The 57,671-nt window shown below is 46.8% G+C and carries 40 protein-coding genes and 1 pseudogene (1 of these 41 running past the window's edge); 17 read left to right on the top strand and 24 right to left on the bottom strand.

Annotated features, from left to right (window positions below; all coding sequences use genetic code 11):
- The 9 genes from V512_RS08405 to V512_RS14605 all read left to right on the top strand — a co-directional run.
- Positions 1 to 776: the 3' portion of an aspartate-semialdehyde dehydrogenase gene (locus tag V512_RS08405; protein ID WP_099830043.1), read on the top strand. 190 nt of this gene lie to the left of the window's left edge; the window shows 776 of its 966 coding nt (coding positions 191-966); its start codon lies off the left edge, out of view; the stop codon is at positions 774 to 776.
- A gap of 1 nt (position 777) precedes the next feature.
- The gene (locus V512_RS08400) at positions 778 to 1,491 is read left to right on the top strand and encodes a diaminopimelate epimerase (RefSeq protein ID WP_099830042.1); all 714 of its coding nucleotides are present in this window, start codon (positions 778 to 780) and stop codon (positions 1,489 to 1,491) included.
- The gene (dapA, locus tag V512_RS08395; protein ID WP_099830041.1) at positions 1,461 to 2,342 is read left to right on the top strand and encodes a 4-hydroxy-tetrahydrodipicolinate synthase; all 882 of its coding nucleotides are present in this window, start codon (positions 1,461 to 1,463) and stop codon (positions 2,340 to 2,342) included. The genes V512_RS08400 and dapA overlap by 31 nt, the downstream gene beginning before the upstream one ends.
- Positions 2,339 to 2,989 (top strand): dihydrodipicolinate reductase C-terminal domain-containing protein, encoded by a 651-nt coding sequence (locus tag V512_RS08390; protein WP_099830040.1) that lies wholly within the window; start codon positions 2,339 to 2,341, stop codon positions 2,987 to 2,989. The genes dapA and V512_RS08390 overlap by 4 nt, the downstream gene beginning before the upstream one ends.
- Positions 2,971 to 3,678, top strand: a complete 708-nt coding sequence (gene dapD, locus V512_RS14715) for a 2,3,4,5-tetrahydropyridine-2,6-dicarboxylate N-acetyltransferase (RefSeq protein WP_102819347.1) — start codon at positions 2,971 to 2,973, stop codon at positions 3,676 to 3,678. The genes V512_RS08390 and dapD overlap by 19 nt, the downstream gene beginning before the upstream one ends.
- On the top strand, positions 3,679 to 4,878 hold the full coding sequence (locus V512_RS14710; protein WP_103134215.1) for an aspartate kinase: 1,200 nt from the start codon (positions 3,679 to 3,681) through the stop codon (positions 4,876 to 4,878).
- A 10-nt stretch (positions 4,879 to 4,888) separates the two neighbouring features.
- Positions 4,889 to 5,986: an aminotransferase class III-fold pyridoxal phosphate-dependent enzyme gene (locus V512_RS08380; protein WP_099830039.1), complete on the top strand. Its 1,098-nt coding sequence runs from the start codon at positions 4,889 to 4,891 to the stop codon at positions 5,984 to 5,986.
- A gap of 1 nt (position 5,987) precedes the next feature.
- Positions 5,988 to 7,115, top strand: coding sequence for a diaminopimelate decarboxylase (gene lysA, locus V512_RS08375; RefSeq protein ID WP_099830038.1), 1,128 nt, complete (start codon positions 5,988 to 5,990; stop codon positions 7,113 to 7,115).
- A gap of 189 nt (positions 7,116 to 7,304) precedes the next feature.
- Positions 7,305 to 7,469: a hypothetical protein gene (locus V512_RS14605; protein ID WP_165775367.1), complete on the top strand. Its 165-nt coding sequence runs from the start codon at positions 7,305 to 7,307 to the stop codon at positions 7,467 to 7,469.
- Between the two features lie 1,216 nt (positions 7,470 to 8,685).
- On the opposite strand, the gene V512_RS08360 is transcribed toward V512_RS14605, so the two are convergent.
- The 16 genes from V512_RS08360 to V512_RS08275 all read right to left on the bottom strand — a co-directional run bounded on the left by V512_RS08360 (position 8,686) and on the right by V512_RS08275 (position 31,206).
- Positions 8,686 to 12,159 (bottom strand): metallophosphoesterase, encoded by a 3,474-nt coding sequence (locus V512_RS08360; RefSeq protein WP_099830035.1) that lies wholly within the window; start codon positions 12,157 to 12,159, stop codon positions 8,686 to 8,688.
- Positions 12,160 to 12,200: 41 nt separating this feature from the next.
- Positions 12,201 to 13,178 carry a Gfo/Idh/MocA family oxidoreductase gene (locus V512_RS08355; protein ID WP_099830034.1) on the bottom strand — a complete coding sequence of 326 codons (978 nt, stop codon included), beginning with the start codon at positions 13,176 to 13,178 and terminating at the stop codon, positions 12,201 to 12,203.
- Positions 13,179 to 14,189, bottom strand: a complete 1,011-nt coding sequence (locus V512_RS08350; protein WP_099830033.1) for a Gfo/Idh/MocA family oxidoreductase — start codon at positions 14,187 to 14,189, stop codon at positions 13,179 to 13,181.
- 21 nt (positions 14,190 to 14,210) lie between these two features.
- Entirely contained in the window at positions 14,211 to 14,975 is a 765-nt protein-coding gene (locus V512_RS08345) for a PHP domain-containing protein (protein ID WP_099830032.1), read from the bottom strand.
- A 10-nt stretch (positions 14,976 to 14,985) separates the two neighbouring features.
- On the bottom strand, positions 14,986 to 16,095 hold the full coding sequence (locus V512_RS08340; RefSeq protein WP_099830031.1) for a nucleotide pyrophosphatase/phosphodiesterase family protein: 1,110 nt from the start codon (positions 16,093 to 16,095) through the stop codon (positions 14,986 to 14,988).
- Positions 16,092 to 16,805: an endonuclease/exonuclease/phosphatase family protein gene (locus V512_RS08335; protein WP_165775366.1), complete on the bottom strand. Its 714-nt coding sequence runs from the start codon at positions 16,803 to 16,805 to the stop codon at positions 16,092 to 16,094. The genes V512_RS08340 and V512_RS08335 overlap by 4 nt, the downstream gene beginning before the upstream one ends.
- Before the next feature lie 41 nt (positions 16,806 to 16,846).
- Positions 16,847 to 17,947 carry an alkaline phosphatase gene (locus tag V512_RS08330; protein WP_099830029.1) on the bottom strand — a complete coding sequence of 367 codons (1,101 nt, stop codon included), beginning with the start codon at positions 17,945 to 17,947 and terminating at the stop codon, positions 16,847 to 16,849.
- Between the two features lie 13 nt (positions 17,948 to 17,960).
- A complete protein-coding gene (locus V512_RS08325) occupies positions 17,961 to 18,797 on the bottom strand; it encodes a carbohydrate ABC transporter permease (RefSeq protein ID WP_207759748.1) in 837 nt (278 codons plus the stop codon).
- Positions 18,798 to 18,799: 2 nt separating this feature from the next.
- Positions 18,800 to 20,050, bottom strand: coding sequence for a sugar ABC transporter permease (locus V512_RS08320; RefSeq protein ID WP_099830028.1), 1,251 nt, complete (start codon positions 20,048 to 20,050; stop codon positions 18,800 to 18,802).
- Positions 20,051 to 20,095: 45 nt separating this feature from the next.
- On the bottom strand, positions 20,096 to 21,340 hold the full coding sequence (locus tag V512_RS08315) for an ABC transporter substrate-binding protein (RefSeq protein ID WP_099830027.1): 1,245 nt from the start codon (positions 21,338 to 21,340) through the stop codon (positions 20,096 to 20,098).
- Positions 21,341 to 21,352: 12 nt separating this feature from the next.
- Positions 21,353 to 22,492 carry an ROK family transcriptional regulator gene (locus V512_RS08310; protein ID WP_165775365.1) on the bottom strand — a complete coding sequence of 380 codons (1,140 nt, stop codon included), beginning with the start codon at positions 22,490 to 22,492 and terminating at the stop codon, positions 21,353 to 21,355.
- Between the two features lie 80 nt (positions 22,493 to 22,572).
- Positions 22,573 to 23,394, bottom strand: a complete 822-nt coding sequence (locus V512_RS08305; protein ID WP_099830025.1) for a hypothetical protein — start codon at positions 23,392 to 23,394, stop codon at positions 22,573 to 22,575.
- 1,464 nt (positions 23,395 to 24,858) lie between these two features.
- Positions 24,859 to 25,869, bottom strand: coding sequence for an alpha/beta fold hydrolase (locus V512_RS08290; protein WP_243392330.1), 1,011 nt, complete (start codon positions 25,867 to 25,869; stop codon positions 24,859 to 24,861).
- Between the two features lie 252 nt (positions 25,870 to 26,121).
- Entirely contained in the window at positions 26,122 to 30,036 is a 3,915-nt protein-coding gene (locus tag V512_RS08285; RefSeq protein ID WP_099830021.1) for a hypothetical protein, read from the bottom strand.
- A 214-nt stretch (positions 30,037 to 30,250) separates the two neighbouring features.
- Positions 30,251 to 30,604: a VOC family protein gene (locus tag V512_RS08280; protein ID WP_099830020.1), complete on the bottom strand. Its 354-nt coding sequence runs from the start codon at positions 30,602 to 30,604 to the stop codon at positions 30,251 to 30,253.
- 38 nt (positions 30,605 to 30,642) lie between these two features.
- Positions 30,643 to 31,206, bottom strand: coding sequence for a hypothetical protein (locus V512_RS08275; RefSeq protein WP_099830019.1), 564 nt, complete (start codon positions 31,204 to 31,206; stop codon positions 30,643 to 30,645).
- Positions 31,207 to 31,936: 730 nt separating this feature from the next.
- Here V512_RS08275 and V512_RS08265 point away from each other — a divergent pair.
- Entirely contained in the window at positions 31,937 to 32,764 is an 828-nt protein-coding gene (locus tag V512_RS08265; RefSeq protein ID WP_099830017.1) for a serine acetyltransferase, read from the top strand.
- A gap of 202 nt (positions 32,765 to 32,966) precedes the next feature.
- On the opposite strand, the gene V512_RS08260 is transcribed toward V512_RS08265, so the two are convergent.
- On the bottom strand, positions 32,967 to 35,159 hold the full coding sequence (locus V512_RS08260; protein WP_099830016.1) for a hypothetical protein: 2,193 nt from the start codon (positions 35,157 to 35,159) through the stop codon (positions 32,967 to 32,969).
- Between the two features lie 662 nt (positions 35,160 to 35,821).
- On the opposite strand from V512_RS08260, the pseudogene V512_RS15025 reads away from it, so the two are divergent.
- Positions 35,822 to 36,943: pseudogene (locus tag V512_RS15025) on the top strand (DUF3578 domain-containing protein).
- A 501-nt stretch (positions 36,944 to 37,444) separates the two neighbouring features.
- Here the strand turns inward: V512_RS15025 and V512_RS08240 are convergent.
- From V512_RS08240 to V512_RS08220, 5 genes are all read right to left on the bottom strand, one after another.
- Positions 37,445 to 39,301: a beta-galactosidase gene (locus tag V512_RS08240; RefSeq protein WP_099830012.1), complete on the bottom strand. Its 1,857-nt coding sequence runs from the start codon at positions 39,299 to 39,301 to the stop codon at positions 37,445 to 37,447.
- The gene (locus V512_RS08235; protein WP_099830011.1) at positions 39,298 to 40,116 is read right to left on the bottom strand and encodes a carbohydrate ABC transporter permease; all 819 of its coding nucleotides are present in this window, start codon (positions 40,114 to 40,116) and stop codon (positions 39,298 to 39,300) included. Before V512_RS08235 ends, V512_RS08240 begins: the two co-directional genes overlap by 4 nt.
- A complete protein-coding gene (locus V512_RS08230) occupies positions 40,113 to 40,985 on the bottom strand; it encodes a sugar ABC transporter permease (RefSeq protein ID WP_099830045.1) in 873 nt (290 codons plus the stop codon). Before V512_RS08230 ends, V512_RS08235 begins: the two co-directional genes overlap by 4 nt.
- A 423-nt stretch (positions 40,986 to 41,408) precedes the next feature.
- Positions 41,409 to 42,626 carry an ABC transporter substrate-binding protein gene (locus V512_RS08225; protein ID WP_099830010.1) on the bottom strand — a complete coding sequence of 406 codons (1,218 nt, stop codon included), beginning with the start codon at positions 42,624 to 42,626 and terminating at the stop codon, positions 41,409 to 41,411.
- A gap of 15 nt (positions 42,627 to 42,641) precedes the next feature.
- Positions 42,642 to 43,592 carry a LacI family DNA-binding transcriptional regulator gene (locus V512_RS08220; RefSeq protein WP_099830009.1) on the bottom strand — a complete coding sequence of 317 codons (951 nt, stop codon included), beginning with the start codon at positions 43,590 to 43,592 and terminating at the stop codon, positions 42,642 to 42,644.
- 1,694 nt (positions 43,593 to 45,286) lie between these two features.
- Between V512_RS08220 and V512_RS08215 the strand changes: the two genes are divergently transcribed.
- The 5 genes from V512_RS08215 to V512_RS08180 all read left to right on the top strand — a co-directional run bounded on the left by V512_RS08215 (position 45,287) and on the right by V512_RS08180 (position 52,423).
- Positions 45,287 to 45,757: a MarR family transcriptional regulator gene (locus tag V512_RS08215; RefSeq protein ID WP_243392329.1), complete on the top strand. Its 471-nt coding sequence runs from the start codon at positions 45,287 to 45,289 to the stop codon at positions 45,755 to 45,757.
- Positions 45,757 to 47,982, top strand: coding sequence for an ABC transporter ATP-binding protein (locus tag V512_RS08210; RefSeq protein WP_099830007.1), 2,226 nt, complete (start codon positions 45,757 to 45,759; stop codon positions 47,980 to 47,982). Before V512_RS08215 ends, V512_RS08210 begins: the two co-directional genes overlap by 1 nt.
- Positions 47,979 to 49,853 carry an ABC transporter ATP-binding protein gene (locus V512_RS08205; protein ID WP_099830006.1) on the top strand — a complete coding sequence of 625 codons (1,875 nt, stop codon included), beginning with the start codon at positions 47,979 to 47,981 and terminating at the stop codon, positions 49,851 to 49,853. Before V512_RS08210 ends, V512_RS08205 begins: the two co-directional genes overlap by 4 nt.
- A gap of 1,677 nt (positions 49,854 to 51,530) precedes the next feature.
- Positions 51,531 to 51,815: a hypothetical protein gene (locus V512_RS08185; RefSeq protein WP_133117327.1), complete on the top strand. Its 285-nt coding sequence runs from the start codon at positions 51,531 to 51,533 to the stop codon at positions 51,813 to 51,815.
- On the top strand, positions 51,779 to 52,423 hold the full coding sequence (locus V512_RS08180) for a nucleotidyl transferase AbiEii/AbiGii toxin family protein (RefSeq protein WP_099830001.1): 645 nt from the start codon (positions 51,779 to 51,781) through the stop codon (positions 52,421 to 52,423). Before V512_RS08185 ends, V512_RS08180 begins: the two co-directional genes overlap by 37 nt.
- A gap of 586 nt (positions 52,424 to 53,009) precedes the next feature.
- Here V512_RS08180 and V512_RS08170 read toward each other — a convergent pair.
- Positions 53,010 to 53,999 carry an NAD-dependent epimerase/dehydratase family protein gene (locus tag V512_RS08170; RefSeq protein ID WP_099829999.1) on the bottom strand — a complete coding sequence of 330 codons (990 nt, stop codon included), beginning with the start codon at positions 53,997 to 53,999 and terminating at the stop codon, positions 53,010 to 53,012.
- Entirely contained in the window at positions 53,996 to 54,481 is a 486-nt protein-coding gene (locus tag V512_RS08165) for a MarR family transcriptional regulator (protein ID WP_099829998.1), read from the bottom strand. The genes V512_RS08170 and V512_RS08165 overlap by 4 nt, the downstream gene beginning before the upstream one ends.
- Before the next feature lie 120 nt (positions 54,482 to 54,601).
- Here V512_RS08165 and V512_RS08160 point away from each other — a divergent pair, with 120 nt between their 5' ends.
- Positions 54,602 to 56,689 (top strand): MMPL family transporter, encoded by a 2,088-nt coding sequence (locus V512_RS08160; protein ID WP_099829997.1) that lies wholly within the window; start codon positions 54,602 to 54,604, stop codon positions 56,687 to 56,689.
- The last annotated feature ends 982 nt before the right edge of the window (positions 56,690 to 57,671 follow it).

Genomic DNA, 57,671 nt, shown 5'->3' with positions numbered 1-57,671 from the left:
ATGATTACGCTCTGTTTTCGGCTGGGGCATCCGTTTCGAAAAGCTTCGCTCCCATTGCCTCAAGAAAGGGAACAGTCGTAATAGACAATTCTTCGGCCTTCAGGGCAAATCAAGAGATTCCGCTTGTTGTACCCGAGATCAATGGGCATCTTATCGAAGGCTACAGGGGAATCATCGCCAATCCAAACTGCTCAACCATTCAGATGGTTATTTCGCTAAGCGGGGTTTATAAGAATTACGGAATTAGGACTATTGTTGTATCCACATATCAGGCGGTTTCGGGGGCGGGGAACAAGGGAATCGCAGAGTTGGAGGATCAGGAACGAGGAGAAGTCACTCCTTCTGTGTTTGTGAGACAGATACACAGAAATGTTGTGCCGGTGATCGGCGATCTGCTCGATTCCCGGTTTTCTTCAGAAGAGGTGAAGATGGTTAATGAAACGAGAAAGATCTTCGGAGACGATTCGATTTCCGTTTGGCCTACAACGGTGAGGGTACCAGTTATTCATGGCCATTCTGAATCAGTTTTCTGCGAGACTATCAGACCATTTTCACTTACAGAACTCCGCGAGACTATCGAGCGTTCTGATCATGTAGTTTACTCCGAGGAGCATATCACTCCGCTCGAAATAGCGGGCTCCGATCTCGTCCATGTTTCGAGACTCAGAAGCTTCGACAGCAATCGTTTCCTACTCTGGAACGTGGCGGACAACATCCGGGTAGGAGCCGCTACGAATGCCGTTAGGATTCTGAAAACCCACATAGGAGGCGCTTGACATGAAAGGGGCATATTACTCGGCAACTGGAAACAAGTTTCTCGTAGTCGATTCGAGAAACATAAGTTTAAGTGAAGAGGAAAAGCGTCTGCTCGTTCTCAAGTATGTTGGTGAGAGCGATGGTGCGATCTTCGTGGAAAGCGGCTTCATGGATTACTTCAACCGTGACGGTCTTAGAGCCGCCTTTTGTGGAAATGGAGCAAGAACCTATGTTCATTTCATTCACGAGAAAGAAAACTCTGGGTCAGTTGAATTCTCGTCACATGCAGGGGTAATTTCAGGGCTGGTGGAAGACGTGGTCTCAGTGAAGATGCCCCCACCCCGCTTTCTTGGTTCCTTTGAAGAGGAGAAGTATCGCGGGGAGATATTAGTTGTGGGCGTTCCTCATCTCGTAATGGAAGGCAGCACAGAAGCCATAGATTGGGGTGCTCTTCTTCCACTCAGACATCTGTATGATTCAAATGTTAACATATATAGCGTTATCGAGGCCGGAAATCTAAGAGTTCGCACTTTTGAACGAGGTGTCGAAAGAGAGACGGGTGCCTGCGGAAGCGGGGCTACTTCAGTTGCGTGGGTATACTCGAGAAAGACAGGCCATAACAAGGTCGCTTTGCAGGCCAACGGAGGACTTCTCACTGTAACCTTCAGAGACGGTGCCGCATATCTGGGAGGAGGTGTAGAGAAATGTTCAGAGGAACTGGAACTGCAGTTATAACGCCCTTTAAGAACGGTAACGTAGATTACGAGGCCTTCAGAAGATTTCTTCAATTCCAAATGGAAAACGAGGTAGATGCGCTTGTAGTACTTGGCACAACCGGTGAATCTCCGACGATAGGTGATTCCGAACGCTCTCAGCTGATAAAGATAGCGGTGCAGGAAGCGAATGGGCTTATACCTGTTATCGTAGGAACCGGAACGAATTCGACTACGAAGAGTATCGAACTGTCGATGAAGGCGTTCGACGATGGTGCCGATGGTGTGCTCGTTGTTGTTCCCTACTACAACAAGCCCACTCAGGAAGGTCTTTACAGGCATTACGGAGAGATCGCCACGCGCGTGCAGGGGCCGATAATCATCTACAACGTTCCCGGAAGAACCGGAGCCAGCATGCTTCCGGATACTATCTTGAGGTGCCTCGAGTTCGCTAATATAGTTGGAGTAAAGGAAGCAAGCGGAGATCAGTATCAGGTGGATTATCTTATCTCAAGTCTCAAGGAAAGGGAGTCCACGTTCAAAGTTTTGTCGGGAAATGATGATCAGGCCTTTCACCTCTGTTGCAGCGGTGGAGACGGTGTAATATCGGTAATCTCCAACATCGCACCCTGGAAGACTTCAACGATGATTCGATCCATTCTACTTGAAGACCTAAAGACTGCCAAAGACTTACATCTCGAGCTACTTCCGATCATGAAGGCATTGTTTGTGGAGTCGAACCCCATACCCGTCAAATATGCGCTAAGCCTAATGGGTTATTGCGCAAACGAACTTCGCCTTCCTCTCAATGAGTTGTCCGACACGAATCGAAAGGTTGTGGAACGTGCTATGAAAGAGAGTGGTGTGCTGTGAGATATGGACTAATCGGCTCTTCTGGAAGAATGGGAAAGGAGATCATTGAAACTTTCAAAGGACATGACCTCGCTCTTGAGGTTAGTGACACCGGTATATTCAGGCACGGGGAACCCGAAATCATAATAGATTTTTCGAATCGCGAAGCTTTGAAGACCGCAATTGAGATGGCTTATCAATTCGGTGCAGGAATCGTTACAGGAACGACTGCTCTAAACCAGTCAGACATTGTCGATCTTAGAAGGCTCGCAGAAAAGGTCCCGGTAGTTCAGAGTTTCAATTTCTCCACCGGTATAAACCTACTGAGAATGATCTTGAAAGAGTATTCATCTCTGCTGGAGGAATTTGAAGCAGAGATAATTGAAGTCCATCACAGCGCGAAGAAAGACGCTCCTTCCGGTACCGCTATCATGCTTAAGGAATCCGTAGGGAGGGATCTGCCTATCCATTCTGTACGGACGGGAGGCATCCCCGGAGACCACACAGTGTTTTTTGCCAACGAGGGAGAGGTTATAGAGATAAGCCACAGGGTCATCTCTCGCAAAGTCTTCGCTATAGGTGCACTGAAGGCTGCAATGTTCTGCGCTGAGAGGGAAAACGGTTTCTACTCCTATGAGGAGGTTGTCAGATGGATGCAGAAACGATAATAAAAATGATAAAAGACTCCAAGAAGAAGACGCCTTCTGTTTGCTACCTTTGCGGTGATCTCGAAGGTTTCAGATCTGGAAACACCACGTTCATTGGAGGAAGGCATTTCGGCATCATCTTTGGTGACCTGAAAGAGATAAGAGAAATACTTGAAACGAACTCCGAAAAGATAACCTCTCACTATCTCGAGGTGAGGGCAAGAAACTCTGCTCTTCCACTGGCTGAACTCGAAAATTATCGTGCAAGGATAGAACCAGGTGCAATAATCCGAGAAACGGTCGAGATCGGAGACAACGCAGTGATAATGATGGGAGCCGTAATTAACGTTGGAGCTGTCATCGGTCGTGAAACAATGATAGACATGAACGTAGTTGTCGGAGGTCGTGCGATAATCGGTGCCAACTGTCATATAGGAGCCGGTGCCGTAATTGCCGGAATTGTCGAGCCACCAAGCGCTACGCCTGTAATCATAGAAGATAACGTACTGGTCGGAGCAAATGCGGTCGTTCTAGAAGGCATAAGGATAGGAGAGCACTCGGTGATTGCAGCGGGAGCGGTTGTGACTAAAGATGTACCCCCGCGTTCGGTTGTGGCCGGAATGCCGGCGAGGGTGATAAAGCAGTTCGACGAGAAAACTGCGAGTAAAACCAGCCTCGTCAAAGAGCTGCGCGAGATTCGGGAGAGCTAGATGATTGTCCAGAAGTATGGAGGCTCTTCTGTCGCCAATGCAGAGAGAATAATGAACGTTGCAACAAGAATAAAGAAACGAGTAGATGACGGCGAAAAGATGATCGTTGTTGTTTCGGCTATGGGAAAGACAACCAATGATCTGATTTCCATAGCCGAAAGCCTGACTCCTGTCCCTGATGAGAGGGAGCTTGCGATGCTTCTTGCGACAGGAGAACAGGTTTCGGCGGCGCTTCTTTCTATAGCTCTTCTTAGTATGGGTGTCCGTTCGATCTCGCACAACGCAATGCAGCTTGATATAAGCACCGTTGGAGATTTCAGCAACGCAAGAATCGCAGATCTTAACCTCGAAAAGATGTATGCAGAACTTGAGAACTATGATGTGATAGTCGTTACAGGTTTTCAAGGTGTCGATCGCGATGGGAATCTTACTACCCTCGGGCGGGGAGGATCGGATACTTCTGCTGTCGCGATTGCTGCAAAGGCTGGGGTCTCATGTGAGATATTCAGCGATGTCGCCGGAGTCTATACCTGCGATCCCAAGGTTCACAAAGATGCGAGAAAGCTCCAATTCATTACATATGACGAAATGCTGGAAATGGCGGCTCTAGGGGCAAGAGTCCTTCACTCGAGATCGGTGGAGATAGCAAAGAAGTACAACGTTGAGATCCTTTGCCTGTCGTCATTCAACGAAGAAGGAGGAACCAGAGTAGTGAGCAGGCTTCCCGAATGGCTGGAACAGCCTGTCGTAACGGGTGCTACGATAGACACAAACCAGCTGAAGATAACGATAAACAAATTGCCCGGAAATACGGATGTTGTCAGCAAGATCTTTCAGGCCGTTGCAGGTTCGAATTTCAACGTTGACATGATATCTATTGTGAATGACAACGAACATATACACCTTGTATTTACTGTTCTCTCGGCCAGTCCGGCGGCGATAAAGAGGACTATAGAAAACGTCCTTGTAGATATCGACAACTGGGAACTCGCAATAGATGAAGATGTTGCGAAGATATCTACGGTTGGCGTCGGCATGAAATCGAGCGCAGGGGTAGCCGCCCGTTTCTTCCTTGCACTCCAGAAGGCTGGGGTCAGGATAATCGCGACTACTACGTCTGAAATAAAGATCTCCGTTCTCGTACCGAAATTACAGGCAAGCACAGCCCTGAAGGCGTTGCTTGACGAGTTCGAATTGTGAGCTGAGTACAATGCTTTCAAACGTATACTCACCATTTCCTCTCGAGATAAAGAGTGCACACGGAATAAGAATCAATACTGACAGGGGCGAGTTCATCGACACATTTGCAGGAATAGGAGTACTCGCTTTCGGTCATACGGATGAAGCAACGATTGAAGCAGTCTCCAGGAAGATGGGAAGGTATTCTCACACATCAAACTACTTTCTCGACGATGATGCCGAAAAGCTTAGTGAGAGTCTCCTGAAATTTGTCAACTCCAGCGGCGAGGTGTATTTTTCAAACTCCGGCACCGAGGCCACAGAAGCTGCGATCAAAGCTGTAAGGAAGTTGAGAAAGGGGAAAATGATTTCCTTTGAAGGTAACTTTCATGGGCGAACCATCGGCGCTCTCTCTTTGACACATAGTGAAATACTGCGAAGGCCTTTCGAACCGCTTCTCCCCGACGTCCTCTTTCTTCCCAAGAATGCGGAGGCATTTTCTGAATCGGTCAAGGAAAATGAAATCGCCGCCGTCTTTGTAGAATCGATACAGGGAAACAGCGGAGTCTACTTGTATCCTTCCGAACTGATCGAAACGATTGAAGTACTCAGGAAGGAGAAGGGCTTTCTAGTGGTCGCCGATGAGATTCAGTCAGGCCTTTGTAGAACAGGCGAATACTTTGGCTATCGGAATTACGGATTGGAACCGGATATTGTAATACTGGGAAAAGCCGTTGGAGGCGGCCTGCCTCTTGGCGCAACTGTCTTCAGAAAGCTATCACCGTTTTCTCTCGGAGATCACGGCTCAACATTTGCTCCGAACCCTCTCAGCCTTGCAGCAGGGCTCTCAGTTGTGTCTAGAATGAATTCAGCCCTTCTCGAAAGTGTTAGAATAAATGGAGCGCGTCTTATGCAAAACCTCAAGAGTCTTCCTTGGGCCAGGGGAGTTCGAGGTAAGGGTCTAATGATAGGAGTCACGACCGAAAACCCTAACGGGGTGAAAGGCCTTGCCTTTGAAAGAAAGGTCTTGCTCAATGTAACTGGAGGGAGCGTAAGGTTTTTGCCAGCGCTTAATATCAGGTCTGAAGAGATTGATGAGATAACGGAAAGGCTGAATTTTGGAGGTTGAGATGATTGATTTTCAGAAGCTTGCTGGTGAATTCGGTACGCCGCTATATGTATACGATGCAGAAAAGATAAGAAAGAGAATCGACAAAGCAAAGAGGGTTTTCGAGGGGCTGGATGCAGAGATAGTCTTTGCGTTGAAGGCAAACAGCAATCCCGCTCTTCTAAAGATAATGGCAGAAGAAGGCATTGGTGCGGATGTTGTTTCAAGAGGTGAGCTCCTCGCATCGAAAATGGCCGGCATGAAGCGAATTCTCTGGAATGGTAACGGAAAGACCCATGGAGATATTGTGCATTTCACAAATCAGGGTGTTGACACTGTCTGCGTCGACTCGCTGCAGGAACTGCCTCTATGGGATGGGATAGATGTCGTGAAGCTTCTAAGAGTCAATCCGGATGTTGACGCGCACACTCACCCACATATCTCGACAGGACTCAAAGCCCACAAATTCGGAGTTCCAATCGAAAAGGTCGAGACGGTGGCCGACAGGATCGATGGCCTACATCTTCACATTGGATCTCAAATCACCGAAGTAGAACCATTTGTTGACGCCTATTCCAAAGTTCTCGAATGTGCTAAGCAATTCGGTTTCAAGCACATCGATCTCGGCGGGGGCTGGGGTATTAACTATGAAGGCGAAGAGCTTGATATAGAAAAGTTGCGGGCGGCCGTCTCGGGAATGTTCTCTGACTTCAATGGGAAACTGATTTCAGAGCTGGGTAGATTCATCATCGGTCCGGCAGGATACCTCGTGACTTCAGTAGTGAGTGTTAAACCCTCGGAAAAAATCTTTATCGTTACCGATGCAGGGATGAATGCACTGATAAGACCTGCCTTATATGATGCTCATCACGGCGTTATAGTCCTCTCCGGCACCAAGAAGACGGCAACTGCCGATGTTGTCGGTCCTCTTTGCGAAAGCGGCGACATACTTGCAAGAGGCCGGAAGCTCGAAGTGCCTATACCAGGTACGGCAATCGTATTCGAAAACGCCGGTGCCTACGGCTTTTCTATGGCAAACAATTACAATGGTATGCCGCTGCCCGCAGAAGTACTCGTCGATGGTGATTATGTCAAACTTATCCGCAGACGCCAAAGTATAGAAGAACTCTTCACAAATGTGAAGCTGTGAAGAACCGTTCTTCGTGAGCCTTACAAGGGAAATAACATCTGGCGTCCGACGACTCAATTGAGAAAAAACACTTTCGAGACGTTCGCTACGCTCACGGAGAAGGCGAGTGAAAAGTCAGTCACTGCTGGAATTAGACGCAAGGCGCCGAAAGAACATCGGCGGACGCAAGGCTGGCTTCGCCAGGTCGCAATGCCCGGAGAAGCATCCGGGGACGCAAGGCTGCCTTCGGCAGGAGGCGATTTTGAAGCCTGTCTGTTCGCACAGACCAGTTTCGGCTTTGCGAGACCAATAAGAAGCATCGAGAAAGAGCTGGTAGAGACGGTCGCTGCGCTCACGAGAGAACCGAGATCCTGACCGTTATTATGTCAGAATCACATAAAAAACGGCTGTCATCCCGTAGAGCCTGCTCTGACGTGATCCTGTTCAGGGCAACTGATTGGGATCTCGAGTCATAGATCCGCTGAACGATTTGATGAGAAGTCCTCCGTCAGCCGTCCAAGAGCAAGGACCCGTCCTCCGATAAGATCAATCGAGAAAGAGCATTGTCGAGACATTCGCTGCGCTCACAAGAAAGCGAGAGAAAAGCCAGTCTGCTTACGCAAGCCAGTCACCTTCGGTGGCCAGTCAGGCTTCGCCTGGCCAGTCTTTGCTTCGCAAAGGCCAGTTCCGCTTCGCGGGCAAAATAGCCGTTGGACGCTTAAGAATGAGGACCCGCTGAGCGCTGACGAAGACAACGTTGTACGTCAACGGTCTGCCGTCCTCCGAGAAGACCGAGACCGCTGAACGCTTAAAAGCGGTGAACCCGCTGAACGCTGTGAAGAGCCGCTATGCGCTTAAGATCAAGGCCCCGCTGAACGCTGTGAAGAGCCGCTATGCGCTTAAGATCAAGGCCCCGCTGGACGCTGTTTAGAGCCGACTTTGAAAGCAAACCCGAGAACCTTTTTCTTAAGGAAAGAGCACTGTCGAGACGTTCACTGCGCTCACGAGAAGACAAGAACTCTCTCCTGTTTCTCGTACTCTCTCCTCCTCTTGTGCTCTCCATGCTCTTCTTTGAAACAGACACCTCCGCCACTTCGTGGCCCTTCTCCCTCAAGGAGGACCTAAGATCATCATCCAAAGAGCTTGATAGGTCTTGAAGCTCTGCTCGGAGAACGGTGAACCGATAACGGATAACCGTTTCTTATTCAACTCGCAACTTGTCACTTGCAACTGTTTCAAAGATCGAGATCCTGGCCAGGTACACGCCAGCTACTGAAAGTGAGAAATGGCTTTCATCCCCGTAAAGCTGCTCCTAAATCCGCTCGCTTTGGTCATCCCGTAGAGCCCGCCCTGAAAGCCTGCCCCAAAATACTCCTGTTTGGGGTCTCCTGTTCAGTGCAATTGCAAGGGATCTGCTTTCTCTCCTTGTTCTTCGTAGTCTCGAATATGGTCTTTCTCGAAGCGAAGCTTCATCTCAAACTCAAAGCGTCTTCTCGCTTTCTAGGTTCGCTTTCGCTCCGTTGGAGAATGGCTAAGCGATTACGGATAACCGTTCATTCTTTTCAGTTGCATCTTGTAGTACTTGCAGCTGCTAGAAAATCGACGAGCCCTTCGGCTCGACTTCTACAAGTTCGATGATTAGTCCTTCTTCTACAACTATTCTTCTGTATGCCAGTTTGCCGTCAGTTTCCACTGCCCTCTTCGTGGTGAGTGAAAGAGTGTTAAGTGAATAATCGATCGCATCGCTATGTCTATGACCAAAAAGAGCCAATGCTACGTTGCTCCTAGTGAAGAGATCAAGCAGCTCTCGTCTCTGTTCAGTCTCCTCAAAAAAGATCCATCTGTCATCGTAGAAGTTGTGATGGCCAAAGAGTATGATTTTCTCGCTTCCTATTCTCTTCAATTCTTCTGTTATCCATTCCATTTGTTCTTCAGACACTACTCCGCTCACAAATCCATACTCTGAATCGGCCGTATTTAGGCCCAAGAAGTGCCATGAACCCCACTCGAAGCTGTAGTAACAAGGCCCAAATAACTCTTCCCACAATTCCATCCCATTTATCCTGCCTGATCTTTGTGTATCGTGATTACCCGGAACAATAAACACGGGAAAATCACAATATTCAATGGTCTTCTCCTTTATGAATTCCCAGTCAGTTGTGTAAGCAAGGGCGGAACTGGAAAGATCGCCTGTTATCAGCATGAGATCGGGGCTCTCTGCCCTGATCTCGTTCAGCAGTCTCTCGAACAGGAGCATATTCTCCGGCTTGCTTAGCAGGTCGAGATGTGGATCGGTAAGATGGACGATGGTAAAGGATTCATCAAGAGACCCTACTCTGACAGCATTTTCTTCCAGCTGCCTGTAAACTACCCCGGAACTCGCTGCAAGAACCTCGAGGGAATAAAGACCTTCAGTAATTCGATCTGGAATTACGTACGTGTGTTCAGCGATCTGCGATAATTCATATGCGTTTCCCGTTCTGCCCATTAGTCTTGCTCTTTGCTGTGAATAACCTTCCTTTGTTATTACCTCAAGAATGCGATTATCACTGAGATATGGGAAAGCGAATCGCGGAGAAACGATGAATTTCTCTTCAGCAGAAATGCTCTCAGATGAAGGCTTTTCCTTCAGCGAGGTGCTTGTCTTAACGATATTCCATCCGAGATTTGTCTTCATTGTGAAACCCAGTGTACTTTCATCGAGCCAGAATGGATTCGTGGTCAAGAAAATGTCCTTCGTTGCTGCAGTAATCGTATAGTCGAAGAGATCCATGATGAAGACTTCGACTTCTCCTCTGTAATCGGCAACAAATGAAAGCTTTGTACCATGGGGTGACCATACCGGAGAGAATTCGTTGAATGAACTGCTGAGAATTCCAGTTGTCTTACCGGTTCTCATATTGAAAGCCACTATGTCCCAGTCTTTTCCGTTCCAGTGCTGGAAGGCAAGATCGTTACCTGTAGGGGATAATGTAGGTGACCTCGCATTCTCAGCGACAGTCGTCCTCTCACTGGACGACAAATCCTGTTTCACAACAAACCATTTGCCATCTCTTCTTTCCGAGTAAAGCAAGAAGTCCTTCTTGGGAGAGATTACGGGTTCAATCTGGTCATATGACTCCGATGTCAGAGTCCTGATTTCTTTGGTTGCTGCGTCATATGAATATATCTTCCAGTCAGCGTTTTGATCATCAGGCAAGATTCTTCCTGCAAAGAGCAGCACATTGTCCTTGAGGTAAGGGAATTCGGCTTCCCCCGGGAAGGGTATCTTGCTTGACACGTTTCCCTGAACGAGTTCATAGATTGCAGGCGGATAGTTTTTGGTTCTTGTTCCCTTTTCCTTGTATAGGCTAGCAAAAACCTGTTTTCCATTTGACGCCCCAGCAATGTTAGAAGAAAAGAAATCATTATCGGACGATGACAGCTGAGTTATGGCTTCCACGTTCTCAGGAAGTACGAGATCTCTCGTCTCTTCTTTCTTTGTGGTTTCAGGTTCTTCCTCTGTCGGAGTGAGTAGGTCCTTTCTTGTAATTGTAGTTAAGAACAAGATCCTGTTTTCTGTCTGTTCACGAATATCTTCGTCAATGGTGGGTCTGACATAGAACTCCCCTTCATTATCCTGGATCAGGACTCCCTGTACTGCAACGAAGCTTCCATCGCCAAGAGCAGATATGTCTATGCCGGCATAGTCATAGAACTTCACTCTCATTCCAGAAGATACGCTGTCGAAATCACGGTCTGACGGTCCAGTCAACCAGAATCCCCTGGTGATTGTTTCATTGTCGTAGGCGCTTATCTTCCCGAAAATCATCACCAACGAACCTTCGAGATTTCTAAGCTGGCTCTTTGCAGAATCTGTAAATATGATCGCAGGATCCGGCAATGTCTCTCCTTTTCTGATTATCTCAATATCATCAGGAGAGGCTGGTCTTATGACAAGGCTGTTTACATCTGTTGTATAGCCGACCGTGGTGAGTGTTCCCTTTACTCGTACAAGATCACCTTTTTCTACGAGCGGCTCCTTGAAACCTTGAGCATAGATGAGGATACCGGCGCTCTTGTCCGTCAGAGCGAAGTAATTAGCCGAGTCGTGCCAGAGGCCTGAACTAACCATTGCTATCCCTTCAACCTCAACGATGTTGTCTAGAAACAAGTACCTACCTTCGGATCTCTGTCGAATATCATTGATAGTAACGGTTATCGGGTCTGTGCTTTCGGCAATAGCTTCTTTTTTCACTTGCCTTTCTTGAGGAGATAATAATGTGAAGATGTCGTAGCTGCCCGCACCATCAGGTCTGTTCAATCCCGAAAAATACAGTATCTGTCCATCGGTCCACAGACTTCTTTCGTCGAGAAATGTATTCATTTGCTCTCTAGGATGCTCTATACTCCTGGTGTAAGGGTCCCAGCGATAAATATCGTAGCCTCCGATTGAGTCATCCCTTGCCGAATCAAACCATATAGAACCGTCAGGAGCAAGGAATACCGACCATTCATCGCCGCCGGTGTTAAGAAAGCTGAGATTCTCTGGCGATGACCATTTCCCGTCGATTGATTCAGATCTCCAAATATCTCTTCCTCCGATAGGCTCCTTTCCGTTGAAGGTGCCTCCCGACGTGAAATATGCGATAGTCTCGTCTGAGTTCACCCATATATCCCATTCCTTCTTATCCGTGCTGAGTTCAGCAACTAGAGTTCCTTCTTCCCAGCCACCCTTTTCTTCATCAAATACCGATCTGTAGAAATCATAGTCAGTATCGGCCGAGTATCTACCAAAATACATAACCAACACTCCGTCATTTTCTATCACACAGGGGTTAATCTCGTACTCCGATGTATTGATATCGCCCGGAAGCCACTGTGGTTCAGCCCATTCTCCGTTTTCAAGCGTTGTGTAGTAGATATCGTAGTTTGTCCCGGCGAAGTAAAGAATGTCGTCGTGAAGCCACGGCATCCTCTCTATTCCACTCGAGCAAAATGGCAACATCTGCACTTTTATCTGACCAAAAGTCATGATGCTCATGAGTGCGATTGCCAAAACGAGCAATGTTCGTTTACCTTTCAAAGTTTTCACCACCTTTAGTCGTCTTTCATAATGGGGTGCTGCTAATGATTAACTTGAATAGGTTCATGTGTTCTTCCGCTTTCATATGCTGCTAGAGCCACTCTTAGAGCTTCAAGCCCATCTTCTCCTGAGGTCAAAGGCTCTCTTTTCTCGACTACAGAATCAACGAATTCCTTAACCAGCGCTCTGTCGAAACTGTCTCCGAAATTCTCCCAGAAGACTCCTCTCTTGTTTGAGAAGACTCTCAGCTTCGCATCAAAGGCGCTTATCTTGAGCGAACCGTCTGTACCGACAAGATTGAGAGTGACATCTCCCCAGTAAGGATAGGCTTCAGGTCTTGACCAGCTGCAGTCGAGACTCATGAAGGAATCGTTAGAAAGACCTAGCAGGAGGAGGCCACAGTCTTCAACTGGGATGTCGTAGATGAGTCTGGCGTATTCGGCCGATACCTCTTCAATCTCAACATCTAGTAGCCAGCGGATAATATCCACAACGTGAACGGTATGATCCATAACCGCCCCTCCGCCGGAAAGCTTCTCATCCACGAACCATCCTCCGGGCATTCTTCCATGATTTGTAGCCGAGACCGAGAGGATTCTGCCGAGCCTGCCGGTTTCTATTTCCTTCTTTGCCTGCTGAATCGACGGAGCGTATCTAACGGGGAAGGCCATCTGAAGGACGACGTTGTTTTCTCTCGCCGTCTGCAGCATCGATCTCGCGTCTTCTTCAGTTGTGGCAATGGGTTTTTCACACAGCACGTGTTTGCCATTAATCATTGCAAGCTCCGCATATTGCTTATGGAATGAGTTTTCGGAAGTAACTACGACCCCATCCGAGTTTTCAATTAGCTTCAGAGGATCGTCAAAGCGTTCTATGCCGAAGAGATTCGAGGTCTTTGCGCTTCTAGAAGAATCTTGATCAAATACACCCGTAATGCTTGTTTCTGAGAGAGACTGAATCTGCCTTATATAGCTGTATCCGTGCGTGTGGGCTATTCCAAGAACCCCAATCCTGAACACCTACACCACCTCCAGGAGCTTCACAGGTCTCCCGCTTTCTGCAGATCGGTTGGCGGCCAGCGAGATCTTCAACGCCTCAATAGCCTCATTACCATCAACGGGAACCTTTCTTTCTTCTTTCACCGCTTCTATGAACTTCTGTATGTGTAATCCATAAGGATCATTGGCTGTGGGGGTGCTCTTTGAGAAAGACGGGAGATCCTTAGACGCAGTCTGCACCCTAATAGTGAAATCCTCATCGCTGTCGTAGGTTATCATTCCATCTCTACCCACGAATTCGAAAGAAGTTGTGAATTTCGAAGGAGCGTTTTCCGGCTCTGCCCAGCTGCCCTCGACATGTGCCAGCGAACCGTTTGCGAATTTGACGACAGCTATGGCATGGTCTCTGTTTCTGCCTGGATGAGAAGGAGTGTTTTTCACGCTTCTTGCGGTTATGGACTCTACTTTTCCCAGGACCGTTCTCAAGAAGTCGAAGTCGTGAATGGAAAGATCAAGAAGAACTCCGCCGCTTCTAGCGAGTTCGTCGAACCAATTGTTCCAGCCGTGCTTTGGAAAGACACCACCGCGATACATCCTTGCCATGACCACCGTGCCTATCGCTCCGTCTTCCATAAGGCTCTTTGCCCTAGAGTAAGAGTCAAAGAATCTCACTACATGATTCACACCCAGCAGAACGCTGTTTTGCTTGCAAACCTCAACCATTTCTAGAGCGTCTTTGAGAGTACGAGCTATTGGTTTTTCGCAGAAAACATGCTTCCTGTTTCTTGCTGCTTCCACCACAAGATCCCTGTGTGTATCCGTAGGTGTACAGATACTGACTACCTCTATTTCGTCATCGGTGAGTATCTCCTCCACAGTGGATGCTTTTGAAGAGGTGAGTCTTGCACATTCCAGAGTCTGTTCCCTTGAGAGACTCGCTACTGCTTTCACATTGACGTCTTGCAGGCTGCTGTACGCAATGGAATGAACCTTTCCCATCATTCCACAACCGATAATCCCAACGTTTGTCATACAAGTTCCTCCCGAAATACTCTATATTTTCAAGTTAATCGTCTCGATATCGAGAAAATCACTTTCCTTCAGATCGAGTTCCTGGATGACTCTTTTCAGATAGCTCCTCTTGGAAACCTGCTCAGGTATGTGGGAATCTGTTCCGTAGGAGAAAGCAACTCCCGATCGTTTCATAATATCCAGAACTTCTAATCGCGGCGTTTTTGATGGCTCATGTATTTCGAGTGCAATATCGTTTGCCTCGAGATCCTTTGCCAATCGCGAGTACCAGTCAAACGTGAAGTACTTGTGAATGATCTGCCGTTCAATCTCCCTCTTCTTGTCGAATCCCGGATCGTGATCAAGAAGAGGTAGAAGCGGGAGATAGCCCTCGACGTGCCCAAGAATCTGAAAGCCTCCTCTTCGTGCATTTTCGGCAATGATACCTTTGTAAGCTTGCCAGTAATCTTCACTGTTTGTTCCCTCTAGCGGAACTCTGTGAAGACTCGCAATGATGTACTCTATTTCGCCCATCATAAAAGGGAGTAGTATGCCGCTCTTCCCGAGCCCGGTTTCCACGCCGAGATGAGCGGAGATGCCGAGCCTCCTGGCGCTTTCTTTGAATGCTCCGAAGGCCTCAAGATAGTCTTTTGTGAATTCTATGCTGGATGGATGGTTTAACTCAAAGTGATCAGTCACGCCACATACACTTACATTGCCTTCCAAAGCTTCAAGAAGCCGGGAAAAAGTCATCTCTCCGTCTGAATAGCTTGTGTGCAGATGATAATCAAGTTTTGTCAGATTCAATTTTCAAACCTCATTTCTTCAGTGAAATTCCATCGAAATCGACAGATGATTTTATGTTAAGTAAATCGAGGGTTGTTGGCGTAATGTCGACTAGAGTACCTCTCTCTACACAGTTCTTTGTCTTGTGAATATCTCTAAACATGAACACGGAGGGCTCCTCGTGGAAAGTTCCGTGATATCCGAAAAAAGACCCGGGCCTTCTCGACTTCAATGAGTTTGAATATCCTCTTTTCAAACAGAAGGCGATGTCAGCATACTCGGGGTTGTGCAACTTCTTCATTTCTTCTTTTGTATAGACTCTATCTGTTACGCTGATTTTCCTCAGAGCATCCACGAGCAGAGCTGTCCTATTCATTGCTTTTTCCGTCAGAGTGTAGATGTTTACGGTTGGGTATTTGAGCATAAGAATGTCAGTCTCTTTAGAAACCCTCTTTCCTTCCTTACCAAGTTCGGCTTCGAGACCGATCCTGGCAATAACTTCACCTAGATCAAGATCCGTAGGATTTTCGGCCAATGACATGGAGTGATCGGAACTAATGACTATAACGAATTCTCCAAATGTCTCTTCAAGAAAGTCGGCTAAAAGCTTCAACTCGCCATCTATCTCTTCCAATTCTCTTATCGTCTTGTGGTGAAGAGGTCCGTATCTATGCCCCGCACTATCCAGAGACTGATAGAGGCAGAAGATAGCGTCATACTTCTTTTCTTTACTCTCCTTTGTTAGCGCCTTCCGTATTGCATTGCTTCTGTTTCCGTCAACCTGGACATGCTTCACTCCCTTTCTTCCCTGAAGCATGAAATGCTGTATCGAGAGGATGGTGTAGTTGTTTTCGTATAAACAGTCGGTTATTGGCGCTCTTTTGAGATCTCTGAGTCTACCCTCCACTCTCATCTCTTCTCTGTTCAGGATAGTGTTGGAGTATATGCCGTGTTTTTCGGGATATACACCCGTCAATATGGTGCTCATCATGGGTGTGGTAAGTGTAGGAAAACACGATCTCATATTCCTCACCACGGAACCAGTCTTGGCAACACTATCCAGGAAAGGAGTCCTGGCCTTCTTCAACACCTCCGGACCAAGCGAATCGATAGTAACGAAGAGGAGAGGGATATTCTTCATTTCAGGACCAGCCTCGAAACGACGGGCAGATGATCCGAAGCGTATGAAGCTACAGTGAACGCATCGACGATCTCGAAATAGTGATTCACGAAGATATAATCAATCTGCCGGCCCGGTCTATCTGCCGGTATCGTATGAAGACTCTTGTCAAGCGCATGATTCACCGAATTGAAGTGGTTAAAAAACTCGGGGACACCGTACTGCAGATCATACCACTCGGCGTTGAGATCGCCGGCAATAATCGCCGGAATCTCTTCGTGCTCAAGATACACCTCGAGAATCTTTCTGAGTTCCGTCTGGATTTCCATGATCCCGCCGAGACCGAGATGCGTGCCCATCACCAGGACTTCCCGGCCCTCGATCTCTGTGACGATTGCGGAACAACCTCTATCCACGGCAAGCATCCATTCTGGTCTCGGGAGCACAAAACCAAATTCGGCCGTTATCGGGAATTTACTGAGAACAGCGTTGCCGTAGTTGCTCCTGCCCTCCGCCAGACTGAAGAAGTAGCTCATGTTGAGTTCCTTGGCAATAATCTCTGCCTGTCTCAGTCCTGCGCTCCTCGGATTTTCCTGATCGACTTCATTGAGAATAAGAATATCTGGATCTACTTCCCTTATGGTCTCGACAACTCTGGAAAAATCCAGGACACCGTCTATTCCCAATCCGTGCCTTATGTTGTAGGTCATGACAGTCAGAGATGTTCCCATCAGAGTCCCTCCAAGGAATATTGAAAACATAAAGCAAAAAACTATTCTGCGCATATAATCACATCCAATAGTCCGCAGATCTTTCGAGGAATCTCCTTCAAATGGTAAAATCCCGTGAAGACATGCGATCCTTTGCCGTAGGCAATTATAGGCACATAGGCAGCAGTGTGGTCGTTACTCGACCAGCTCAAGGAAAAGTCACCATCGGGTTTGCCATAAGGCACCGCGACTCCTCCGGTCTCGTGGTCTGAAAGCACGATCAATAGATCGCTTTCCAAAGAGAGCTGTGAAAGCAAATAAGAGAGTACGTCCCTGAAGGCAGCCAGTTCGGCCAGCACGGCCTCTGAATCGTTGACATGAGAAGCATCGTCAATTCTGCCGGCCTCAATGACGAGTAGCTTGTTTCTCTCTTCCTGCATGAATACAGCTAAAGCCCTTTCGACCATTTCCAAGAGAGTGGGCTCACCGGGAATCAATTCATTCTCAAAGCTTTTGTCTCCCATGGTTACAAGGGCAACGGTTCCCTTCAGCATTTCGGAATCCGGAGATCCAATCTCCTCGAAATTCAGTCCAAGAACCCTGTAGCCGCTGTCTATGAGTTCGTGTATTCTGCTTCTTGGCGTCGGTTTCTGAGTAAAGGGATTGATTCCCAGCTCTTCAAGACCACCGGCAAAGAACAAATCGAGGGGACTTTCCATTAGAAAGTCTGTAATTACATCCGTTTCCTTCCTTTGCGCATGAGCGTAAAGGGCTGCCGGAGTGGCGTCGTAGTAACGTGTGTTTGTAACCAGGCCGAGCCACCAACCCTTGTCTTTCAGGATATCCGCCAGCGTCTTCACTTCTTCTCCTAATGCATTCATGCCAAGATACCCCGTCAGTGTCTTCACACCGGAAAAAAACGCGGTTGCGGCGGCAGCCGAGTCGGTTACAAGATTATCTAGAGCCTCATTTCTGCCGATACCGACTACGGGACTGTGGCTTCCCATGACTTCTCCAGTTACCAGTTCCGATATGTATAGATGGTTAAAACCCATCCCGTCACAAATCAGGATGACGATATTCTCAGGTCTACTGCTTTCCAGCGAGAGAAAAACAGAAGAAAAGAATACTAAAAGCATAAAGAGAGTCGAGAGCTTTTTCATATTACCACCCCTACTAGCCCTTCAAACCGGTCATCGTAATACCCTCGATGAATTGCTTCTGCAATTTGAGATACAGCACCACTATCGGTATAACGGCCATTGCGGCGGCCGTGATCTGAAGGTGCATCAAATCCCCGTAACGCTGGGTGAAATACTGTACTCCGAGTTGAACAGTCCTGTGTTCATCGTTGTTAACAACCAGAAGAGGCCACAGGAAAGCGTTCCAGGTCGCCATAAAAGAGAAGATCGCCAGCGCAGACAGTGGTGCTCTTATGTTTGGAATCACGATGATTCTAAAGATCTGAAACTCGGAGCATCCGTCTATCCTGGCCGCATCTATCAAGTCGTCGGGAATAGTGACAATGAATTGCCTCATGAGAAATACGCCGAAGATGCTTACTGAACCCGTTATAATCAGAGCCAAGTAGGTGTCTACGAGCCCCAGATTGTAGATCATGATATACAGCGGGATTATGGTAACAGGAAAAGGAATCATCATCGCGCCGAGCAGAGTCTTGAAAATCGAGTTTCTTCCTCTGAACCTGTATTTTGCAAAGGCAAAGCCGGCGAGGCTGGATGTGAGCAATGTGAGAGTGACCGCAACGGTAGTTATTAGAATGCTGTTCAAGTAATACCTCAAAAAAGGAACGGAACTGAATACTTCGGCGTAATTCTTTAGGGTGAATCTGTCAGGCAGGAACTTAGGGGGGAATCTCATAAGCTCACTTTGATCTTTGAATGTAGACAAGATCATCCATACAAAGGGCATAATCATTATTATTGAAAATGCTATCAAGAGAGTATATGAAATAGAATATACAATTATGTTGCTCTTCCTCTTCGATCTCAAGGTCACTCCTCCTTGAAAATCTTTGTGACCCTCATCTGAACAAGAGTAATCACCAGTATTATTGCAAACAGAACGATTGACATTGAACTAGCATAGCCCATCTGTAGCTTATTGAATCCCGTCTGCCAGATGTAGAAGACAGCCGTTTTCGTATCTGCATTTCCTCCCGTCATCATGTATATCTCCGTGAAAACCTGAATCGCGCCGATCGTCGAAGTTATGAACACAAAAACAAGAGAGGGCTTCATGAGCGGGATTATGATGTTCTTGACCTTCTGCCAACGCGTTGCTCCGTCGATATCCGAGGCTTCCAGAATGATACTAGGTATGTTGTTCAGCCCGGCCAGGAAGATTATTATGCTGTATCCAACGGACCTCCAGACTGAAACAAACACAACTGACCAGATGGCTATTTCGGGATTGCCCAGCCAGTTTATCGGCTCCGCCCCGAAGAGTCCTATGAGATAATTCGCTACTCCGTAATACGGATGATATATCCATGTCCAGATAACGCTTATCGCAACAACCGATGTCACGGCCGGAAGAAAGTATATCACTCTGAATACGCTCTTGAACTTCGGGATAGAGTATATGAGGAGAGCAAAGAAAAAGGAAATTACGATTTTCACGGGTATAACGCCAAGAGCATACTTAAAGCTTATCCAGAGCGATCTCAGAAAATACTCGTCTGTAAAGGCCTTCCTGAAGTTCGCAAGCCCCACGAATGGTTTGTTCGGCACGAGGATATTCCACCTGTGAAACGAGATAAAGAAAGCGAACATTGCCGGGAAGAAAGTAAGAAAGCAGACTCCAAACAGGGACGGCAGAATGAAGAGATACGGAGCCCTCTTCTTATCCGGAATCAGTCTTACGACGGCAACGAGAACCACAACGCTGCCGATCAAAGAGATCCACCATCCGTAACCGGCAATGCCCAGGAAATCGAGGAAGAACTTTGATCTTAGAACCTCCTGCCATTCAGTTCTCATGAAGATGATCGTGATGTTCAGCACCAGCAAAGAGACAGCTGTTCCAAGAAGAAATGAGATCTTCCCTATCGCAAGGAACAGTGCAAAAAGGCAGACCAGGACAATATAGACGGGCAGGAGGTTAAACGCACCCCAAAAAGAGAAGTCAGCAACCCTATACACAACTTCTCCCGATGCGTAGGGCAGGAAGAAAGAGAGAATTATTAGTAACAACCCTGCAGCTATTAAAATTTTACTCAGTGAATTATCTGATAGCTCTACCATTGAAAGACCTCCGAATCAGGCTTGCCGCTAGACCCCGGTTTAGGATCAGAATATTCCAAAGGTCTCTTCGAGATACTGGTTGATTTCGTTTATCGCCTTCTTGAGCGCTTCCTCAGGATCGGCCCCTTTGTTGATTATGCTGTTGTACGCCGTTTCCCTAAGAAGAGCCGCCGGATTTCCCCAACCGGCAGAGAACGTTGGCACAGCATAATTCAGTGAATCCAGAATCGGGCTCAACAAAGGATCATCTGCAAACTCGGGATCATTGATCACGCTATAATAAGAAGGGAGTTCTCCTGTATCTTTGAACCACAGTTTCTGGGCTTCGGGCGAGCTTATAAAAGCAAGCCACTTCGAAGCGATCTCCGGAGTTCTGCAATCGCTCATGAGAACAAGAGCCCAGCTTGTCAAAACCGAGCTTCTGCTTCCTGTCTCGGGGTGCGCCGGAGGGAGTGCGGTTCTGAATTCGAGATCGGGATGCCCGCCGACCTGGAAAGAACCGACCATTGCTCCATGTCCGAACACCATAGCTTCTTTTATCTGTCTGAATCCCGTCCACCTCGAACCAAATTCCGGTACATATACTTCATGTTTCAGCACTGCATCAGTCAAGAATTTCAGGCCTTCAAGCTGAGCATCTTCGTATGCGACTTTCTTTTCTTCATCGCTTGCCCAGAATGTTGCGCCTGCCTGCCTCATGAAACTCTCAATAACCGGTTCGTAGCCTTCAATTCCCAGCCCTGATTGAACCATCTTGTTTCCTTCCCAAATCGTCAGCTGTTTTGCGTACTCAAGGAGTTCGGTCCAGTTTTGAGGAGGGCTATAGGGGTCAAGACCCGCCTGTTCGAAGAGATATGGATTGTAGAAGAGAACAATTGTCTGAACATCTGTCGGAAAGCCGTACAGCTGACCATCGATAATCAGCTTGTCAATAGCCGCTTCTATGCACTTCTCTCTCATCTCTTCCGCCGTGGCGACACTTGCATTTATTGGTTGAATCAATCCATAACCGAAGAACTCCTCCATCGCCGTGGCTGGAATCTGTGCGACATCTGGCCCACTTCCCGCTGCCAGAGCAGCAAGTAGCTTAGTCTTATACTCTGAATATGGTATTGTCTGAACCTTGATTTCTACATCGGGGTTTTCCTTCATGAACTCTGAAGCCATTTCCATGATAATCATCGCTCTGCTCGGTGAATGGTGCATCCAGTGGACGATAGTTGTTTTTGCCATTGCAGAAGTAATCAAGAGCAACGAGGCAACAAAAAGTATCATAACTCTCTTTCTCATAAAACGCACCTCCTAAAAGACTCCCAGTATTCTCCCTACTGAAACAGCGAGGGGTGTTCTCAAAAGCTTCTGTTCTGTAACCTTAAGAATCATCATTTCGAGCTCGGTGTGGCCCAGCGACATATCGAACACTTTCTTTCTAAGATAATCAACCGCTTTGTCGGAGAAGAAAGGATTGCGGCTGTTGAGCACTATCGTTTCAAGCCCGAGCAAGTCGACAACATTTGCGATAGCTGCTGCAAGTTTGTCAAGTAGTTGTTGAAAGGCTCTCACGTATTCTTCGTTGCTGTTCTCCGAATATAGTTCATTGAGAAACCGCAAGAAGGAACGATCGTCCATTTTCAGACTTCCGTTCGGCACCAACCCGGAGAATCTGTCGTGAAGGTTTTTGGGATCGAAAAAGGCAGCAACACAGCCCTTTTTGCCGCACCAGCATTCGGGACCGGAAGGGTCTACCTGAAGATGGCCGAATTCTCCTGCTCCGCCATGTGGACCTCTGAAAATCCTTCCGTTAAGCACGAGAGAAGCTCCGAACTCCCTGTCTATATATAATGCGTCTCTTAAGGGAATAGAGCCCAGAAGCATTTCTGAAACCAGCAGGGCGTTAGCGTCATTCTCTATCTCAAGTGTTGTTTTCCACTCATCGCTTAGCTTCTTAAGATTTACCGTTTCACTCTGCGTGTAGAAGCTCTTCACGACATTGCCTGTCGATTCATCCACGATCCCCGGAGTCACGATGCTGAAAACGAGAACCGCAGAGATACTCTCATCGAAGCTGTTCCGAATAATCTTAGGTATTTCGTACAGTTTGTCCAGAACATCATATCTTGAATGATCCAGAGATCTTGCGTGCTTAACTCTGCCTGACAAATCGCCCAAGACTATGTTCATCGTTTTGGAATGTATGTGAACTCCGCCGACAAGCAACTCTCCGTTATTCACATTCAGCACCGAATACGGTCTTCCCTTGTGTGTGGACGGCACCGGAGGGCTATCCAGAACAAAGCCCTTTTCAATGAGTTGCTGAGTGAGTCGCGAAATAGTAGCTTTGCTCAAATTCGTTGCTTTGGCTATGGATTTTCTTGACAATCCGCCTTCATTCCTCCAGAGTTCATAAAAGACATCCTTTTCCGCCTTGGACAAACTATGCAAAGCCATCACCTCTCGAAATCGGAATCAAAGCCTGCTCACCATCAAAGACAATGAACAGGCTCGGCAAAAAGAGACAGGTTCTATTCTAGTTTGGCAATGAAAAGATCGTAGCTGCCCATACCATTGGGTCTGTCAACAGTCGAGAACACTATTATTGTGCCATCTGTCCACAAACTTCTTTCATCGTAGAAAGAATTGATCATCATCTCGGGATGACCAATTTCACCCGTAGAGGGATCGTAGAAATAGATGTCGTAGCCCCCTATGGAATCGTCTCTTGATGAATCAAACCAGATCTTTCCTTCAGGGTCGACGAATACAGACCATTCATTGCCACTTGAACTGACTTCATTTACTCTTGTCGGGGTAGACCATTTGCCGTTTTCCTTCTCGGAAACCCAGATGTCTCTCACGCCTGTTGGTTCTAGTCCACCAAAGGCACCCTTTGTGGTGACGTAGGCCTTTGTTTCATCGCTATTTACCCATATCTTCCAGTCTTGAGTCTCTGTGCTCAGTTCCAGGACAACCTCGGGTTCTCCCCATTCGCCCATTTCTTTATCGAAAACCGACCTGAAGAAATCGTAATCCCTGTCTGAACCAGTATATCGACCGAAGTACATCACGAGTTCGCCATCGTTGTTTCTAATTACGCATGGACTGATCTCGTTCTGAGAAGAGTTTATAGCTCCCTTCACCGGTTCAGGCTCACCGCAGTTTCCGTCATTCCAGGTTGCCTGGTAGATGTTGTAGCCCTGGGTAGCGAAATAAATCGTGTTTTCGAAGACCCACGGCATTCTGTCCACACCAGAAGTGTTCACAGATAGAAGCTCCGCTTCGATCAAAGCGAAAGCCGACGAGAAGACCAATAAGACAGCCACCAAAACTAACATAGTTCTTGCCATTGGAAGCACCTCCTTGAATCGCGCACTATTCAGTCGAAAACTGTAGGCTTCATCAAATAAGCAAAGAGAAGTATTTTGTTTCATAGCGAGACTAGCACACAACTAACTTTATATGAGAAGAAGAGAAAAACCAAATCCATCGTGAGGGAATCAGCCATCGAGAATAAACTAGAAGCCCAAATATCCATGAATAACCGATTATTGTGCAATCAAGTAGCAGCTATATTTTGTTGCATACTGAAACTTAATAGTCATGATTACTACAGAATTGCGCGTGTTTTACTCGATACAGGATGTAAAGAGCCGCTGAACGCTTTGAGGAAACGTCCGCCGTAAGCCATCCAAGAGCATGGATCCGTTCATTGAAAAGATCAATCGAGAAAGATCACTTTCGAGACGTTCGCTACGCTCACGGAGAAGGCGAGTGAAAAGTCAGTCACTGCTGAAATTAGACGCAATGCCGCCTTCGGCGGGACGCAAGGCGCCGAAAGAACATCGACGGACGCAAGGCTGCCTTCGGCAGGAGGCGATTTTGAAGCCTGTCTGTTCGCACAGACCAGTTTCGGCTTTGCGAGACCAATAAGAAGCATCGAGAAAGAGCCAGTAGAGACGCTCGCTGCGCCAGAAATTCCGCTGGACGCTTAAGAGCAGAAAACCCTTTGTACGCTGTGAAAAGCCAAGACCCTAGTCACGCCTTTACCGCTCTTTTCATTCTTGTCGGAGAACGGCGAACCGATAACGGATAACCGTTTCTTATTCAACTCGCAACTTGTCTCTTGCAATTGTTTCAAAGATCGAGGTTCTGGCCGGTACACGCCAAAATGACTGAAAGTCAGAAAAAACTTTCATCGCCGTAAAGCTCCTAGTAAGAGAGGTTCTTGGTTGTTGTAAGAGCAAGAAAAGAAGCACCAAATTCGTTTCGCCCGAAATTCTTCCCCCTCATGTCATCCCGTATAGCGTACCCTGAAATGGATTTGTTAGGATCATCCCGTGATGCACCTGCACGGGATCTCGCCCTGAAGATCCGCTATACGATTAAAAACGGTGAACCGCTGAGCGCTGTTCAAAACAACGTTGTCTGTCAACGGTCCGCCGTCCTCCGATAAGATCAATCGAGAAAGAGCACTGTCGAGACGTTCGATGAGCCAACAAGAAGACGAGAACCCTCTAGACTATTTCTTGTCCTCTCTCCTCATCTCGTGCTCTCCAAGCTCTTCTTTGAAACAGACACCCTCCGCCACCTCGTGGCCCTCCTCCCTCAAGGGAGGACCTAAGATCATCATCCAAAGAGCTTGATAGGTCTTGAAGCTCTGCTCGGAGAACGGTGAACCGATAACGGATAACCGTTCCTGCGACTTGCAACTTGTAACTTGGAACTGATGACCAAGAACCTGGACGCGAGGCGTCGGAACGAGGAACTGCTCTTGTTCCCAAAAAATGGAGTCTCTATTTTTCAGGCGATCTCTAAAGTGTTTTGACGAACCAATCTACGGTGGCCCCGATCAACTGATCAAAGGCTGTCGTGTCCCCCGTGAAAATGTTGAACGTATGGTCCGCGCCTTCTATAAGAAGAACTTCTGACTCATTGCTTCTTGATGCATCGACAATTCTCTGAGCATTTACAGGATCAACTACTGTATCTAGAGCACCATTGATTGCTAGTACTGGCGCTGTGGAGTTAGAGAAGACCTGTAACACGTCAGTGCCATAAACTTCATCGAACCACTGAAGCCCGAGTTTAAGAGGAGTTCTCCATTCAAAAGTGAGTTCATAGTAACCATTTTGCTTTGCTATCTCATATGCCTCCAAGCTTCCAACTCCTGATAGGTCCGGAGCACCTGCCCAGCAAAGCACCGATTTGTAAGCCGGATTCTGTCCTGCAGCGAGCAAAGCGATTGTTCCTCCCTGGCTCCAACCCATTATTCCTGCTCGATGGCCGTCTATTCTCGGAAGACTTGCTGCGTAAGCGAAGGCGATGTTTGTATCGTCCACAGCCGATGTGAAGTTGTAGTCGATATAGTCTGCGGTACTCTCGCCGTTTCCAATGAAGTCGAAGCGGACACTGGCAATACCTGCCTCTGCCAGAGCAGGAGCTGCAAGTAGGTAGCCTCCGCCGGCTTCGCTCTTGTCAGAGCCGGTTCCATGAAGCATGACGACTATAGGAAATGGTCCATCGCCTTCAGGGATGCAGATAACGGCGGGAATATCATGATCGATATTGGGAATCATGACCGATATTTCCGTATACGCCGCAGGAATCTTCAATACCGTTCCCACCTGCAGTGCAAACTCATCAGTGATTCCGTTGAGCTCGGCGATTTCCTTCCAGTCGACATCATAGGCCTCTGCAATCTCCCATAGAGTGTCTCCCTTTACAACAGTGTACTCGGTTCCGGCCGCCAGAAGCATGGTGCCAAGAAGCAAGACCAGAACTACGGCCAGAGAAGCTCTCCTCGTAACTTTCAATACAGTCACCCCTCACATAAGGATTTGGTTTCAATTTCAGTATACACCCCCAGAAAAAAGACGATAAGACAAATATCTTTCTTTCAGGTTATTTGAGCAGCTGCCACTCTATAGTCCAGTTGTCGTGGCTCTCATGCTTTACTAAGGCAGAGTTATTTCATTTACCACGTCCGCATTTCCTTCTAATGCAAATGAATCTCTTGGCAAGAATAGATTGCGAAAAATCCTGAGGCATCAAGAGCATTCTCGTAACCTTGGCAATCAGTATGTGCTGCAAACTTGAACGGCGTAGTCGAATTCTTCTCCGTGCTTCATCCACAAGAGAAGGAAAGAATTTCCTCGTAAAGGAAACGTCCCTGCGATAAGAATTTCACTCGATTCAGAAACTTCAAGCAACCGGATTGTTTCTGATCCATCCAGTCTCATTGCCTTCAATTCGAAGGCATCTCCATAAACGAGCCATTCGCCACCGGGGAGGACCGCGCAAGAAGAAGCGGTAAAGACAGTTCCCGGCTTAGAGGCAGTTTCGTTCGATGTGCTGAATAATTCTATTTCATTATTCTCATCCACAAAGAAAACCGTCCCCTCTCCTTGAAGCCATTGCAGAGTATAAGTCGAGTATGTTATTCCGATCAGCATTCTGGATTGTACCTCGTTGTCGAGCACATACAATTGCCCTCTCGGTTCGCGAAACAGTCCATACCTTCCGGAGTAATCATGATCGAAGAACTCCGTTCCTTCGATCGCGTTGTAAGAAAACTCCTCAAAGTCTCCCGAAGCACCAATGACGATGACATTTCCAGCATAAGAAAAAATCAAGAGTCTTCCATCCGAGTCCCAGTCGAATCTATACCGTTCAGTTGAAACAATCTCCAATGCCTCAGCCGGAAGAGGAAAGATCTCGAATTCACCTGTCGAAAGATCGAGTATCCTGAATCTCGTAGAAGGATCACTACCCGGCCTCATCTCTATCATTAGCCTATTTCTATCGGCGGACAGTCTAAACCTTTGAGAGGGATAGCCATTCGATGTCACATCAAGCCAGATCAACTCTCCTCTTATCATGTCAGTCGGTCTTTCCACAACTTCAAATACCTCAGCAGGTCCTCCAAGGTGAGCTGAGTCGCTTTGATTTTTTATAACAAGGTTATCGACTCTGTCTCTCAGCTGAAGCTCTCTTTGATTTGACCATCTCGTGTACATGAAACCATAGCTTCTGAAGACCTCTGTTGCCTCCTCGACGGCCTTGTCAAGGGAGTCGATTAGTTCTTTCTTTCCCTCCGCAGTTACAAAATTGCCTTCACTTTCGACTTTTGCCAGAGATGCTTCAATACTATCTAAACGTTGATTGAGGTACTCCTCAGCTGCTTCAGAAGCTGCTTTTCTTTTTTCAACCATTTCCAGGAAATCCATGAATTCTTCGCAGAGTCCCAAGGAGCTATTGAGATCCCCTGCTGCAAGGCCAATTACAAGAGGGTCATCTAGAGTGAGAGGGAAGGCGATTCCTGACTTCTGAATTGAGGCGTTCTGTATCGAGTAACGTATGCTGTAAGCTGGACTGCCTGCAATCGTACTATTCGGATTGGCTTCAAAATCGAGAATCATCTCGGTGAAAGCTTCCACTCTCGATTTCAGATCATATCTTGCGTCTTCTAGATCGGCCGACTCAAAATCTGAAATTCTGAGGCTCGCGACGAGCTTGAGTTCTTCATTTCTGGAGATCAGGTTTCTCAAGAGTTCGCCTTCCGAGCTCTCATTAGGGATGTCCAGTGAAGGAACTCCGTGGCGTTGTATATACTCCATCTCTCTCTTCAGGAGGAATAGCTCGTCCCTAAGCTCGACCCAGTAAGCATACAACTCATCGACGGAATCTGTAATTGCCGCAGCTTCTCTCAGTTTGTTTTGAGCCAGGTCAGCCGTGATCTCTTCGGACCACAGGTCGGCAATTGTCTGAACCATGCTCTGTATTCTCTCGGTCCATTTTTCAAGGTAGTTCTCTTCAAGCTCAATGAAATCTCTTCTCACCATAGCTGATAGAATCTTGAAAATCTCCAGCTTTTCGCGCTGAAGTACGAGATAAGCCTCAAGATATTTGTAAGTCTTGCTATTCTTTTCATCCAGGAGATAGCTCCACTCAGAAAGGGAGGAGCCATTTTCTTGAAGAGACTGATTCCTGTTCAAAAGGGCGATTCTGTAAGAATCGAAAGCACTGACTTCCCGAGAAAACTCATGGAGTCCAGAGCCGTCTGAATAGTGAAACTTCGGCACACTGATGAACAAATTATCAAGCTCCGTGTCTATTTCAATTGCTCTGTCTAGAAGGTCATTTGTGAGTTCTCTTTCTTTTGTCCAAATCGCGTAAAGACCTTCAAGAATCCAACCGCTTTCAAGAAGGACAATCTCGGGCGAATCGGAGCGAAGTCTCTTCAAGAAATCATTCCCAAATCCATTTTCTTGATTACTGAAAGCCTTGATCAAGTCATTGAAACTTGGGAAATATGTGTTTCCAAGATGGATGCTGGTCTTTTGCAAATAAACCTGGAGAAACCCTCTGATCTCATCGGTCATCTCGGAGTTTATCTTGATAATCTCTTCCTTTAAATCAACTGTGTGGAAAAGAGTGTAGAACTCTTCTCTGAATTTGAACCTTGCATTCTCGATCTCCTCACGAAAGCCTGCAATAGTCGAACTCAACTTCTCATTTTGCTTTGAAGCCTCTCTTTCGATTTCCTTGTTTCGGTCAATGTATTCACTCTCGCTTATTTGGCCTTTCTCTCTCTGCGAATCCAATTCTGCCTTCAGGTTTGCACCAGATCTCGCAGAAGCGGCTGCGTACTGAGCTGCAACACTGTGAATCTCCTGATTGAAAAGCAAAAGAGTAATTTCATCCCTATTCAATCTGTAGAACAACTCTTCAATCACAGCAGTGGAATGATCGGGAGAGGGAATACTATCAGCCGTAAATCGAGAGGCCATCTCGATAATTTCGGCCTCGATTGTTTGAACAACGGTCAGCTCTATGAACGGATCCTCTTTCTCCACAACTTCTGGAACCTTATTGAGAACCTCGTTCGGAAGGGTTTTTCCATCGCTTTCCTCAATCTTCGAATCTTTCATTTTTTCGGTAACTGGGTCTGTCTTGCCTGCATTCTTTGCTCGGCGTGTTGCCAGGAAGTAAGCTTTGTCGAAGTAGCACTTATCTATCTCTGAACTGTCGTTACCGACAACTCTTCTGATTTCCTTTAGAAAAGCAACCTCGTTTACTGCCAGCCTGTTAAACATCAGCTGGAAGTAGACGACATTGTAGTACTTTGTGAAGAGCTCGACAACAAGAGAAGGCGTTTCAACAATATTCTTTAGAATACCTTCGGCCTTCTCCTTCACCATTCCCTCAATAGCTTCTTCGGTTAAAGCCTCTCCCTTCTTAAGAATCTCAAGCTTCACCCTTTCCGTCAGCTTCTCCTTCAGCTTTTCTTTGAGCTCGTCCGAAGCACTTGTCAGGATTTCATCCATGAACTTCTTTTCTTCGGAAATTGAAAACGGATCGACGAAGTAAGACTTCCACCAGAAAGTTGCGATCTTGTCTGTGGCGCCGCAACTGCTTTTCACGTAGTCTATGAAAGTAATCTTGTATGTTGAGTCGATAAGCTGCAGAATTGCATTCTTGAATACTCCCTTGAAATCGCCTTTCAATATAGGCTCTAGGATTGTCTTCCAGTTGGCAAGAAAGTCTGAAATCACTTTATGAGCAGTTTCAATAGAGCCCTTTAAGCCTTCTGCCAGAGCATAGTCCATGGAGCTGTACAGCGAAGACTCGGCAATAGCCATAAGCTGCTTGTTCTCTCTCAGCTTCGCCTGCTGATAAGCCAGTAAGAGACTGGACATCTCTTCATCGGAAACACCCTTGCTTCTTGCATCGTTTATGTTCGTAGTAGATACTGCGACTTCTTCCCTGAAGCGGAGCAATAGGGGGTCGTTTGAATAGAGAGCAGACACGAAGTGATCTGCTCCGGATGCCAGTATCCCTGCTTTTTTTGCAAGATTATCTATCGCCATGTTGTACGCCTTGTTTAGCTCGGCAAGAGAATTGCTTTGCAGCTCCGCAGAATAGACTGAGTTAGCAAAGCTGAGAACAGAGAAGAAAAACAGCAAGAGAAAGATAAGACACGTTTTCATGGCTTTCCTCCTATTTTAGGGGACAACAGACTCCATTATTCAGATCCCCTCAATATACTTATTCTCGATTATCATCGACGGCTTCGCAATGACGGCGGCCTTAAGTGATCTGTCTCTACCTCTACAGGCTCAATTCTTGTACTAAAATCTTTAAAGAAAACGAGCAAAACAAATATTATACAAGCCGGTGTCGCAGCAACTATCGTGCTTTCCCCTACTTCCTCTGTATCAGGCCGATCATATGGCCTTCTGGATCTGTAAAGAATGCAAGGATATTATTCCCAGATTCGAACGGCCCCTGGAGTATTTCCTGTCCCTGATTTTTGACTCTTTCAATGATCTCATCCATATCCTCGACTTCGATATATAGAGCCCTGTGAGTCGGAAGAGTCCCTTTGCCCGTGAATATGCCTCCGTTTATTCCTTTAGGGTCTCCGCTCTTGAATGAATGGAATTTCGTATCGCTAACTTCTGTTTCCCATTCGAAAACTTCCTCATAGAATTCCGAAAGTGACTCCCCATCTAGTGCGTTGATTTCCCAGTAAACAACTGGCATTTTCTTAGCCACTGAATTCGCCTCCTAGCGATAACGTATTACTGCTGAAGCTAATCTAGAGTTGCGGTACTTCCCCTTTGATTAGCCGTTGTAAACTCTGCTGAGTAGATCCGTTGAAAATGGTGTTTTCTGTTCTTCAACTTTCTTCTTTCGAAGAAGAAGGTTTCAACGGCAGCCCAGATGAAAACCCAACTCGCAATGACCAGAATTTCGTGAAGAGCGTACGCGTTAAATGATAATTCCGTAAGAATCGAAGCAATGCCCATGGCCAGCATGCCGACTACAATAAGAATGACACTTAATCTTGCCAGTCTTTTCAGATCAAGATCAATGTAGTAGACTAGCGGAACAAGAGAATCTCTGACCCTCGGAAAAAACTCTTTCATCTCTGATTCAGTTCCTTCGATTGAAACACTTAAGCCTCTTCTCAATGGAAGGTACCTGGTCCTCTCTTCAAGTAATTCGATAAGCTTTTCAGCATCATGCTTTCCAAATGATTTGTCTTCCACCTTGACATTTACGGTGCCGTCATCGGCTCTCTCAGAGTAGTTTTTCACACGCCTATCCAGCTCACTTGTTTCGACTTTCACCCTTTCTAGACTGGTTTTGTTCAAGAACTCCATCTCCCTGAGCCGATATTCATGCTCACCAAACAACCTGGCGCCGTTTGCCGAATGATTGCGATGAAAGATTATAAGTCAACCGCCACACAAAAGCGAAGGATTTACAGGACAACCGCTGCGCTAAGAGTTCGCGGAGTATGACTCCACAGAAGGCAGGAATTTCGTGGAATAACGATCCACAAATCTCCTTCATAGTCTCTATAGAATTATTCTCATGCGAAGAACGCTTCGTTCGTCATAGAAGTATGAGTCACTACAAGGGTCCTTCAGATGATCAATTGTCTACGCTTGATGAGCAGCTTCACTCTTTCTCGAACAATCGGCCTCTTTTTACTAGAGAGATACAGTCAGAACCTGTTCAGTAATGCCATGAGTATTTCCGCTCTGCGTCTATTCTTTTTCACGTAAAAACCCCCTTGAAGGATTGGAAATGACTGATAAGAAGGTCGAAGGATCTAAAGAAGGCAAAATACATCGCATCCCCACTTTCATCCTACCCAATTGACAGCGCGAGCAAAAGGCTCATGCAAACTCATCTTCTAACAATCTTGTAAAGAAGAAAAAACATGCAGACTAATCTCTAGCCTCCCGTTAACCAGTGACAAGTTTGAGAAGACAGCCGACGACAGCGCTTTCAAATAGGGCAATGATATCTTGGCTTGATTCGACTATACTTGAACGGAAGAGACTCAGTAACCGAACCTGAAGGGAGACAGTCTACGTGAATAGTGATTTTAGTGAGATATCACTCAGAATAAGTGGAGTATACGAGGAAATTGCCAAGACTCATTGCTCATCGAAGTCGTACTCGCTTGGGCATATTAAGCTTAAGACGATAGAGCTAATTCATCTTGTTAGAAAAACCTTCTGTCCGCAGCTTTCACATACGCAAATCGTTGACGGCCAAGAGATACTATCGGAGGCTTTGAATATTCTAGGGGAAATGATTATGGAGATTCGGCCTGAACTGGGAGAAAAAGGAGCAGAGAGAGTTGTCAAGGAATTTCTGGCTGAGTTACCATCGATTGCTGTGGCTCTTGTTAAAGACGTGAGAGCCGCGTTCGAAGGAGATCCTGCGGCTCAGTCGATTGAAGAAATCATGATTGCTTATCCGGCCTACGAGGCGATAAGCACGTACAGGCTTGCCCACATTCTTTACAAGCTTGAGGTCCCGCTGATTCCCAGAATAATGACAGAATATGCTCATCAGAAGACTGGAATAGATATTCATCCCGGTGCGACAATAGGGACGCACTTCTTCATAGATCACGGCACCGGTGTTGTAATAGGAGAAACCTGCACGATAGGACACCATGTCAAGATTTATCAAGGAGTCACGCTTGGGGCCAAGAGCTTCGAACTCGACGAAAACGGCAATCCGATCAAAGGGATAAAACGCCATCCCGATATTGGTAATCACGTCGTCATATACGCAGGAGCTACGGTCCTTGGAGGGAATACCGTAGTCGGAGACAACTGCGTGATAGGAGGAAATGTCTGGCTAGTTCATTCGCTGAAGCCGGGAGAAAAGATCTACAGCAATCCATGATGCCTCTTCTGAGGACTCCATTATTCGCTTGTGTTAACGTGACAATAATGACAAGCCAGTCACCTTCGGTGGCCAGTCTTTACTTCGCAAAGGCCAGTCTCGCTTTCAGCTGAGGCAGGTTCAGCTGCGACGGGCAATGAGATTTGCTCATCGCTTCCCTCTTTTTGGATGGCACTTTCGGGAACTCCATTGTTTTAAGTCATTAGCAGCTAGAAGAGTCAAGGTTCCTCGGCGTATTACTACTCCTCACTTCATCAAAAACCTTCTGCACTTTTTTAAGCCATTCCTTTCCTCCCCTCAGGTTGAGCCAGTCCCCTCTGAACTCTTCTGCAAGAGTCAGCGAATCGACTCTTTTCTGACTAGTGAGGTTGCCTCTTTCTGCTTTCTCGAAGTCCTTCTTATCGTTTCCTTCTTCCTCCAGAAGATACTTGATAAAGTCAGGGCAGTGGCGAAGAATGTTCAGAAGAATCTGTTCCGCTATGTCTAGCTCCCTGTAGGCATAGTTCTTCAGCGCCAATACTGCAAGAGCCTTCGGATGGCCACTGTGGTTCTTAAACTCCATTGTTTTGGCTAATTCATCGAACATTTTCATTCTCCAGCACACAAGTAATTTGCTCGCCAAGAGGTAGTCGTAATCATCCGGGCCGACAAGGGGGAAGACTTCTTCGATAACCCTCAGTGCTTCCCCGTAATCCTTCCGGTCGATCAAGCTATCCACATAATGTTCGATGACTTGCAGGAGTTCGGTGTTGGATGGACTCTCTTCGTTCTCTATAAGTGATGCCCACTTATCCTTTTCAACGATATCGTGAAGGACGTTCAAAGCGAGCTCGCCCACAACGTGAAGGAGCTTCTTCAGTTCGTCATTTTCTCTTGTGGAAAGGAAGAGAAGTGTATTCATGAACTCGAAGTTGAACCGGTACTTCTTGCAGTAAGCTACCATGGTATCGAATGCATGATCGATATCGTTCTGACTTATCGCTGAGTTTATCAGCGTATACATTGGCACTCTTGAATACTCAAGACTGCCGGTCTTCTCGAACGAAATGAAATTAGGTTCCTTAATCGATTTCAAGTTCGAAATTACACCATCAATCGCCGTTCTATGAGAATACTCGTCTGCCATATGTTTATAGATCACATCAAGATCACCGAAAGAATCCCGAAGAAGAGATAGGATCAAAGGCGGATCTGGTTTCTCATCTGTTATCTCAGAAAACTTCTTGCTGAAGAGCTCCTCGTCTTCAAAGTCGTATTTCATGCATAACAAGAGTCCCGATCGTACAACTGGGATTGTTGGCTCCAGCGTCTTCAGATATGCGACATACTCTCCCACACAATCAGTAGCCTCATCCTTGTCCAGGAGAGCGCTTGCAATAGCCATATTGGAGAACAGGGAAGCCTTCTTTTCTATCCCTTTCCAAATGTTCTTCAGTCTATCGAAAAGTTTGCTGAAATCATTGCACACGACAACTTCGTAAAGAAAACCGTCTCTCGACTCGTAGCTGGAGGAATTCAACATAATACCGAGTTCAGAATCACTCATCGAAGCGAACATCTTATTGATAATCAGTTTCGCCCTTGCTTTTTCTTCAGTCTTTCCACCTGCTGCCATGCTAACCGGCGCCAACAAGATATCCCCAAACATAATGTGAGACAGGCTCTTGATGAACTCAGTCACCTGATCCAGATTCAGTTTTCGATTCCTTATCATAGCCAGAATCGGGAACTGCGAGCTCAAATAACTCTCAACAGACGGTAATCTAAGTCCTACTGACGAACCCATAGTATCGGGCATCGAGTATGATGCCAGTACAGAAGGAACAATCTTTCTCAGGTCTTCCTTTAAGGAGCCCTCGAACTGCTCAGCATCTAAGTTTTCGCAAATGAAAGTCGTCAATTCATTACCCCAAAGGTAAATAGGAATATAATGCTCACTATTCACGAAATGTCTGAAAAGCGAGAGATTCTCTCTTACAAGTCCTCTAGATTCTTCGCGGTCTTTCTCTTCGAATAGGGAAAAGAATCTCTTCTTCAAGTCTCTTGTTGACTGATAATTCTCTTCTTGACCGGGTGAAGTTTCCTCTGCCTCATTCAGGGTGCGAAGAAGATCTTCGAGAAGGATGTCGGCTATCTGCTCCTTGACAACATGTGAAGTAGTCTTGTCTGAAAGCATAAGACCGGCAAGATAACCCCTGAAGAATCCGTTGCTCATTATCTTTTCCAGGGGCATGTCCAGAAAGAATCCATCCTTAAGTCCCTTCGCAAGCTCGATTGCTGTGCTTCTTTCAAAGAACGACTCAAGCCCTTCGAGAGTACGATATTCAATATAGGAATTCCTGCTCATCTCCAGTGCCTCCGCCAGGAGGGTCACCTTTACTGTCTCTCTATCCATATACCACCTCTAGCATGTGTAGTAGAACACAATAAATTAATCATCGTTCGTTTTCCAGCGTTATGCAAAGAGATGAAGAAATGTGAAAAAAAACAAATCGCTGGATTAATTGATCTACCCCAGCCCTGCTAAATCAACCTTCTCAGTTAAGCAGAGTCTATCCTTAAATAGGAAAGCGCTTTTCTACCGACTAGAGATCACTGAAGTGAACAGTAGTTCTTATGCTCATATTGGGAGGAAGCTTCCTCCAGAGGTCTCACGAATCTCTTTTTCGAGGGAACACTTCTTTTTAATCCATTGGATATTGATCTTCAGCCCTCGGATGATTGCTCCGCCTCTCAAGCTCTTTGGAATTTGTTTGCTGCAGAATATAAGTACCGGTAATTGCAGAGAGTGATTCCCTGCAATTGCAGGGAAAATTCCCTGTTAATGCAAGAGCCATTGCAACTTCCCCCGGAATTACCTACCCTTGTAGTTAGGACACTATTAGGGGGGGAACAAAGGAAAGCGTTTACTCCCATAGGGAGGTTGTTCTAGGGAGTCCAATTTTCATTAGGAATCGGAACAGTTGTGGTGTAGGCTCTAGTTAGCCGGATAGTCTCTTCAAACGTTATTGTTCCATGCGTGGGCAGTTATCGTAAGGAGGGCTTACGCGGGAAGCTATCAACCGAATCCTCAATAAGTATCTCATCGAAAAGCACAAAGAGTTTGCACAGAACAAGCTTGCACACTTTCTGAGAAGTGATGTTAGCGCCATGGTTCAGGAAATGGTGGACTCGGAGTATCCTGATAGGTTCAAGGTATCTGCGTCCCCCGGACAGGGGCAGTGGGCAGAGATTCCCTGGATAGGTGTTTTCGACAAAGACATAACAGAATCTCCTACAGAGGGTTATTTCGTGATGTACATTTTTACTGCAGACATGTCGGCCGTCTATCTCTCGCTGAATCAAGGCTGGTTATTCTTTAAGGAAACGTTCGGCGCAGAGTCAAAGCAAAAGATTTCTATAGCGGCGGAAGCCTATAGAAAAGTGCTGGGGCAGGAAGAGAGCTTCGACTACGATAGCATAACCCTGGGAACAGATTGAGAACTGGGAGTCGCTTACGAGTTGGGTCACATTTACGGAAAGAAGTATGAGAAGGGAATGGTACCAGGAGATGAAACACTTAAGACAGACTTGCTGGGAATGATTGCTCTCTACGAGAGACTCAAAGGAGTAATCGGCACTGAATTCCCGGAGGAGCGGATCAAGAAGATTATCTTCGAGCACGAGAGCGCTTCACAAGCATCTAATGATGCCAATATGGCCGATGTGAAGAGAAGTGAAGATGAGTCTATCAAGGAAGGAATAGGCAATGAAGGTCATCCTGCTGACATCAACTTCTTGACTCTCCAGAAGGTGAGCGAAAGATCCGGGTTGCCTGTTGACAGAACGGAAGAGTACCTGGATAAATTGGAGAAATCAGGTATCTGCTTATCCAAGACTATTGAGGGCGAAAAACACTTTCCGCTTGAAAGTCCTGAGTTAGTCTCAAGGCTCGATGCGATTCACAGCAAAGGACTATCTCTTAAAGAAGCAATTGAAACAATAAGAGAGGGTGACGAATTGGACTCAAAGAAACTTGAAGAGATGGAGCAGAGAATCGAAAAACTCTCAAGAAGCATTGACTCACTTTCCGCGCTGTTAAGTTCTCACGTTGCAAGATACCACTCAACACCTGAGAAGAAGGGTTTTTGCTATCATATCAAGCAAGCTTTCAAAAGCATCGGAAGTAAGAAAGAGTAACTGAGTTTCAGGGGGTGCGCTTTTCTGGCATACCGTTAGCTTCTTCGCTGCAGTCAAAGATCGGAGGACTGGCAAAAATCATTTGCATCAGAGATCGAGATTCAGACCAGCCAAACGTCATAATAGCGTTGCTAGCAGAAGTGCTGTATTCCCGTTAATGCTAAGGGATTCACGATTTCTGTGAATTGGTGTTGGACTTAACTGAAGAATATATCTCAGGGTTACCCTTTGAGCCCTGAAGAGGTCTGCGAATAAAGAGGCCGCAGTTGCTGCCGATCTTGTTCTCTTCAGGCTCGCCCGCGCTGGTGATTACATCGAAACCGTTTTCTCGCAGCCCTTCGACTAAGTTCAGGTGAACGGTGAGAGTGCCATCGTCCTCTACCGCCGATTTTACCTCCTTCTTAACGATAATACCTGAGAAGCACGAAAACAATCTGGTCCCAAGTTGTCACTTGAAAGGATTGCTTATCACTTAATCTTTGAGAGCGTGTTTTATAATGATCAGAGTTTCCTGACCTCGTGTTCCCTGAGGATATGCTCCTTCCCGTTTAGTTTTATCATTGTAACGTGCGAAAAGGGATTCAAAAGAATTGTCTGCGATCCATCCTTAATGATCCTCCCCGATTGCTCCACTCTCTTCTCTACCCCTGCTTCGACAAGCAGTCTTTCAAGAAACTCGGTGTCCGGGATAGAGCTTAAGTAGTACTTGTTTTCACGCTTTATTAGGGCTGAACTGCCCTTATATGGGCCGTCCAAGTAAACTCCCAGTATCTCGCAGTCATCCGCAGGGAGGATTCTTTCAGCAACATAAGAGCAGGAGAAAATCTGGCCAGCGAAAGATATGCTCACAGTCTCTTCTATACCACCTGCATCAATGACCCTTATACCAATAAGTTCGTTAAGAAAGCTGTCTTTGCTTTTCTTTATGAAGTTGTGACAATCTTTTTGGTCACTCATAGCAGTGAAGAAGACTCTCCCCTTGAATATCTTCAGCTGGTCGACAAAACTGCTTTCAAGCTTGAAACTCGAAGGAACGAAAGCAAATGAATACCCGTCCAAAGAGTCACCTGGAAAAACGAAATCAACGTTGTAACCGAGACTCCTGATTGCCTTGTAAACTGGCAAAATCGCATCGAGCAAGAGATCAAATCTATTGTTAAGATTGTCTGTCTCGTTTATCCAGAAATTCTCATAATCAATGTAAACAGCCGCTTCTCTCTGCGGAACGACCACGCTCCAGTCTGCCAGTCCGGCTATTACTTCTGAAAAGGCTTTTGCGCGTTCAGTTGGATCGCCGTCATAGTCGATTAGGCCTGTGTGAAACTGCTCCGAACCGAACGGCAATTGCCTGAACCTGAAAATCAGTGAACCAAATGCTCCATGGGCGAAAGACTGCTTCACCCAAAAAGAAAGCTGATCAGCACTGTGCCAAGTGTTCACGGAACGCCAATTTACCCTTCCGGGTTGCTGCTCCATTACGAGAAAAGGCTTCTTCTTGAGAGAACGCATTAGGTCATGGTTAAGCGCCTGGAGATCCGGATCATAATCCTCCGCTATGTAATTGTCCCAAGATACGAAGTCGATGGAATCTGAAAGCTTCTTATAGTCGATCTCTGTGAAATTGACCATAAGATTGTGAGTTATTGGAGCCTCGCTCTTTGGCTCAATGATCTCTCTCTGCAGATTATGGTAATTAATCGCAGAGTCAGAAGAAAACCTCCTATAATCTAGTACCAACGAAGGATTTGGAGATGTAAGGGTTCTTCTGGGCGGGTCTATCTCTTCCCATTTATTGAATGTCTGACTCCAGAAGACTGTCCCCCAGGCTCTGTTGAGGTTCTCGATGGAACCATACTTTCTCTTAAGCCAATGTCTGAATGAAGTGGCACAGTTCTCGCAGTAGCAGACCGTGGAATTATGACATCCGTATTCGTTATCGATTTGCCATGCGACTATCCTGGGGTCTCTACCAAAGTGGTCTGCAAAAGCCTCAACAATCCTTGCCGTTTCCTTGCGATAGATGGTCGAGTTGAAACAGTAATGCCTGCGACTGCCGCTTGCGATCAACAATCCGTTGACATCCCTCTGAAGTATCTCGGGAAACTCCTTTATCAGCCAGGGTGGAGGCGTGCAGGTGGGAGTCCCCATTATAACTTTTATCCCTTCTGAATCGAGAAGATCAATAACTTCGTCAAGGACAGAAAAGTCTATTTTGCCTCGTTCCCTTTCGATTATGCTCCAGGAGAACTCTCCTATACGTACCACGTTCATTCCCATTTCCCTCATCACTTTTACATCTTCTTTCCAGCGCTCGCGAGGCCAGTGCTCTGGATAATAAGCCGCTCCAAACCATTTCATCCTTTAACACTCCCAACTGTAAGTCCTTCTATGAAGTACCTCTGGAAAAGAAGAAAAACTACCAGAGGAACAACTGCTGCAATTATAGACCCTGCAGCCATCACATTCCAGCTCGTAACCCACTGACCTTGAAGATTGACAAGACCCAAGGTTACAGGCTTAAATCTATCACTTTGTATAAGTATCAGAGACCAAAGATAATCGTTCCAGATCCATGTAAACTCGAGAATTCCCAGAGCTGCCATAGCAGGTACCACGAGAGGCAAGACAATTCTTCTGTAGATCAAGAAGTGACCCGCTCCGTCAATCATCGCGGCGTCGAATATGCTTTCAGGTATTGTCTTCATGAAGTTTCTCAGGAAGAACGTGCAGAACCCAAGCTGAAACGCAATATGAAAGAGAATTACACCGATATAGCTATCGTAGATTCCGAAAGACATCGACATACGATACACGGGTATCAAAAGCATCTGAAAAGGAATCAACATACCGCCGACAAAGATCATCAAGATAGTTTTGGAAAGCTTGAAATCGTACCATGCCAGCGCGAATGCGCCCAGACTAGAAAGGAATAGAGCGCCAAGAACTGAAGGCACGGTAATTATGAATGTATTCAGGAAATACCTACCCATATTCGCGTCATTCCAGGCAGTTGCATAGTTCTCAAGCCGAACTTCTTTTGGCGGTTCCCACCATCTTCTTCCTAACATGAGTTCATCCATGCTCTTCAATGAAGTAAAAGCAGTTATGACAAAAGGCATTAGCCAGACAAGAACGAGGAGGGTGGCGAATATGTAGAAAAGGGTCCTCTTCATTCGTTTTCGACCTCCCTTTTCAACACGTTCCGCATATAAACCACTATGAACACCAGGGTGATAAGGAACTGGACAGTAGCAATAGATGATCCATAGCCCATCCTGTAATTGTTGAATGTCTTAATATACATGTAATTTGCCATGACAGACGAAGAATAGAAGGGCCCTCCGCGAGTCAGAACATAGACGATATCGAAGGCTCTGAGCGAATCGATAACGCTTACTGTGACAGCCACTATGGTTGCAGGCTTAAGCATCGGAAGCACGACGTTCCAGAATCTCTTCCAAGGACCAGCGCCATCGACCGTGGCAGCTTCGACCAGTTCCTTCGGAACACCCTTAAGCCCGGCAAGAAAGAGAACCATAGCATAAGAAATCTGCCTCCAAGACGCTGCCATTATCAATGAGTAAGTTACTATGGAGGGATCGCTCAACCATGAAACACCTTTGAATCCGAGCAAGGCCAAAAAACTGTTCAAAACGCCGCTTCTTGGTTCGAGAATCCAGGACCAGATTTGTCCAATCACAACGAACGAAAGTGTCATAGGGAGGTAGATCAGTGTCTTGTACACCTTATTTCCTCTAAAGCCTTGGTCGAGCAAAATAGCAATTCCGAGCCCGGCAGGTACGCATATCAAAGCAAATCCAATCAGCCACTTAATGTTGTTTACTAGGGAAACAATGAAATATGGGTCCCTGAACAACTCTCTGAAGTTGTCCAGGCCAATTATTTCCATAGACATTGAGACCCCGTCCCAGTTGGTAAAACTGAGAAGAAGCGTACTGATCAAGGGATAAATGACCCATATAGAATACATTGTGAGAGGAAGGGCTAAAAAAGCCCAAGGAACCCATCTTCTGCTTTTCATTGTTTCCTCCAAACCAAGGTAATCTTTGCTCATATCCTTCTCTTGAAGCCTATTATCCAACTTACGATTCCCAATGCGTGTCCTCTCTGTTTCAAGACCCTACTTTCCATGTTTCCCCCGCAACTGAGTCCTGTCTGCTTGCGTGACTGTGCAGTTAAGCAAAGAGAAGTGCTCAGAGAAACACCTAGATGTCTTGAAGTCAAGATCTAGTAACTTTTCTGATCTCTTGACAGTAGCTAAGTCGTTTTCACAAGCACCACTGTCCGCCAGCCCTAAGTACAGATCAAGACAACATTATCTGATGCCACTGACAGCATGCGAATAATCATGTCAGTTTTCAAGAACGATGACGTACTTCCTGACTTATCGTAAATAATAAGGACATGAAGGGCGGCTCTTCACAAACCGCCCTTCATGTAATTCTTACTTGTAGATTCTGTTTCGTTCGTTTTCGAGATTCTTCAGGATTGTGTCGAGTCTGGAAGGGAAGGTCATGAACTCAACAAAGCCATTCATTCCGGCATTAGCCATCTCTGGATCGGTATCTCGATCATAGAACTGCATTACTCCATCAGATGAAAGTATCATTTCCAGGCCTTTCTTGGAATGGTCGTCCGGCGCAGGAACATGCTTGTTTGCAGCTAGTCTTCCCAGTTCTGTAGCAAAGTATTCTTGCGCTTCCTTCGAAGCGATAAATTTGAGGAATGTCTTTCCTGCTTCTTTGTTCTTGGCATTGGCTGGCATCATGAAGCCATCGATTGGTGTATCCTCAAACAAGCCGATATTTCCGTCAATTACAGGGAACCTGAAGAAGTCAAGATCCTCCTTCACGCCGGCTGGAGCAACATCCTTTATGAACTGTCCCATCAGATACATACCTGCTTCACCGGTGAAAAGATAGTTGGCAGCTTCCTGCCATGTGTAGGACGTTGCATCCTTTATGAAATACCCATTATCTACAAGCTGTTTCCAGTATGCAAAAACCGCCTTCATTCCGTCATCCGTATATGGGATTTCTCCATTTGTGAGCTTAAGTGCGTATTCGATTCCGTTTACTCTCATGTTTAGATAATCAAAGACCCCTGCTGCAGTCCAGAGATACTTTGTTCCTATAGTTATCGGGATCATGTTGTTTGTCTTGAGAGTCTCGCAAACGTCAAGGAATTGCTTCCAAGTGACAGGTACGGTAATTCCAAGTTCTTCGAAAACAGATTTCCTATAATACACACCCCACCAGTACCACGATTGCGGCAGAAAGTAGATCTCGTCTTCGTAGCTGGAAGCGCTCACAAATGCCTTTGGAAAATCTGCTTCAAAGCCATCTTCAAAGATATCACCAATTGGTTCGAGGAGATCCTTGCTGGCGAAGTATCTCATTCTCTCACCTGCAAACCAAGTTACAACGTCTGGTGGATTGGATGAAGTAAGCCACGTTCTGAGGAGAACTTTGAAGTCTTCATGAGCAAATGTGTTGACAGTCACTTCATAGTCTGGGTACATAGACTCAAACTGTTCTACCAGTTCCTCAAATACCCTCTTCGGTTCCGGGTCTGACATGTAGGAATTAACAACGAGTTTCTGGACTCCCAAACCAACCAAAGCAATTGAAACAAAAAGAACAGCCAATAAGACTCTTTTCATTTCGCCACCTCCTATTTATGCGCTCTTGCGCAGTATGAATTCCGGGGTGAAAACTCTTTTTCTAACATCTTCACTCAGTATTGTTTTGAAGGCTTCCTCCACCATGCTGCGAATCGGAATTCTTAAAGTTGTTATGCCTGCTATTTCTGCCATATACACATCGTCATATCCAATTACTTTGACGTCTTTTCCGACTTCAGCTCCTCTTTCCTCTATAGCCCTAATGACACCCATTGCCATCATGTCGTTGTAGCAGAAAAAGGCTTCGGGAAGCTTGGGCAGTTCCTTCACTGTTCCGTAAGAAGCTTTCCAATCAACTTCAAGATACAACACTCTCTCTTGTCGTACGTCTCCAAAGCCCCTCAAAAAACCCTCCATTCTGCCTCTAGTAGTGAACTTTCTCGGATTCCCCATGATCAACACGACATCACTGATTCCGGCACTCCTGAGATAGGAGCCCGCCTTTGCAGCACCGGCGATCTCATCGATAGAGACCTCGGAAATCAAATCATGCTCAAAATGAACTCCAAAGGACACCACATCAGTTCCCGAACTGATTACATCTATAAGATGAGAACTCTCATATCCTTCAGGAGCAACTACAATGGCGTCAACCTTGATATCGAGAAGAGACTTCAATGCCTTCTTCTCCTGGTCAAGTCTCTTGCTCGTGTCCGACACAATGACTGCCATGTTATTCTCTTCTGCAAGGTCCTCGAGGTCCCCAACTACCTGCGAATAAAAGGGGTTTCTAATATCGGAGACCACAATCCCGATTCTCCCAGTTTTTCCACCCCTGAGAATTCGCGCATCTTTGTGAGGCTCGTACCCAAGCTCCTGTATTGCACTTAGTACTTTGGACTTTGTTTCATCGCTCACTGAATCCCTAGAGTTAATCACTCTAGATACAGTCATCATTGATGTGCCCGCCTTCTGTGCTACTTCTCGTAAGGTGGCTCTCTTCACTACTTACCCTCCTTGATCGTGTTAACGTTAACAGTTAACGTTAACATTATACATTCTGTTATCCAACTCGAAAAACGTGGAAATCTCTCCTCAAAACCAAAGAGGGGCACTCTAGATCGAATATCTGCAAAATGCTCAGTTAGACGCAAAAGAACGATGCAGGGTTAGGTGAGCAAGAGGTGAGTCAAGTTCTTGCGCAGTTACCATAACTAGGTTTCATACGCAGAGAGAAGCTGACCTTAAGAGAAAAAGAGAGCGAAGATGTCGTTTGCCGTGAATCCAACGAAACATAAATACTACCTACTTCTTTTATTCGAAGCGACACACTGTACTATGAAAGATACGTTCTTCTCTGGTCACTGAACGCTGTGAGATGCTCTTCTCTGTTGACCGTCCCAGATCATAAACCCGTTCACCGAAAAGGTCAATCGAGAAAGAGCGCTTTCGAGAGGATCGCTGCGCTCACGAGAAGAGAGAAGAACCAGTCACTGGTGAAAGAAGACGCAATGCCGCATTCGGCGGGACGCAAGGCGCCGAAGAACATCGACGGACGCAAGGCTGGCAAAGACCACGCCAGGTCGCAATGCTGCCTTCGGCAGGAGACGATTATTAAGCCTGTCTGTTCGCACAGACCAGTTTCGGCTTTGCGAGACCAATAAGAAGCATCGAGAAAGAGCTGTTAGAGACGGTCGCTGCGCTCACGAGAGAACCGAGATCCTGACCGGTATCATGTCAGAATCACATAAGAAAACGGCTGTCATCCCGATATGCAACTGATCGGGATCTCGAGTCATAGATCCGCTGCGCGCTCAACAACGAAGACCCGCTGTTCGCTGGAAAGAACCGCTGAACGCTTAAGAGCAGAAAACTCGTTGTACGCTGTGAAAAGCCAAGACCCTAGTCACGCCTTTACCGATCTTTTCATTCTTGTCGGAGAACGGCGAACCGATAACGGATAACCGTTTCTTATTCAACTCGCAACTTGTCTCTTGCAACTGTTTTAAAGAACGAGATTCTGGCCAGGTTCACGCCAGAATGACTGAAAGTCAGAAAAAACTTTCATCGCCGTAGAGCTCGTAGAGCTCCTAGTAAGAGAGGTTCTTGGTTGTTGTAAGAGCAAGAAAAGAAGCACCAAATTCGTTTCGCCCGAAATTCTTCCCCCTCATGTCATCCCGTAGAGCCCGCCCTGAAAGCCTGCCCCAATATGCCCCTTTGGGGGTTCCTGTTCAGGGATTCTGTGGGGTCTCATCTCGCGCGTATCGCGCGCGCTCTATAGAGGCGACAGGAATGAGGTTAGAGGTAAGAAGATCAAGATCTCTTCGCTCTTCGAACCTCTTTCCTCTGGCCTCTTACATCCCCTCTGACCAAGAACCTGGACGCACAGCGTCGGAACTAAGAACTGCTCTTTTTTCGCTTTTCCAAGGACGGGTCCATGCTCTTGGACGAAGTACGAGGGACGGTTCTTCCCGCGCTTTCAGCTCTTGCCAGACCCTAGACCCCAACCCCGAGACCCGTTTTGCCTCGGCACGAGAGATCGCGTAGCTGAAAAAACCGCTCATGTTCTCGCAAAGTTTACGAACTTTCTTTCTTTCTTCGTAGACACTGGCCGTTTATTGCAGTACAATATATTTCGCATACGAAATATTCGGACTCTGAGTATTCGGACGCGAAAGTTCTGATAATGTAAGAAGAAGGTGGTTCTGTTGGAAGAAAGCTCAAGAATAGAAGAGATGCTGACAGCGATCAAGCGGATCGTGTCTCTCATAAAGCAGAATTTCGAAAGGGATTTCAAGAAGATGCACGTAACCCAATCCCAGATCCTTGTTATGAGAGTGCTCAACCAATACGGCGATATGAAGATGAGCGATATAAGCAGGGAGCTAGATCTCTCAAACAGCACGGTGTCGGGGATAATCGACAGACTCGTCGAAAAGAAGATCGTCAAAAGAAAGAGAAGCGAAGAGGACAGGCGAATAGTTATGATAAGTCTTGCGGAAGAGTATTGCAAACCCGTGAAGAAACAGCTCAATGCCTTTGCCCTTAAGATGAGAAGGACATTGTCTACGGCAACTGAAGAAGACCTTGATTCTATCATGCAAGGGCTTGAGAAGCTGGAGAGGATACTCGAAGAATCGCAAGAATCCGAAGAAAGAGGACTAAGCTGATGCTCAAACTTATAAGATACCTTAAACCCTATACTGTCTTCATCATCGTTGCGGTGGCGCTGCTCTTTGTTCAGGCAATGGCAGAATTGGCCCTTCCAGATTACATGTCGAATATCGTAAACGTCGGTATTCAGCAGGGCGGTATCGAAGACGCTATTCCTGAGGCCATAAGCAAAGAGGCCTTCGATAATGTCTCGCTTTTCATGAGCGGAGAAGAGAGGCAACAAGTCCTGAGCTACTACGATCTTATAAACAAAGACTCGGCGACTTATGAAGAAAACCTCAAGAAGTACCCTTTGCTGGAGAGCAAAGATGTTTACGTCCTGAAAAGTGAAGAGATTGAAGACCGACAGGCTCTCAATCTGCTCTTCGGCAAAGCCCTCATGGCGTATTCTGGAATCAAGAACGGCATGACCGGGGCAGCTGGGACCTTTTCGCCCCCGGACGGCTTCAACATCCCCGAAGGTGCAAACGTCTTCCTGCTGCTGCGGCTCATGCCGGAGGCCCAGAGGCTCGAAATGCTAAGTCAGGTTGACAGCATGGTCGAAGTCATGGGTGAAAACATCGTCAACCAGTCGGGTGCACTTTCCGTGAAGGAAATCTACGAGGAGCTTGGCGTGGACACCGAAAAGTTGCAGAGCGGCTATGTGCTCCGCACCGGTTTAGTCATGGTTCTCGTGACCTTGCTTAGCGCGCTGAGTACCATCATGGTCGCCTTCATCGCCTCGAAGATAGCTGCCGCCTCGGCGAGATCGATGAGAAGAGACGTTTTCGAGAAAGTCGAAAACTTCTCGAACTCTGAATTTGCAAGATTCTCTACGGCTTCGCTCATAACTAGAACGACAAATGATATTACCCAGATACAGCTCGTGATTGTTCTCATAATTAGAATGGCATTCTACGCCCCAATCATTGGTGTCGGAGGAGTCATGAGGGCTCTCGAGAAGAGCACCTCCATGTCCTGGATCATAGCGCTCGCCGTCATCATAATGCTAGGCCTTGTGGGAATCGTGTTCGTCATAGCCCTTCCAAAATTCAAGAAGATGCAGAAGCTTATCGATAGGCTGAATCTCGTTACAAGGGAACACCTCTCCGGCCTCATGGTCGTCAGAGCCTTCAACACCCAGAAGTTTGAAGAAGAGAGATTCGACTCCGCGAACAAGGACTTCACAAGAACCAACCTATTCGTAAACCGGGTGATGGTAGTGATGATGCCGGCGATGATGTTTGTTATGAACGGGACCATGCTCCTCATCGTCTGGGTGGGCGCGCACCAGATAGAGGCTTCGACGATGCAGGTTGGAGACATGATGGCCTATATACAATACGCCATGTTGATCATCTTCGCCTTCCTCATGTTGACGATGATGTTCATCATGATCCCAAGGGCCTCCGTTTCGGCAGGTAGAGTCTCTGAAATCCTAGAGGTTGATCCCCAGATAAAAGACCCCAAGAACCCGAAGAAATTCGGCAGTGATTTCAAGGGAACTGTCGAGTTCAAAAACGTCTGCTACCGTTTCCCGGGAGCCGAGAAAAATATCCTGAACGACATAAGCTTCACAGCCCTTCCCGGACAGACGACGGCGATTATAGGCTCGACCGGCTCGGGAAAGTCGACTTTGCTGAACATGATACCGAGGTTCTACGATGTCTGCGGCGGCCAGGTGCTTGTTGACGGAATAGACATCCGGGAAGTGAACCAGCATGAACTGAGAGAAAAGATAGGCTACGTCCCCCAGAAGGGTGTACTCTTCAGCGGAACCATAGAATCCAACCTGAGATATGCCAATGAGACGGCCTCTGAAGAAGAAATTGAAAGGGCTGTCGAAATCGCCCAGGCCGACGAATTCATAACCGCGAGAGAAGAAGGATATGACGCAGCCATTTCCCAGGGTGGCGCGAACGTATCTGGAGGGCAGAAGCAGAGGCTTTCCATAGCTAGGGCGCTGCTGAAGAAACCGAAAATACTCCTCTTCGATGACAGCTTCTCTGCACTTGACTTCAAGACAGACGCTGCGCTGAGAAGAAGACTGAAGCAGGAAACGGGAGATAGCACGATGATAATAGTCGGCCAGAGAATTGCGACGATAAAAAACGCCGATCAGATACTTGTTCTTGACGAGGGCAACCTTGTTGGAATCGGCAAGCACCGCGAACTGATGAAAAGCTGTCAGATATACAGAGAGATCGCACAATCACAGCTTTCAGAGGCAGAATTAGCATGAGTAGTGATAACAGAGAAAAGGGTAGAGGTCATCGAGGTCGCGGCGGAGGTCCGATGGGCCCCGGCATGATGCGTGCGGGAGAGAAAGCCAAAGACTTCAGAGGAACGCTGAAAAAACTCGTTCAATACCTTAAGAAGTACCAGATCCTGATAATCATAGTGTTCTGTTTCGCAGCGGCCGGCGCTCTTTTCTCCATCATGGGGCCAAAGATACTCGGCACGGTGACAACGGAAGTCTTCGAAGGAATAATGGCCAAGATCACCGGAACTGGCGAAGGAATAAACTTCGACTCGATAGCTAGAACCATGTTTATTCTTCTCGGACTGTACGCACTTAGCGCTCTGTTTATGTATATCCAGGGATGGATAATGTCGGGCATATCTGCGAAGGTCACATACAAATTCAGGGAGGAAATCTCCCATAAGATAAACAGGCTTCCCCTCAAATACTTCGACAAGAGCTCCCAGGGAGATGTCCTGTCAAGGGTAACCAACGACGTCGACACCATAAGCAGAACGCTAAACCAGAGTTTGAGCCAGATCATAACGTCCATCACGACAGTAGTCGGGGTCACCATAATGATGTTCACGATAAGCTGGCAGCTCACGCTGATAGCCTTGCTAATACTGCCTGTCTCGATGGGACTCATCGCCTTTGTGGTTAAGCTGTCTCAGAGATACTTCAAGAAGCAGCAAGAGTATCTCGGAAAGGTAAACGGCCACGTAGAGGAGATGTACGGTGGTCACGTCGTCGTAAAGGCCTTCAACGGAGAAGAGAAAAGCATAGAAACCTTCGACAAACTGAACGCTGAACTGTACGACTCCGCCTGGAAATCCCAGTTTCTCTCCGGTATGATGATGCCTATCATGACCTTTGTGGGCAATCTCGGATACGTCCTCATAACCATAATGGGTGGCTGGTTTGCCGTCAGAAATATGATCACGGTCGGTGACATCCAGGCCTTCATACAGTATGTGAGGTCGTTCACTCAGCCTATCGCTCAGATCGCCAATATCATGAACGTCTTCCAGCAGACGGCTGCGGCAGCAGAGAGAGTCTTTGAATTTCTGGAAGAGGAAGAGGAAATACCAGAGACAACGAACCCCGTCAAAGGGGTTGATCATCACGGCCACGTTGAGTTCAGAAATGTCAGATTCGGATACGTCCCGGAAAAGACAATCATAAAAAACTTCTCCTGCGAGGTAGACAAGGGACACAATATAGCCATCGTCGGACCCACGGGAGCGGGAAAAACGACAATCGTCAAACTCCTGATGCGCTTTTACGATGTCACCTCCGGAGAAATACTCCTGGACGGCCACAACATAAAAGACTACACCCGGCACGACCTGAGAGAAAACTTTGGAATGGTGCTCCAGGACACCTGGCTCTACAACGCCAGCATCTGGGACAACATAAAATACGGAAGGCTTGACGCAACAGATGAAGAAGTACTGGCAGCGGCTAAGGCTGCTCATGTCGAGTCATTCATTCACACCCTCCCCGAAGGCTACAACCTCGTGCTGAACGAAGAGCAGAGCAACATCTCGCAAGGCCAGAAGCAGCTGATAACGATAGCCCGGGCAATCCTGGCAGATCCAAAGGTCCTCATACTCGACGAAGCAACAAGTTCAGTCGACACAAGAACGGAAGCCCTGATACAGCAAGCCATGAAAAACCTTATGAAAAACAGGACAAGCTTCATGATTGCCCACAGACTATCAACAATAAGAGATGCCGACCTCATACTCGTCATGAACGAAGGCGACATCGTCGAACAGGGAACCCACAAAGAACTTCTTGCACGTGGTGGGTTCTACGCCGAGCTTTACACCAGTCAGTTCGAAAGCGACTTTGTAGAGGCTGTATAAGCAAGAGAGAAATAAATCTCAACACTAAACCGATCCGGCGGGCGAAGTAGCCCGCCTTTTTCTATCTCTGACATGTTTCGCTCTCCCGAACTATAAACACTGTCATCCGTAGTGTTCGTGTACGAAATCTCGCCCTGAAGATCCGCTGCACGCTTAAAAACGGTGAACCCGCTGATCGCTGGAAGAGCCACTGTACGCTTTGATGAGAAGTCCTCCGTCAGCCGTCCAAGAGCAAGGACCCGTCCTCCGATAAGATCAATCGAGAAAGAGCAATGTCGAGCCGTTCGCTTCGCTCACGAGAAGACGAGAACTCTCCCCTCTGTCTCTTTCTCTCTCTTTATCTCGTACCTTCCCGCTCTTATGAAACAAGAACAAAGCTCCTAGCTCCTGAACGAGGAACTTGGGCGCAACGCGCCGGAACGATCTTTTGATACTATCGGAGAACGGCGAACCGATAACTGATAACCGTTTCTTATTCAACTCGCAACTTGTCACTTGCAACTGTTTCAAAGATCGAGATCCTGGCCTGGACCACGAGGATGACTTGAAGTAAGAAAAGACAGTCATCCCGTAGAGTCTGTTCTGAAAACTGCCTGTTCAGGCATTCTGTTTCAGGCACCCATTCAGATCTCCTATGCGGATCTCCCTTCTCTTTGCTATTCATAGTTTTGAATGGTTTCTCTCGAAGCGGAGCTTCATCTCAAACTCAAAGCGTCTTCTCGCTCTCCGGCTCCGGTCTTCTCGGATAAGGCACCCCCGAAAGAGGATAACCGTTCTTTTAATTCTTGCAACTTGCACCTTGGAACTTGCAACTGCTCTCTCCCTTCGGAGAACGGTGGACCGTTGACCTTTCTTCCTGCTGCTTTGCTCTACCCAGCGTACGGCCTTCAGCGTCTCTTTGATCTTCCCAGCGGGTCCATGGTCTACCCAGCGTTCAGCGCTCAGCGTCTCTTTGATCTTCGCCAGCCTTTCGTCCTGCGTAAGCAGACTAACGCTTTTTGCCTCCTGGCGCGTAAGCGTCAGCATCACTTTCGCCGGTGATCTTTCGGCGCATCACTTCCTGTGCAGCAGCATCACTTACCGACGAAGTCGGCCTCGCCTCGTAACGCTTTTCCAAGGACGGGTCCATGCTCTTGGACGTTGGACGACGGACGTCTCTCAATGCCCTTACGAGACCCGAGACCCAATACCCGAGATCCGGTTCGTACCAGGAACTTGGACACGAAGTGTCGGAACGAAGAACTTTTTGTGCAAAGCACCAGAATAATGAACTTCTCTCTTTGCGAAGAACCTGGACGCACAGCGTCTGAACTAAGAACTGCTTTTCTCCCGCTCTTCCAAGGACGGGTCCATGCTCCAGATGCATGTTGCAGAAATAGGGCATAGAGATTGTCAGACATCGGTCTTCTCGATGGACGGTGGACCGATGACCGACAACGTTGTTTTGAGCAGCAAGCAGCGTTTTTTCAAGCGGGCCTTTCAGCGCTCAGCGCGTTCTTGTTGTTAGTGTATAGCGCTTCTTACATGCGACATCCCATGCAGGTACCCTGAACAGGCGCATACATCAGGGCAGGCTCTACGAGATGGCGGTTGTGAGAGATCTCCACAGCAGGAGGTTTACAGGGAAGTTGGAAGGTTTGTGAAGCTTGAAATGATAGAATTGATTTGGTGAAGTATATGGCTCTAAACTTGCGGAATACATGTTTCTGGGATGTAAATGTTAGAGAACTTGATAAGGAGAAGGACAAGTTCTTCATCATCTCCAGGGTTCTGGAGTACGGAACGATGGAGGATGTTGTCAATCTTCTCTCTGAATATGACTCAGCCGAGATCGCGGGGGTAGTTAGAAGAAGCAGAATAATCGGCAGGGCGACCGCAAATTTCTGGAGCCTTATTCTGAATATTCCTAGATCGGAGATAATTAGATGCTTAGAAGCGGAAAACTCTCATCAAAGACGCTGAATCTTCTAAATATTCTTGAGAGTAAACTCACTGATTTTTATCTTGCAGGGGGCACGGCTCTGGCGATGTACTATGAACACCGTGTGAGTTTCGATCTGGATTTCTTTACAGCTCAGCCTTATTGGCCAGAAGTATTGCTGGAGTATTTGAAGCAGTTTGGTGTTTTGGTGGAGAAAGTAAGGGTTCAGACAGGGACCCTTGAAGCTGAAATTGACGGTGTTCGAGCAAGCTTTTTTGAATACCATTATGCACTAATTGAACCTTTCAACAAGTATGGGTCTCTGGATGTGGCTTCGGTAATCGATATCGCCGCCATGAAGCTTAGCGCTATCGCCGCAAGAGCAGAGAAAAAGGACTACTTTGATCTCGCAGAAATCCTGAAGAGAGAGTCTTCGGAAAGAGTTCTTCAAGCTTTTGTCAAGAAGTATGGTAGAGAAGTCGATCTGTACCATATAGTAAGGGCTGTAGCCTTTTTCAATGATGTAGAGGACTCCCCAGATCCATTAGGAGCAGTCCTTACCTGGAAAGAAGTCAAGCAATCTCTGAAAGTAAAAAGCAAAGAGCTATTCGATGTAGCGAAGAGCTTAGTTAGACTTGATCATAATTAAGTAAAGGCTTCTTCGCAATTTTTGCATATTTTCAGATCCTGAATGGTATCGCCTCACGGAGATTCTATAGAACTTGCCAATTGCGTTTGGAACAAGACAATGAGGGTCGTCGGCTGATAACCTCATTATAATGGATGTTCAGGAAGCCTCCCAATATAACTGTGGATGTTCAGGAAGCCCTTCACCTTGTCATCCAGTAGAGCCTGCCCCAATATGCTTCTGTTTGGGGTTCCTGTTCAGGGATTCTGAGGGGTCTCATCTGGCCCGTATCGCGCGCTCTCTAAACCCTATAGAGGCGACAGGAATGAGGTTAGAGGTAAGAAGATCAAGATCTTCCCGCTCTTCCAACCTCTTCCCTCTGCCTCTTACATCCCCTCAGACCAAGAACCTGGGCGCACAGCGTCGGATGAACGTCTCATTCAGGGGTGCTTTGGTTCAGCTCAACAGGATAGACGAAAAGGAATCAGAGAAAGATATTCAGAAGCTTTTTCTTCTTTTCAAGAATGGGTTCTCGTGCATTGAATAATAGATAAGACTGGAGTTTGCCAGGTGGGATGATCTACATCTGACCTGCCGAATTGAGCTTTCACCGCAGTTTTATCGTGCCGTACTCGGATAGCCATTCGACGGCGTCCCTTAACGATTCCGGGACCTTTCTGGGATTGTGGCCCAATACTTTCGTAGCTTTCTCGTGAGAATATTTGTAGTTTCTGGTGAGTGTGTGTACTGTATAAGGGGTGAAACAGGCTTTGGTCTTCGAGATCATGTAATACAGTGTGCTCAGGGCCGAAAGGACGTAAGCGCTAGTACTTTTCAAGAAGGTGTAGGTTTTCTTTCTACCGGTTATATGGTGCAGCATGTCCGTAAGCTCCTGTATCGTTACGCACTCTCCGCCGAGAATGTAGACCTCGCCAGGCTTTGCCACTTTCGAAGCTGCGATCTCCGAACTCACCACATCGCGGACATCGACGAAGTCGAAAGAGCCATCGATCCCGACTCTCAACTTACCGCTTGCGAAGAGCCTTATCATGTTTCCCATTTCGGAAAGCTTGTAGTCGAAAGGTCCTATGATTCCCGTAGGGCAGAGCACGACTGCGTCCAGACCTTCCCTGGCTGCAGTTAGTACGCTCAGCACGGCCTCGGCCTTGGATTTCCCGTAGACCCCGCTAGTGCGGGCCGGATTGAACGGCACGTTTTCATCTATTGTGCTTCCCGGCTCCAGCTCGGTGAAGGCATGAATAGAGCTTGTATAGATCATCCTTCTCACCCGCTGAACCTTGCACGCGTGAATCACGTTTTCCGTGCCGCCTACGTTGACGCTTCTCACCTGTTTCTTCATGTTGGGCATTATGGATATGAGCGCGGCAAGATGATAGACTGTATCGATTCCTTCACAGGCTCTGACCACAAACTCCCTGTCGCGTATATCGCCATGGAGTATCTCCACTCCCTCCTGCTCGATCATCGAGGTGTCTTCACCGGGCAGAGCAGCAGCCCTCACACTTTCACCGTGGTTGACAAGCTCTCTGACGAGAAGGTTGCCTACATGCCCCGTAGAACCGGTTACTAGTATCATGACTTATCAACTCTGCTCCCTTCATCGGAATTCACGAGTTCTTCGTCTATGACGATCCGAGTGATTCTTTCGAACCCTTCGGTGATTATCGCAAGGTCTTCGGAACCAACTTTCTTTATGAACGTGGAGATCAACTTGGAAAAGTTCGCCAAAAAGCTTTCAAAGAAAGCCTTGCCACGCTCGGTTAGTGTAATCATTATCACCCGTCTATCTTCTTCAGAACGGACACGGGCAAGATAGCCCTTGTTCTCCATATCGTCCACAAGAACGGTGATATTGCTCTTTGTCATCGAGTACTCCTTCGCAAGTGAGGACATGCTCCGGGGCCCTTTGAGCGCAACAAACAAAAGGATATAGAGCTCGATTGTCTTCATCTCTTCGGCCTCTATGGTGAAAGAAAAGAACTTTGTGAAGTTCCTGACCAGATCAAACACAGACTCAAGTATCTTTTCAGGACTTATTCCCTCGCCTTCTGCATTCATTGTGCACCTCCTGTGAAGTAATTATAACAGTCTAAGTAATTAATGGTTTAGATATTTTACTATACATAAACATAACTTTCAAAGAAATCATAGTACAATTCTTTAAAGGGGGCAATCCATATGATTAGCCGAAGGAACTCTATCCTAATAATAACTCTGTTTGCCGTCATCACGATTGTAATGGGGCTCTTCATTCTAAGAGTTGAAATAAACGTTTCAAGCGAATTTCTTCTACCAGAGAAATCTCCTTCGAGAGAAAACATGAGAATGATGGAGAATCTTTTCGGAAGTGAAAAGCAGATTATCATTGTACTTAAGACAGACGGTCTCTTCAAGGAAGACAATTCACTAATGATTTATGATTTCCTGCAAAAGCTCTCTACGATCGAGGGAGTGGTGGGTTACAACTCCTATCAGGATGCGGCAAAGATTAGTTTGATTGGTGGGACAAACGTCCAACCTTATTTCGAGAAAGGGATCCCCAAGGATAACGCTCGCGAGATTCTGCAGAACCCGCTCTATCTCGACAACCTTCTAGACGAGAATGGAGAGGTCGCGCTCATTCCTATAAATGTAACCGAGAGCGTAGATGTCAAAACGATCCTGAAAGTTGCAGGCGAGTCGCTGGAGGGCATGGAGTTCTACGCCAGCGGAGAGCCGATTATCGATGAAGAGCTCTACGGTTCAATACTGTCGCTCTTGGTTGTATATCCCCCAATTCTCTTCGGCCTAATCTGCTTCATCTACTTCCTGAGGCTCGGAAGCATTCGGGCAGCAGTCATCCCTTCGATTCTATCAATCATCGCGGCTGTCTGGGCCTACGGCTTCGGCGTGATGATAGGCTTGGATATCAACATTCTCACCTCAACGGTGGGTCTTTTCATAGTTATAATCTCCTCGTCTTATGGGCTCCATTTCGTAGATCGATACATCACTAACAGAAAGTTTCTGGATAGAAATCTCGCGTTGAAGCGAACCGTACATGAGGAGCTCATCCCCGTCTTCCTATCGGCGCTTACAACGGCAGTCGGCTTTCTAACATTCTTGGTGAGCAGTCTGGAGGCCTTCAGGCAACTGGGAATTATGGTCTCTATCGGTATTATGATGAGTTCGGCGCTCGTTCTCATAGCTCTTCCTGCCGCTCTCTATTTCATCGACCTCCCGGCGGTGAATAGAAGACTGAGGTTCAAGGGTCCGACAGGAGAGAAGGCAAAGAAGATTGAAATGGTTGCACTTATAGCTATAATTGCTTTCGCAGTCGTTTCGCCATTTCTGATTTCCAAAATCGAGCGGAACTTCGACCAATTCGACTATTTCGAGAAGAGTTCCTCAATCGTGAAATCAGCCGAAACCATAAAAGATGAGTTCGGCTGGAACATGCCTTTTTACGTCATTCTTGACAAGAACAGCCTCTACACAGGCGCAGATGCACAAATCATTTCGAACCTCATTTCCGACATTAACATGCTCGAAGAAGTCAGGGGCGTTTCATCCATAATGGATGTTTCCAGTGCTTTCGGAATCCCCCTTCCAATACTCCAGATAGCTGCTCGCAACGGCGATCTGCCCGTGCAGCAATATATGGTCGGCAATTCGCTGCGCTTACTCGTCAAGACTCCAAATACCGACGCAGTAAGCTCCCAGCGTCTCGAAGATGACTTGAAGGAAATTCTAGAGGATTATCAGCAGTATAGTCCTTACGTTGCTTCGCCGCTGTTGATAATCTCCGGGGTGAACAACGAAATATTGCGCAGTCAGGTAAGCACAATCTTATGGGCTCTAGTAGTCATCACCTTGCTCCTCATAGTCGTTTTCAGGTCATTCAAACTGGCTCTAGTGTCTGTCCTTCCGATCGCCTTGTCTGTACTCTTCAACTTCTCTTATATGGCGATATTGGGCATAAAGCTGGAAATCTCTACTGCTATCGTTTCCGGGGTACTTCTCGGAATGACAATAGACTACGCGATTCACCTGATCAACAGATTCATAGAGACCAAAGATATCTACAGGGCAAGACAAGAGGTCAGACCGGCGATACTTTCCAATACAATAGCTCTGGCTGCAGGCTTTTCATCGCTGGTATTTGCGCCTTTAAAGTTGTTCTCAGGACTTGGGTTGCTTCTCGCCATAGGAATGGTCACCGGCGCCATACTCACTCTCACAATCATACCGAAAATTGTCTCCAAATGGAAGATGTCAACGAATTGATTCTTCTTCATAAAATAGCGAGATGAAAGACAGACTGATGACGCAAGCGCCGGTAGCGTAGTAGGTACAAGGTTCCGGTGTGCCAAGATACGCTGAGCGCTGCTGAAGACAACGTTGACCGTCAACGGTCCACCGTCCACCGGAAAGAACAGTTCCAAGTTTCATTTTGTCAGTTGCAAGCAGAAGAAATAGTTGTCCGTTGTTGGTTCACCATTCTTCGGTAACCGAGACCCACCGCCCAGATTGTGACCAAGATCAAGTGAGGATGACAAAGTGAGTAAAATTAAGGGCATGCTTCAACGGTAAGACGCGTCGCCAGCTACTCGTTCTCAGTAGCATCAGATAATTGTGAATGGGTCAGTCGGTTCTTTCCGCCAAACCCCAGACCCTACACTCAATACCCACCCTGGTGATGCTATTGGAGCTGCTTTTTCTCCTTATTCTTCGTAGTCTCGAATATTGTTCTTCTCGAAGCGAAGCTTCATCTCAGACTCCGCATAGTTGAAAGCGGGCAATAGAGGAAAAATGGTTTTTCTCGAAGCGAAGCTTCATCTCAGACTCAAGGCGTCTTCTCGCTCAAAGATCCGCTGTATGCTTAAGAACAAGGACTCGCTGAGCGCTGTTCAAAACAACGTTGTCCGTCAACGGTCCACCGTCCACCGAGAAGACCGTTTCAAGAGACTTAGAGAGTTTCTTGGTTCTTGCTCTACAACTCGCAACTTGTCACTTGCAACTGTTTCAAAAAACGAGATCCTGGCCAGAAGCGCGTCAGGATGACGCGAAGTAACAAAAGACAGTTTCCCGTAGAGGTTGCCCCAAATCCAGTTACCTGGTCATCCCGATATGCAACTGATCAGGATCTGGTCTTAAAACGCTCCAAAGATCGCAATCCTGGCCTGAATCATGAGGATGACGTGAAGTAAGAAAAGACAGTCATCCCGTGATGAACTTGCACGGGGAGTATGTAAAAAAGATTGTGTAA

Source organism: Mesotoga sp. Brook.08.105.5.1 (assembly GCF_002752635.1).
In the GTDB taxonomy this organism is placed as follows: domain Bacteria; phylum Thermotogota; class Thermotogae; order Petrotogales; family Kosmotogaceae; genus Mesotoga.
Note: the sequence above shows the minus strand (reverse complement) of the source record. Positions and strands in the feature narration are given on the sequence as shown.

What these genes read in the sequence shown, in the direction of transcription:
- V512_RS08400 (WP_099830042.1), top strand. Translation starts at nt 778, where the DNA reads ATGAAAGGGGCATATTACTCGGCAACTGGAAACAAGTTTCTCGTAGTC.
- dapA (WP_099830041.1), top strand. Translation starts at nt 1,461, where the DNA reads ATGTTCAGAGGAACTGGAACTGCAGTTATAACGCCCTTTAAGAACGGT.
- dapD (WP_102819347.1), top strand. Translation starts at nt 2,971, where the DNA reads ATGGATGCAGAAACGATAATAAAAATGATAAAAGACTCCAAGAAGAAG.
- V512_RS14710 (WP_103134215.1), top strand. Translation starts at nt 3,679, where the DNA reads ATGATTGTCCAGAAGTATGGAGGCTCTTCTGTCGCCAATGCAGAGAGA.
- V512_RS08380 (WP_099830039.1), top strand. Translation starts at nt 4,889, where the DNA reads ATGCTTTCAAACGTATACTCACCATTTCCTCTCGAGATAAAGAGTGCA.
- lysA (WP_099830038.1), top strand. Translation starts at nt 5,988, where the DNA reads ATGATTGATTTTCAGAAGCTTGCTGGTGAATTCGGTACGCCGCTATAT.
- V512_RS14605 (WP_165775367.1), top strand. Translation starts at nt 7,305, where the DNA reads ATGCCCGGAGAAGCATCCGGGGACGCAAGGCTGCCTTCGGCAGGAGGC.
- V512_RS08350 (WP_099830033.1), bottom strand. Translation starts at nt 14,189, where the DNA reads ATGACAAACGTTGGGATTATCGGTTGTGGAATGATGGGAAAGGTTCAT.
- V512_RS08340 (WP_099830031.1), bottom strand. Translation starts at nt 16,095, where the DNA reads ATGAAGAATATCCCTCTCCTCTTCGTTACTATCGATTCGCTTGGTCCG.
- V512_RS08335 (WP_165775366.1), bottom strand. Translation starts at nt 16,805, where the DNA reads ATGGGAACATCTCTGACTGTCATGACCTACAACATAAGGCACGGATTG.
- V512_RS08330 (WP_099830029.1), bottom strand. Translation starts at nt 17,947, where the DNA reads ATGAAAAAGCTCTCGACTCTCTTTATGCTTTTAGTATTCTTTTCTTCT.
- V512_RS08320 (WP_099830028.1), bottom strand. Translation starts at nt 20,050, where the DNA reads ATGGTAGAGCTATCAGATAATTCACTGAGTAAAATTTTAATAGCTGCA.
- V512_RS08315 (WP_099830027.1), bottom strand. Translation starts at nt 21,340, where the DNA reads ATGAGAAAGAGAGTTATGATACTTTTTGTTGCCTCGTTGCTCTTGATT.
- V512_RS08305 (WP_099830025.1), bottom strand. Translation starts at nt 23,394, where the DNA reads ATGGCAAGAACTATGTTAGTTTTGGTGGCTGTCTTATTGGTCTTCTCG.
- V512_RS08285 (WP_099830021.1), bottom strand. Translation starts at nt 30,036, where the DNA reads ATGAAAACGTGTCTTATCTTTCTCTTGCTGTTTTTCTTCTCTGTTCTC.
- V512_RS08260 (WP_099830016.1), bottom strand. Translation starts at nt 35,159, where the DNA reads ATGGATAGAGAGACAGTAAAGGTGACCCTCCTGGCGGAGGCACTGGAG.
- V512_RS08240 (WP_099830012.1), bottom strand. Translation starts at nt 39,301, where the DNA reads ATGAAATGGTTTGGAGCGGCTTATTATCCAGAGCACTGGCCTCGCGAG.
- V512_RS08235 (WP_099830011.1), bottom strand. Translation starts at nt 40,116, where the DNA reads ATGAAGAGGACCCTTTTCTACATATTCGCCACCCTCCTCGTTCTTGTC.
- V512_RS08230 (WP_099830045.1), bottom strand. Translation starts at nt 40,985, where the DNA reads ATGAAAAGCAGAAGATGGGTTCCTTGGGCTTTTTTAGCCCTTCCTCTC.
- V512_RS08225 (WP_099830010.1), bottom strand. Translation starts at nt 42,626, where the DNA reads ATGAAAAGAGTCTTATTGGCTGTTCTTTTTGTTTCAATTGCTTTGGTT.
- V512_RS08210 (WP_099830007.1), top strand. Translation starts at nt 45,757, where the DNA reads ATGCTCAAACTTATAAGATACCTTAAACCCTATACTGTCTTCATCATC.
- V512_RS08205 (WP_099830006.1), top strand. Translation starts at nt 47,979, where the DNA reads ATGAGTAGTGATAACAGAGAAAAGGGTAGAGGTCATCGAGGTCGCGGC.
- V512_RS08185 (WP_133117327.1), top strand. Translation starts at nt 51,531, where the DNA reads ATGGCTCTAAACTTGCGGAATACATGTTTCTGGGATGTAAATGTTAGA.
- V512_RS08180 (WP_099830001.1), top strand. Translation starts at nt 51,779, where the DNA reads ATGCTTAGAAGCGGAAAACTCTCATCAAAGACGCTGAATCTTCTAAAT.
- V512_RS08170 (WP_099829999.1), bottom strand. Translation starts at nt 53,999, where the DNA reads ATGATACTAGTAACCGGTTCTACGGGGCATGTAGGCAACCTTCTCGTC.
- V512_RS08165 (WP_099829998.1), bottom strand. Translation starts at nt 54,481, where the DNA reads ATGAATGCAGAAGGCGAGGGAATAAGTCCTGAAAAGATACTTGAGTCT.
- V512_RS08160 (WP_099829997.1), top strand. Translation starts at nt 54,602, where the DNA reads ATGATTAGCCGAAGGAACTCTATCCTAATAATAACTCTGTTTGCCGTC.